The organism is Ruegeria sp. N8, assembly GCF_056531325.1.
The window spans coordinates 1-55,281 of sequence record NZ_JBQFLQ010000003.1 but is presented as its reverse complement, the minus strand read 5'-3'; the positions used below and the strand labels follow the sequence as shown (position 1 = coordinate 55,281).

Here is a 55,281-nt window from a genome sequence, read left to right as displayed (position 1 = left end):
GGACAGCTCGACCGTATCACCCAGCGTGATGGTGCCGCTGTCGGGCTGTTCCTGACCGGTGAGCATTTTGAACAGGGTCGATTTACCGGCACCGTTGGGGCCGATGACGCCCACAATGCCGCCGGGGGGCAGGGCGAAGTCCAGCCCTTCGATCAGTTGCTTGTCGCCCATGTGCTTCGACAGGCCCTCGACCTCAATCACCTTGCCGCCAAGGCGCTGACCGTTGGGGATGACGATCTGGGCGCGGGTCAGTTTTTCGCGCTCGGACTGCTCAGCCAGCTCGTTATAAGCGTTGATCCGGGCCTTGGATTTGGCCTGACGGGCCTTTTGGCCCTGACGCATCCATTCCAATTCGCGCTGTAGGGTCTTCTGCTTGGACTTGTCCTCGCGCGCTTCCTGCTCCAGCCGTTTGGCCTTTTGTTCCAGCCACGAGGAATAGTTGCCCTCGTAGGGGATACCGCGACCGCGGTCGAGTTCGAGGATCCAGCCGGTGATGTCATCCAGGAAATAGCGGTCGTGGGTGACGATCAGGATGGTGCCCTTGTAGTCGATCAGGTGCTGTTGCAGCCAAGCGATGGTCTCGGCGTCCAGGTGGTTGGTCGGTTCGTCAAGCAGCAGCATGTCGGGCGCTTCCAGCAGCAGCTTGCAGAGCGCCACGCGGCGTTTCTCACCACCCGAAAGGTTGGCGATGTTGGCATCGTCCGGCGGGCAGCGCAGCGCCTCCATCGAGACGTCGATCTGGCTGTCCAGATCCCAGAGGTTCTGGCTGTCGATTTCGTCCTGAAGCTTGGCCATTTCCTCGGCAGTTTCGTCCGAGTAGTTCATGGCCAGTTCATTATAGCGGTCGAGGATCGCCTTCTTTTCCGCCACGCCCAGCATGACGTTTTCGCGCACGGTCAGGGTTTCGTCCAGCTTTGGTTCCTGCGGAAGGTAACCGACTTTGGCACCTTCGGCCGCCCAGGCCTCGCCGGTGAAATCCTTGTCGAGACCGGCCATGATTTTCATCAGGGTCGACTTACCCGCGCCGTTGACGCCCACAACACCGATTTTCACACCGGGCAGAAAGCTCAGGTGGATGTTTTCAAAGCACTTCTTGCCACCGGGATAGGTCTTTGAGACACCCTGCATGTGGTAGACATATTGATAGGCGGCCATGTCGCGTCCTCTGGGTCGGGGAAATTGGGTTGGCCCGCTTGATATCCAAGCCGGGCGGGCGGGGCAAGCTGGTGGTTTTGTGATTTTGCATTTGGATGGGCGGCGGTAGATGTCCAAACGTAGCAAAGGGGGAGGCATGGCGGATTTGGCGGAATTGATTGCAGGATGGGCCAAGCCGGGTCGGCTGGAATGGATTGGTCTGCGCCCTGATCGCAGGGTCGAGGTTCAACCGGTCGATGCGGTTACGATCTCCGCCGACGGCTTGAAAGGCGACCGCGCAGGTGCCGGCAAGCGTGCCGTGACGCTGATGCAGCAGGAGCATCTGGCGGCGATAGGATCCTATCTTGGGCAGGGGCCGGTTGCGCCCGAAATCCTGCGGCGCAATCTGGTTGTTTCAGGGATCAATCTGGCCGCTCTCAAGGGGCGTGAGGTACAGGTTGGTGAGGCCATTCTTCGTTTTACCGTCATCTGCGCGCCGTGCAGCCGGATGGAGGAGGCATTTGGCAAAGGTGGCTATTCCGCCGTGCGCGGCCATGGGGGGTGGTGTGCCGAGGTCGTCAAACCCGGACGGGTCAAGTTGGGCGATGTCGTGCAGCCGGTTGATTGACAAGCCGTCCCAGTTCTGAACATCAGCAGGGTATGGAGCGTTACGCGATACCATATGCGCGGCCCGGTCAGGTGATCGGGCTGTTCGGGGGATCATTTGATCCGCCGCATCAGGGCCATGTGCATGTCACGCGTGAGGCGATGAAGGCCTTTGGGTTGGATCGCGTGTGGTGGCTAGTATCTCCGGGAAATCCGTTGAAGGAGCGCGGGCCTGCACCCATGTCCCAGCGGGTGCAGGCGGCGCGGGATGTGATGCAGCATCCCAGGGTCGAGGTGACGGATATCGAAGCTCTGACGGGGACGCGCGCGACCGCGGATACGTTGGCGGCGCTGCGCAGGTTATACCCGAGGGTCAGGTTCGTGTGGCTCATGGGGGCTGACAATCTGGCGCAGTTTCATCGCTGGAAAGACTGGCGGTTGATCATGGACAGCATCCCGGTGGGCGTGGTCGCGCGGCCGGGAGATCGCATCTCGGCCCGAATGTCACCGGCGGCACGGGTCTATTCCAGCTACAGGATCGACGGGCAGGCGCGGCATTTGCTGGGGCGGGCCGAGGCCCCGGCATGGTGTTTTGTCAACACACCGATGGTTGACGTCAGTTCAACTGATCTTCGCAATCGCGGCATCTGGGCGAATGGGGTGTTGCCGGAATAACCTTCGTGCGCACATAATCCTTTTTGACTGGTTGTTTGCCTGAACCCTCTGGGATTTTATCGACCCATGGCTGATCGCTTTTCACGACGTGGTTTTCTTGCAGGCCTTGGGGCGGTTGTGGTCCCCGGCATTGCGCTGGCGGATGCGCCCTTGGTTTCGTTGCGGCCTCAGATCCGAGGGCCACAGAAAAACGGGGCCGAACGGCTGATCCAATCGGCGGGGCTGCGGGGCGAAGTGGCTTTTGCCGTGGCCGACGTCAAGACCGGTGTCGAGTTAGAGGCGGTGGGCGGAGATCTCGGGTTGCCTCCGGCCAGTGTGGCGAAAGCTCTGACCGCGCTTTATGCGCTGGACGTACTGGGGTCAGACTATCGCTTTGAAACCAAACTGATCGCGAATGGGCCGGTCGAGAATGGCATTCTGAACGGAGATCTTATTCTGGTCGGCGGCGGTGACCCGCTGCTGGATACGGATGCGCTGGCCACAATGGCGGCCAATTTGCGAGAGGCCGGGATCACCGAGGTGCGCGGTGCGTTCAAGGTCTATGACGGGGCGTTGCCCTATGTGTTCAGCATTGACGCCGGTCAGCCGGATCATCTGGGATACAGCCCGGCGCTGAGCGGGATTGCATTGAACTTCAACAGGGTTCACTTTGAATGGAAGCGCGAGGGCACGGATTATACCGTGACGATGGATGCCCGAAGCGCGCGCTACAAGCCAGCTGTAGATGTGGCAACTATGCGGGTCGAAAGCAGGAAAGCCCCGATCTACACCTATGAACCAAGCGCGCGGCAAGATCGCTGGACCGTTGCCCGCGGGGCGCTGGGCAAAGGTGGCGCCCGGTGGTTGCCGGTACGCAAACCGGCGCTCTACGCCGGGGATGTGTTTCGGACATTGGCGCGGTCGAACGGGATTGTGCTAGACCGCGTGCAGGTTGCGAACCAAGCGCCACAGGGCAGTTTGCTGGTCACGCATTATAGTGACACGCTGGACAATATTTTGCGGGGAATGCTGAAATATTCGACCAATGTGACGGCGGAATTGGTGGGCATGACGGCGTCCAAGGCGCGTGGTGCCGATCTGCACACCCTGCAAGACTCGGCCGACGAAATGAATCGCTGGGCCGCCGAGGCATATGGGGTCAACGGCATTGAGATGGTTGATCATTCGGGGCTGGGGGATGCGTCTCGGGTCGCGCCGGGTGATCTGGTCAAGGCGTTGATCGCAGCGCAGAAAGCCGGAGCGCTGCGGCCTTTATTGAAGAATTTCAGGTTGTTGGACAGTCAGGGAAGACCCGTCAAAGACCACCCGATCAAGGTGGACGCCAAGACAGGGACGTTGAATTTCGTCTCGGGTTTGGGAGGTTTCATCACCACGCCAGACGGGTCCGAACTGGCCTTTGCTATCTTCACAGCTGATGTCGACCACCGGGCCACAATCCCGCGCGCGAACCGGGAGCGCCCGGCGGGCGCACGCAGTTGGAATGCGCGGTCGCGCAGGTTGCAGCGCGCTTTGATCGCACGTTGGGGAACGCTGAGCGGCAGCTAGGATCAGGTGGTGTGACGTGCCCGTGCGCCGCGTTCAATTGCAGCGGCGTGCAGGCGGTCGACGTTTAGTTCGTAACGGATTTCTTCTAGCAGGCGCAGTTCCGTCTCGGCCAGGGATCCGTCCGCAGCGGCCACGTCGCAAGCCAGGGCATATGCGGTTTCGTTCAGCCGCTCGGGCAGGTTTTCCCGGATCAGACCAAACAGCGCATCCAGCCCGTCCTCTTGTTCGAACAGGTCGAACACGATCTGCGAGACTCGGCGGGTGCGGTCGATGTCATACTCGGCAAAGACCGGCAGCATGTTCACAGCGGCTTCGATTTTAACCAGTTCAGCCGTGCGAATGGTTTCGTCCGATGCTGAGATCGCCACCATGATCGCAACAAGGCAATCCTGCGGAGACATCGGGTGAGGCACTTGATCGGTCATGGCGTGGTCCTGATAGAGCTGTTCTGAACGCGCACGATAGGAGGGACCGGGATCGGGTTCAACGGATTTCGGCGGCCAAAGCGTCACAAGATGGGCAACGGCCCACGCGTTTTGGTCTGGCGCAGCACGAAATTGCTGCGTGTGTCGCGGACAAGGCCGGATTTCAACAGGCGTTGCATGATGAAATGTTCAAGGTCCTCGGGGGTGCGCGCGTAGACCTTCAAGATGAAATCGTGATCCCCGGTGATCGAGGCGCATTCGACGATCTGGGCTTCGGTCTCAACCAGACGCAGGAAGGACGCGATGCTGTCCTCTTGGTGGTCTTTCAACGCGATGTGAACGTAGGCGATCGCATTCAGCCCCACCGATTTTGCGGGCACCCGCGCGGCATAACCGGAGACGACACCCGTTGCCTCAAGATCCCTCACGCGCCGCCAGCATTGCGAGGCCGACAGCCCGGTCCGGTCGGCAAGCTCTTGCATGGACAGACGTCCGTCTGACTGAAGCTCTTGCAGGATAGCGATGTCAGCAGGTTGAATGGTTTGGGTCATAATCAGCACATTATTGAAATGTTTGGGCCAAAAATCCAGCAATTTCTCATGCTATTAAGTCAATTTTACCACGAGTAAGGGCTAAAATTCTATCAAGGAGGACGTTCCATGCCCAAATCCACCAAATACGTGGCCAAGCAGGCCGACGCGCGCGGCCATATTGCCTATACCGCCGAGGAGGATGCGGTTTGGGCGGACCTTTATGCAGCGCAGCAGGAAAATGTGCAGCGCTACATGGCGCGGGAATATCTGGACGGGTTGAATCGGTTGGAGATGCCCAAGACCCACGTGCCGTCCTGCGCGGATATATCCGAGCGTCTTCTGGACCTGACCGGGTGGCGGGTTCAACCGGTTCCGGCGCTGATCGGGTTCAAGACCTTCTTTGGTATGCTGGCGGATCGAGTTTTTCCTGCAGCTTCGTTCATCCGGTCGCGCGAGGATTTTGACTATATTGAAGAACCCGACATCTTTCACGAAATCTTCGGCCACACGCCCTTACTGAGCGACCCACGTTTTGCGGCTTTCAGCCATGCAATCGGCAAGGCTGGGGTGCAGGCGGGGGGCAAGGACTATGCGTGGCTGATACGCCTCTATTGGTTTTCGATTGAATTCGGATTGCGCCGACAGGGCGGACAGATCAAGGCGCTGGGCTCGGGGCTGGCGTCTTCACCTACAGAGCTGGTTTATGCCGTGGAAAGTGACATACCCGACCGGGACCCGTTCGACGTGATGACGATCTTGCGTACGCCGTATCGGATCGACATGCATCAGATGGGGTATTTCGTGCTGGACGATCCCGAAGAGCTGTTTGCCGCTGCCGATCGGGATCTGCTGGCCGATGTGCATCAGGCGCAGCGAATGGGTTTGCTGCCGAACAAGTTCCCGCCGAAAGTGACGGCAGCCGAATAAACCGCAACCGGGGTTTCCGCTCAGAAAAACAGCGCGCTTTATTGACTCATGCTGCACCGGCACAATAGGAGGGGTCGGTCGGGTCGCAAAGGGCGTCCGGCGCTGTATTTCCCGATGGAGCACCTGAGAACATGTCTGAACTGCGTGAAACCGCGATGTCGTCCAAGGCCTGGCCTTTCGAAGAGGCGCGCCGGGTCCTAAAACGCTACAGACAAGGTGCGCCGGAAAAGGGATATGTTCTGTTCCAGACCGGCTATGGCCCGTCGGGCCTGCCGCATATCGGCACCTTTGGCGAGGTCGCGCGGACCTCGATGGTACGGCATGCGTTTGAACAGATCAGCGATATTCCGACCAAGCTGATCTGCTTTTCGGATGATATGGACGGCTTTCGCAAGGTTCCGACCAATGTGCCGATGCAGGACGAACTGAAAGAAGACCTGCATCTGCCGCTGACCAAGGTGCGCGACCCGTTTGGCACGCATGAAGGCTTCGCGCAGCACAACAATGCGATGCTGTGCGATTTTTTGGATAGTTTTGGGTTCGAGTATGAATTTGCCTCGGCCACCGATTACTACACCAGCGGCAAGTTTGATGAGGCGCTGCTGATCGCGCTGGAGCGCTTCGACAAGATTCAGGAAATCATGCTGCCGACCCTCGGGCCCGAGCGGCGCGAGACTTATTCCTGCTTCCTGCCGATCAGCCCGAAAACCGGTCATGTGCTGCAGGTGCCGACGCTTGAACGCAACGTGGCTAAGGGCACGATTGTTTATCAGGAGCCTGATGGCGAAAGGGTCGAAATCCCGGTTACGGGCGGCAACGTCAAGATGCAGTGGAAGCCCGACTGGGCCATGCGTTGGGCCGCGCTGGGCGTGGATTATGAGATGTCCGGCAAAGACCTGATCGACTCCGTCACGCAATCGTCGAAAATCTGCCGGGCGCTGGGCAAGCAGCCGCCCGAAGCGCTCAGCTATGAGTTGTTCAATGATGAGCAGGGGCAGAAGATCTCGAAGTCCAAGGGCAATGGTTTGTCGATGGAAGAGTGGCTGACCTATGCCGCGCCGGAAAGCCTGTCGTATTTCATGTACCAAAAGCCCAAAACAGCCAAGCGTCTGTACTTTGACGTCATTCCCAAGGCGGTGGATGAGTATCACCAGCAATTGCGCGCCTATCCGGGGCAGGAATTGAAGGCGCAGTTGAACAACCCGGTCTGGCATATCCATGGCGGTGACGTGCCTGCATCCACGCTTATGGTGCCGTTTGCGATGCTACTGAACCTTGCATCAGTGTCTGGTGCCGAGGACAAAGAAGCGCTGTGGGGTTTCATCCGCCGCTATGCGCCCGAGGCGACCGCAGAAACGCATCCCGATCTGGATCAGGCGGCGGGCTTTGCGGTGCGCTACTTCAACGATTTCGTCAAACCCACCCGACAGCACCGCGCGCCGACTGATCAGGAACGTGAGGCACTGGAAGCGTTGAAGGCCGCGTTGCAAGCCTATGATGGTCCGCTTGAGGACGAGGCGCTGCAATCAGTGGTTTACTCCATCGGGCGCGAGCGATTCGACCCGATGCGCGGATGGTTCACAGCGCTCTACGAGGTTCTGCTGGGGGCCTCGCAAGGGCCGCGCTTTGGTGGGTTTATTGCCCTTTACGGTGTGCCCGAAACGATTGCGCTGATCGACAAGGCTTTGACCGGAGAGCTGGCCTGATTTGACCTGACATGATGTGGGGCTACCCTTGCCAAAGGAGGTAGCCCCATGCGTCGTATCTTGCTTGCCCTTTCGTTGAGTGCCGGTTTGGCCACGGGTGCATTTGCCCAAAGCACCGAGATCGAAGCCAATATCGCGGCGCAGATACAGGCGTTCAAAGCGGATGATTTCGCCACCGCCTTTACCTTTGCAAGCCCCAACATCCAGAGCATTTTCCGCACGCCCGAGAATTTCGGGAACATGGTGCGCAACGGCTATCCTATGGTCTGGCGACCCGCTGATATTCGGTTTCTGGAACTGCGCGAGATCGCGGGCGCGCTGTGGCAAAAGGTACTGATCGTTGATGGTGCCGGACAAACTCATATTCTGGATTATCAGATGATTCAGTTAGAAAATGGCTGGAAGATCAATGGCGTGCAGTTGCTGGGCAACTCGGACCCCGCGGCGTGACGCAACACCACCGTCACGGTGACATGAGTAGCGATTAACACCCTTTCTGTACTCAGGCTTTTGCGCTCGGGGTGGCCCCGAGCCCTGGGTTAATGCGCGCTGATGGGTGCGATTGGGAAAGGGATTTCTATGAATAAGGCAATCACCGACGGCATCGTGTTCATGCCGCCTGCTTTTGCAAACGGCCTGAACGTCTGGTCCAGCGGCGACGGAACGCCCGGCTCGCCGACCTATGAAGGCTCGGGCACCGGCGCTTTTGTTCCGGCGGATGCGGATTTCGGCGGCTGCCTTGAAATCCTCAAAGTCAGCGCCACGCAAAAGCTGCGTTATATGGGGCAGACCCCGTTGCAGCCGGGGTGCTATCTTCAGATCAAGGCGCGGGTGAAGGCAATCAGCGGGCCTTTGCCCGAGGTTCGGATCGCGGCCTGGGCTGGTGGCGCGGGTGAGACACATTTGGATGGGGTGATCGAGCAAGGCCCCGCAACCCAACTGTCGGGCTATGGCGCCGTCCATGAAATCACCGCGATTGTCGGGGCGGGGCAGCGCACCGGCGTGGATATGCCCTGGGGCGTGACCGCGATTTATGGCCATTTCGGACTTGATCTGATCGGAGCGAATGGCTCGATCGTGCGGGTGGATGATATCGAGATCACGGATGTGACCGGTGTTTTTCTGCGCGACATGATTAGCCTTGTGGATGTACGCGATTTTGGCGCGGTCGGTGATGGGGTTGCAGATGACACGTCCGCCTTTGTCGCGGCGGACCAGGCTGCGGGTGGACGCCGGGTTTTTGTGTCTGAAGGCACTTACCTGCTGACTGAAAATACCACCATCGCGTCCGAGATCGAGTTTGAGGGCACCGTCACGATGCCTGACGATAAGATGCTGCTGTTGACCAAGAATTTCGACCTGCCAGCTTATATCACCGCGTTCGGGGATGAGGAGTTGGCATTTAAAAAGGCATTTCAGGCGCTGTTGAACAATGCGGACCATGAATCCCTGGACATGGGTGGACGCAAGATATCGGTAAACGGCCCGATTGAAATGGCCGCAGCCGTTCCGAACCGGCAGAGTGGTTTCTCCACCCGTCGCGTCATTCGCAATGGCCAGTTCGATGTCAAAGACAATGCAGCCTGGGATACCGAGACCTTCACTTCGGTCGCAACCTACAACCCATCCGATCCGACTCGGCTGACCAATGTCGCCAATGTTGCGAATATTCCAGTTGGGTCCTTGGTAGGTGGCAATGGTGTCGGGCGCGAGATTTACGTGCGGTCCAAGAATGTTGGTGCGGGCGAAATCACTCTGAACGCCCCGATTTATGATGCGGCGGGCACGCAGTCGTTCTCGTTTTTTTCGTTCAAGTACTTGCTGGATTTCATGGGTTTCAGCACCCTGCGCAAATTTGGCATGGAAGAGATCGAGTTCCAGTGCAACGGTCGATGCAGCGGCATTCGTCTGGCACCGTCTGGCAGTACATTTGCGATTACCAACTGCTTTGTCAGCCGTCCGAAGGATCGCGGGATTACTTCAATCGGTACCGGCTGTCAGGGGATGTTGATCGACAATTGCCAGTTCCTGTCGGCTGAGGAGTCTTTCAACGTCTCGGATCGCAGATCCATCGCCCTGAACGCGACAGCGAATGATATCAAACTGCGCCACAATCGTGCTGTCAGGTTCCTGCATTTTGCCGTTCTGGGTGGGACGAACAACCTGGTGCTGGGCAACCACTTCTTCCAGGGCGACAGCATTGCTCAGGGCGTGCGCAGCGCCGGGTTGGTTATGATCGGGACCTATAACAGCTCGACCATTTCCGAGAACTATGTCGATAATTGCTTTTTGCAGTGGACTAATGAGCGGGACGCCAATCCGGCGTACACGGCGGGATTTTCGTTCAGCGCGATGACCATAACCGACAATATATTCTATTGTAACGAGGTCGCACCCTGGTTCAGCAATATTGTCATTCGGCCGCACGGGCCTGGCCATTTCCTGAATGGTGTCGTTGTTGCTGGGAACAAATTTCGCTCCATCAACGGCGCGATCGACCGAGCCGAGCGGGTGGATACGACTTTCGCGGATTTCAACCATTTCGCGCATCTGAACGTGAGTTTCAGGGACAACACGTTTCATGGCATCTCGGCCAAGGTTGAAAACCCGCTGCGTCTGGTTCACGCGCAAAGCTCGAATTCGTCGGTCTGGAGTATTGGGTCGCAAGCGCGTCTTCCATTTGGCGGAAAAGCCCGCGGGTGTGACGCGGTTACGGTGTTGGGTCCATTGAAGAACGCTTTTGGCGGGACTATCCACGACACACCTTATGTGGAGCTGGAACAGGGCAGCGGGAAGGACGTTATTAACCTGCGCTGGGCGCAATCCTTGCGCGGATCAGTCTCGACCATCATCCGAATGGAGCGCTGAGCGGCGGCGTCAGAACTCGGACCAGATTGCCAGTTTGATGCCCGTGTCATTGCGGGCATCTTTCCGCTCCAGCCCCAGTACCCAGGTTGTCGGGCTGTCCTGCCACCGGATCATGGCCGACGGCCGGACCCGCCAGAACAGAGAGCTTCCGCTGCGATAAGCGGTCTCGACCTGAAGCAAAGGGTTGATCAGCCGCGCTGAATTCAGGCCTGTTGTCAGGTCCAGTTTGCGATAGAGCGCGTCGTGGGTGCGGTATTCCAATGATGCGTCCAGGGCCACCCAGCCATTGCCCCATCCGGTCGAGTACCCCTTTCCATAGGACAGGGTTGCCTTGTACAGCGCCCATGCTCCACGATAGCGGTGATGCACACCAACCCCGAACTCTGCGGCAAACCGCCCCTTTTGCTGTAAATCGGCAACCGGGATGCGGGCAAAGACGGTCGCATGACCGTAGAGGTCTCGGTTCTCTTCAAAATCGAACCCAATTGTCAGATTGTCCCGAGCACCCCATTCGGCATAAAGCGCGGATGCATAGTCATACCCCTGGTCGGGTTCCTTGAACACCGTCACCGACGCCGCCGTAAAAGCGGAATCCTTGCCGCGCAACCATGCGCCCGACCACGCAGGCGAGGCCAACAGGATAATGAACAAAAGGTAAAGAGCCCGGTACATGGGCGCAGCATCGGTCAGCATGGTTAACGGATCGTTAGTGAAATGACGAATTCCCGCAGCCGTGGCAAAGTGCTGAATTCGCCAACAAAGGCGGGACCTTTGGAAATCCTATGCTAGGCTGGGCTCAATAACAGGAGATTCCAGATGCCGAACATTGCCAAGAACACCAGCGTCCAAACCGTGATCACGACCTTCGAGATGACGCCCGGTACCTGTCAAGACCTGCTTGAGGCGCTGACTGACGCCTATGCCGATTTCATCTCGAAGCAGCCCGGCTTTGTGGCGGCGGGGCTGCATGTCAATGACGCTCAGACGCGGATCGCCAATTACTCGCAATGGGAACGGCGCGAGGATTTTCTGGCGATGCTGCGCACCCCGGAAATGCGCGACCGGAATCGCAAGATCAACGAGCTGTGCAAAAGCTTTGAACCGGTGATGTACGATGTTGCCGAAACTTTTAGCGGATCGTGACCTAAATCAAAGCCGTGCCTTGCGAATTGGCGCATCCTGACCGCGAAATGAACGGAGGTGCGCGTCATGTATCACAATATTCTGGTCCCGATTTCCTTTGATGCAGAGCGGGATATTTCCGGCCCGCTGAAACTGGCCAAGGTGTTGGCAACCCCGGATGCACAGGTCACGCTGCTGCATGTGGTCGAGCATATCCCGAACTACGCGATTTCCTATATGCCGCCCGAATATCTGCGCGAAGCCCGCAAGGCTCTGCAAACCGAATTGGACAGCTTGGCCGCCAAACTTCCCAATGCCAAAGGTGTGGTTGTCGAAGGGCATTCCGGGCGCACCATTCTGGATTGGTCCGAAGAACATAAGCCCGACCTGATCATCATGGCGTCGCATCGTCCGGGGATGCAGGACCTTCTGTTGGGATCGACGGCCAACCATGTGGTCCGGCACGCGTCCTGCGCGGTCCATGTCGTCCGTTAGCGGCGCGGATTTCTGTTCCCATCACTCTGGCCACCATCTTTTGGGCCTCGGTTTTGACATAAACCGGCGTTAGTCTTTGGCCATGTCGACGAACGAATCCGAGTCGCGCTCGCTTTTTACCGATCCCAAGGCTCCGGCACGTGTTCGACGCGCCGAGGCACTGCGTAAACGGGCTTTGTCGCCCGTTCGCATCTTGTTGATGGTCCTCATGCTGCCAGTAACGACTACGGGGATTGCGCTGGGCGTCTACCTGCGCACCTCGGAGTTCGAGCAGGAAGAGGCTATGCTACACCTAATCGCGATGGTTGGATGCGCGACGGCAGTCAAAGTGATCCCCGGCCCGTACTACGCTGGTGAGCCGGGTTATCACCTGCGAAACGACCCTGACGGGGATGGCGTAGCGTGCGGTTCGGCCCCGCGTCTTACCACCCCGGCCGTGACCGAAACCCCGCAAGTGGCTCAACCGGCCGAGCGCTCCGTCGGCAGTGCCAAATTTCTGCGACCCTAGTTTTCCAGGCAATGGCGATGACCCGAGACGAATTCAACGCGTTCTGCGCCAATCTCAAAGCCACAACCCATGTGGTGCAATGGGGCAATGCGGATGTGTGGAAAGTGGGCGGCAAGGTGTTTGCGATCTGCGGCTGGCACGAGGGGCGCGACGCCGTTACCTTCAAAGCCACCGATCTGGCGTTTGAGGTCCTGAGCGACGTCCCCGGCATCCGCCCGGCGCCCTATCTGGCCTCACGCGGGATGAAGTGGTTGCAGGTCTATGAGGAACGCGGGATGAGCGACGCCTCGCTGCGCGAGCATATCGTGACGTCTTATGATCTGGTGGTGGCGAAGCTGACCAAGAAGGTACGGGCGGAGTTGGGCGTTTAACCTACGCGCTAGCCCCGCAACATCTCAGTTCTATGCGCTGGGTTGCAACTTTGGAGTGTCAGTCAGCATGCTCGGGTAAGGCGCGTGGTTGAAAATGTGCTGAAATCGTAAGTATCAATACGAGATTTGTGCCTGCCATGCTACCTTCTGCGCGGCGGGATTTCTTTGATCGCGCCCTACGGCAATTTCGCCAGACGAGGGAGGAAAGTCATGTTTGCACGTATTACTCAATTCAAAATGAAGTCAGGCACGCGCGAGGCCGCGACGGCGAAAATGAACGCATTGAAGTCAGAAATCATGGGCATGCCCGGCATGCATAGCTTTACCAATGTGATGAACGAAGACGGCTCGGGCTATGTGATCTCGGTGGTCGAGAGCGAGGCGACCTCGAACGCGAATGCCCCGAAAGTGGCCGAACTGTGGGGCCATTTCGCCGAGTTCATGGAAGGGCCGCCGACACCGGTTGGGTATGATGTGATTGCCCATTGGGATAAGGGGTGAACGCTGACGTGAGCGAGAAAAACTCGCTCGGGTTCAAACCGATTGAGATTTGCTCACTTTGTCCACATTGCCGTGAAAACGCGATGAAATCTATGTCAGGGATGGTTGCGTTCCGGATGACTTAGGATAGTTGAGCTCCCGCACATTCGCGAAAAACCCGCACTGGGTCAGCAGCGCCGACCAGCGAGAATGTGGCCACATGATCCTGCGTGAATGCGTAGGCTATTTGGTTGTACTCCAACCCATCAAGCACGTTTCCGAAGCCCGTATTCGTGACGGTCAAAGACGTTGCGCCGTTGGAAAGAACATGGTGCGATGTAGAAATCTCGATCGGTGACGAGCCTTCAAAACGCATTGCAAACCACGGGGCTTGTTTCCAAACAGAGTTCGTTTGGGTCACGGTGATTGAATAAAGCGGTTTAGACGGGTCGTAGGTGAGAAATATTTTCGCTGCGTCAGTCTCGTGCGAAAGCGTACAAATTTGACCAACGGTTGCATCCCACGCAAAGGCAGGCGTGCTAAGGATCAGTGATATCAGAACGGCTCGCATACTTTGAACCTAGCCACGGAATGCGGTTAGGCAAGGCGGCTGACGCAAACAACGCCATGTGCTGCAACTTTGTATTGCGTCGCCAACAGTCTAACGCTTCCGTCGCTTCACATTCCCACCGCGTTGCCCCGGACGTCCAGCCGTTGACCGACCACGCGATTTCACCGCATCCTCGGATGCTTTCTCGACCGCCCATTGGCGCGCCATGGGGTCGTCGGCGACGGCCAGATCGACCGCCTCCAGACGTTTGATCTCATCCCGAATATTGGCGGCCTCTTCGAATTCAAGGTTCTCGGCGGCTTTGCGCATCTGTTCGCGCAACCCGTCCAGATGGGCCTCAAGGTTGGCGCCGTGCATCGGTTTGTCGATGGTGGCGGTGACGCGGTTCATGTCGACGTCGCCCTCATACAACCCGGCCAGAACGTCCTCGACATTCTTTTTCACCGTCTCGGGGGTGATCCCGTGTTCCTCGTTATAGGCGATCTGCTTGGCGCGGCGGCGGTTGGTCTCGTTCAACGCGCGTTCCATGGAACCAGTGATCTTGTCGGCATACATGATAACCCGGCCCTCGGCATTCCGCGCGGCGCGGCCGATGGTCTGGACCAGAGAGGTCTCGGACCGCAGGAACCCTTCTTTGTCGGCGTCCAGAATGGCGACCAGCCCGCATTCGGGAATGTCGAGCCCCTCGCGTAGAAGGTTGATGCCGACCAGCACGTCGAAGGCCCCCAGCCGCAGGTCACGCAGGATTTCGATCCGTTCGATCGTGTCGATATCCGAGTGCATGTAGCGCACCTTGATGCCCTGTTCGTGCAGGTATTCGGTCAGGTCTTCGGCCATGCGTTTGGTCAGGGTCGTGACCAACGTGCGGAAGCCATCGGCGGCCACCTTGCGCACCTCATCCAGCAGGTCGTCCACTTGCATCGAAACGGGGCGGATTTCGACCTCGGGGTCCAGCAGGCCGGTAGGGCGGATGACCTGTTCGGTGAAAACGCCACCCGATTGGTCCAACTCCCACGCCGCAGGGGTGGCTGAAACAAAGACGGATTGTGGGCGCATGGCGTCCCATTCTTCGAACTTCAGGGGGCGGTTGTCCATGCAGGACGGCAGGCGGAACCCGTGTTCGGCCAGTGTGAATTTACGACGATAGTCGCCCCGGTACATGCCGCCGATTTGCGGGACCGAGACGTGGGATTCGTCGGCAAAGACGATGGCGTTGTCGGGGATGAATTCGAACAGGGTCGGGGGTGGTTCGCCCGGCGCACGGCCGGTTAGATAGCGCGAGTAGTTCTCGATCCCGTTGCAAACGCCGGTCGCCTCAAGCATTTCCAGATCGAAATTGGTACGCTGTTCCAGTCGCTGGGCTTCCAGCAATTTGCCTTCGCCGACCAGTTGGTCCAGCCGGATGCGCAACTCTTTTTTGATGCCGATGATCGCCTGCTGCATCGTGGGCTTCGGCGTCACGTAGTGCGAGTTTGCGTAGACCCGGATCTGCTCCATCGTATCAGTTTTCTCACCGGTCAGAGGATCAAACTCGGTGATTTGTTCCAATTCTTCACCGAAGAATGACAGCTTCCACGCACGGTCCTCAAGGTGGGCAGGCCAGATCTCCAAGCTGTCCCCACGAACCCGAAAGGACCCACGCTGAAACGCCTGGTCGTTGCGGCGGTATTGCTGAGCCACCAGATCAGCCATTACCTGCCGCTGGTCATATTCGCTGCCGACTTTCAGGTCTTGCGTCATCGCCCCGTAGGTTTCGACTGAGCCGATGCCGTAGATACAAGACACCGACGCCACGATGATCACATCATCACGCTCCAACAACGCGCGGGTGGCCGAGTGGCGCATCCGGTCGATCTGTTCGTTGATCTGGGATTCTTTTTCTATGTAGGTGTCGCTGCGCGGCACATAGGCCTCGGGCTGGTAGTAGTCATAGTAGCTGACGAAATACTCGACCGAGTTTTCGGGGAAGAAGCCTTTGAACTCACCATAGAGCTGCGCGGCCAGCGTCTTGTTGGGCGCAAGGATGATGGCGGGACGCTGGGTTTCTTCGATCACCTTGGCCATGGTGAAGGTCTTGCCCGTGCCGGTCGCGCCTAGTAGAACCTGATCCCGCTCGCCATCCTGAACGCCGCCTGCCAGTTCCTTGATGGCCGTTGGCTGATCCCCTGCGGGGGAAAAATCGGTATGCATGACAAATGCCTTGCCGCCTTCCAGTTTCAGGCGGGCGCGGACGTCTTCGGCAGTCAGCTGGGTCTTGTCGGAATGTGCATAGGCCATAAGGGGAGATTCCTTTCGAGCCTGATTTTGATCTGTTTTTGTTCTTGTTCAAGAGGCCATTTCAATCACACCAAGTTGCGACATTTACGGACTTGTCCACGCAGCAGCTCTGACGCATAAACATGCCCAGCCAAGTGAGTACGGAGAGGCGACATGCGCGCACGGATTTACCAGCCTTCGCGAAATGCGATGACCTCGGGGATGGCCAAAACCCGCAAGTGGGTTCTGGAGTATGCCCCTGCTTCGTCGCGTGAGGTTGATCCGTTGATGGGCTGGACCTCCTCCAGCGACACGCAAACTCAGGTGCGCCTGAAATTCGACACCAAGGAAGAGGCGTTGGATTACGCCAAGGACCACGGAATTGATGCTCAGGTGACCGAGCCGCACAAGCGCAAACCCAACGTTCGAGCAGGTGGATATGGAGAGAATTTCGCCACCAACCGGCGCGCACCCTGGACGCACTGAATTGATCGACATCCGCGAAGCTGACCCAACATCGGACGCGCTGCGCCCGGTGATTGAGGCGCATTTTGCCCATAGTGAAACTGCGGGACCGGCGGAAAGCAATCATACGATGGATGCCAGCGGTCTTGCGGGGCCTGGTATCCGGTTCTGGGCGATGTTTGACGCCGAACAGGCCATCGGCTGCGGTGCGCTCAAGGCGTTGCCGGATGGCACGGCCGAAGTTAAATCCGTGCATATCGTCGCGGCGGCGCGTGGCCGGGGTCTGGCGCGCGCCATGATGGCCCATCTGGCGGATGTCGCGCGGTCTGACGGGATGCAGGCACTGGTTCTGGAAACCGGGGCAGCCCATTTGCCCGACTATGACGCGGCGCGTAAGCTTTACGAGGCGCTGGGCTATTCCTATTGCGGCCCGATCTTTGGTTACTCCGAAGACCCAAACAGTGCCTTCATGCGCTTGGCCCTTGAACCCCGCGCATAAAAACCGCAAGAAGGGCGCAGCGGTCCCTTAGCTCAACTGGATAGAGCAGCTGACTTCTAATCAGCAGGTTGAGGGTTCGAGTCCTTCAGGGATCGCCATTTCTCACCGGTTTGGCCCGACAGGCCCGAGCATCGCGCGATCACCGCGCCAGAACATACCGCGCGACCAGAAAGATGCCGACAAGTGCGGCGATCATGATCTCGGGGTTCTGTTCGAAATATCCGACCCAGTACGAGATATTCGACCCTCCGCCACCACCTCCGCCGCGGTAGCCACCGCCACCGCCGACAGAACCGCCAACCGTACCCGTGGCAATTCCATATTCAACCATTGCAACACCCCCCGGAACTCACAAACAGGGCTGCATCTTATCATGAAACCCAAGAAAAATCCTCTGTCGGTCGAACCGGGTGCTGACACTGGAATACGCAACAGCAAAAAAATTCTTGCAACCGGTTGCAAAAACCAACACTGTGGCTTGGAGTAAGGATTCGAGGAACCCTCATGCTGAACGTCGGATTGATTGGCGCGGGACGGATTGGCCGTGTTCATGCTGAGGCTATAGCCGGGCATGCGCAATCCAAGTTGAGCGCCGTGTCTGACGCTGTGGCCGAGGCCGCCGAAGCTCTGGCAAGCGCATATGGGGCGCAGGCATGCACCTCCGAGGCGGTGATCAATGACCCGGCGATTGATGCGGTGCTGATCGCGTCACCGACGGACACCCATTCGGACCTGATCGAAGCGGCGACCCGTGCCGGAAAGGCGGTTTTGTGCGAGAAACCGGTTGATCTGGACCTGAAACGGGCAATTTCCTGCCAACAGGTCGCGGCCGCAACGGGTCAGCCCGTGATGGTCGGGTTCAATCGCCGCTTCGATCCCAGTTTCGCGTCTTTGAAGCAGGCTTACACCAGCGGAGATATCGGCAAGGCCGAGTTATTATCGATCACCTCTTTCGATCCAGCTCCGCCGCCCGTCAGCTATGTCAAAACCTCTGGCGGGTTGTTTCGGGACATGATGATCCATGATTTCGATATGGCGAATTACCTGATGGGGCAGGCGCCGATCACGATTTCTGCGGTTGGATCCTCGGTTGTGGATCCCGAAATCGGGGCTGTTGGAGACGTGGATACCGCTGTAACCACAATGACTTACGCCAATGGTGCCATCGCGGTGATCAAGAATTCGCGGCGTGCAGCCTATGGTTATGATCAGCGGGTTGAATTGCTTGGGGCCGCTGGGTTGCTTCAGGCCCATAACGTTCTGGAAAACACGGTCGTCAAATCCACGGTCGATGGCGTGGTTGGAGCAAAGCCAACGTATTTTTTCCTGGAGCGCTACATGCCAGCCTACCGGGCCGAATGGGATGCGTTTGTCGGCGCGGTGCAAACCGGCATGGCGATGCCCGTCACGTTGGAGGATGGCGTGACCGCCTTGGCAATGGCCGAGGCTGCGACGCGCTCGGCAAAAACCGGGCAACCGGTCGCTTTGGAGGATGTGTTTTGAAACCGGTTGCAAAATTGCCGGATATCCTCAAACTGAGGAAAGCCCGGTGCCGAACCGGGGCAGAGGAGATTCGGTTTAACCGAATGGCCGGGCAAGCCCGGCACACAGATTGACTGTTCTATTGGGAGGAATGGAAATGAAGAAGTTTGTAAAGGGCGTGCTGATGGCCAGCGCCGTTGCGTTCGCGGGCGTCACTGGCGCTGCGGCCGAGGGCGAGAAGTACATTCTGGTCAGCCACGCTCCGGACAGTGACAGCTGGTGGAACACCATCAAGAACGGGATCGCTCTGGCGGGCGAGCAGATGGGTGTCGAGGTTGAATATCGCAATCCGCCTACCGGTGACTTGGCCGACATGGCGCGGATCATTGATCAGGCCGCTGCTTCGGGTCCGAACGGGATTATCACGACGCTGGCGGACCCTGACATTCTGGAAGGCCCGATCAAAGCTGCCGTGGATTCGGGCATCGACGTTATCATCATGAACACCGGCACGCCGGAAAAGGCGCGGGAAGTGGGTGCGTTGATGTATGTCGGCCAGCCGGAATATGACGCAGGCTACGCCGCTGGTCTGCGCGCCAAGGGCGACGGTATCGGCTCGTTCCTATGTGTGAACCATTATATCGTACAGCCCTCCAGCCAGGAGCGGTGTCAGGGTTTTGCCGACGGTCTGGGGATCGAACTGGGTGAGCAGATGATCGACGCTGGTCAGGACCCGGCCGAGATCAAGAACCGCGTTCTGGCTTATCTTTCGGCCAACCCCGATACGGATGCCGTGCTGACGCTGGGGCCGACCTCGGCTGATCCGACCATTCTGGCGCTGGAAGAGAACGGCATGGCCGGTGACATCTATTTCGGCACCTTCGATCTGGGTGGTGAGATCGTGAAAGGTATCAAAAGCGGTGTGATCCAGTGGGGCATCGACCAGCAGCCTTTCCTTCAGGCCTATCTGCCGGTTGTTGTGATGGCCAACTACCACCGCTATGGCGTTCTGCCGGGTAACAACATCAACTCGGGCCCCGGTTTCGTGACCGCAGACGGGCTTGAAAAAATCGAAGAGTTTGCGGGCGAATACCGCTGATCTTCTGATCGGTGCGGACGCTCACGCTGCGTCCGCACCCCACCTATTCTAAACATTCTAAAGCGCGCGAGGGGAGGCACCTATGGCTGAATCAGCGCAATCCGCAGCGGGCGGCGACGAACGGGTCAAAGAGATCTCGCCGTTGCGTCAGGCCCTGATCCGTCCGGAGTTGGGCGGAATGGTCGGCACCGTTGCCGTCTTCACATTCTTCCTGCTATTTGCCTTTGACAGCGGCATGTTCAACGCGCAGGGCGTAATGAACTGGTCGATTGTCTCGGCCCAATTCATGATCATCGCCGTGGGCGCCTGCCTACTCATGATCGCAGGTGAGTTTGACCTGTCCGTAGGCTCGATGATCGGGTTCGCGGGGATGATGATCGCAATCTTCTCGGTCACGCTCAGTTGGCCGGTCTGGATGGCGATCATTGTGACCTTCGCGCTGTGTATCTTTATCGGTGCGGTTAACGGCTACATCGTTGTGCGCACGGGATTGCCCAGCTTTATCGTAACGCTAGCCTTTCTGTTCATTCTGCGTGGCTTCACCATCTACTTGCCCCAAACCATTGAGCGTAAAACCATCATAGGTGGCATTCGCGACGTGGCCGAGGGCGATTGGCTGGCTGCAGTCTTTGGTGGCAAGGTCGGGCAGGGTCTGTTCGTCTGGTTGGGTGATGCGGGCATTATCGAGACCTTCGAGCGCGGCACACGCGCCGGTCAACCTGTGGTCGACGGCATTCCGATGCTGATCATTTGGGCGCTTGCCATCATCCTCTTTGGTCACATCCTTCTGACCAAGACAAAGTTCGGAAATTGGATTTTTGCTGCGGGCGGCGATGCCGAGGCGGCGCGGAATTCTGGTGTACCGGTGAACCGGGTCAAGATTCTGATGTTCATGTTCACCGCCTTCTGCGCCACGGTTTTCGCCACCTGTCAGGTGATGGAGTTCGGATCAGCCGGGGCGGATCGCGGCTTGCTGAAAGAGTTTGAGGCGATCATTGCCGTGGTCATTGGCGGCGCGCTGCTGACCGGAGGTTACGGTTCGGTGCTGGGTGCGGCCTTGGGCGCGCTGATCTTTGGCGTTGTTCAGCAGGGGCTGTTCTTTGCGGGGGTCGAAAGCTCACTCTTTCGGGTGTTTTTGGGTGTGATCCTGCTGGGTGCGGTGATCCTGAACACCTATATCCGCCGCATCATCACAGGAGAGCGCTGAGATGACCGAAGATACCAAATTCCATCACGGCGATGCGCAGGAACGGGCCCCAATCATTCGGATGGTCGATATCCAGAAACACTTTGGCTCGGTGATCGCTCTGGCTGGGGTCAGCTTCGATCTGAGGCCAGGTGAGTGTCATTGCCTGCTGGGCGACAACGGTGCAGGCAAATCAACCTTCATCAAGACAATGTCCGGCGTGCATAAGCCGACGGCGGGTGAGATATTTTTCGAAGACCAGCCTATGCATTTCGAAGATCCGCGCGATGCGATTGCGGCGGGGATTGCGACGGTGCATCAGCATCTGGCCATGATCCCGCTGATGAGCGTCAGCCGAAACTTCTTCATGGGCAATGAACCGACGAAGAAAGTCGCGGGCATCAATTTCTTCGACAAGAAACTGGCCGATGAGATCACCATGGAGGAGATGCGTAAGATGGGCATCAACCTGCGTGGGCCTGATCAGGCGGTCGGCACCTTGTCAGGGGGGGAACGCCAGACGGTTGCCATCGCCCGTGCGGTGCATTTCGGCGCGAAGATTCTGATTTTGGACGAACCGACCTCGGCCCTTGGGGTGCGCCAGACCTCGAATGTTTTGGCCACGATCGACAAGGTGCGCAGTCAGGGCGTCGGCGTTGTTTTCATCAGCCATAACGTGCGCCATGCCTTGGCGGTTGGCGACAGGTTCACTGTGCTGAACAGGGGACAGACGCTTGGTACTGCTAAACGCGGTGAAATCTCGCCCGAAGAGTTGCAGGATCTCATGGCCGGTGGACAGGAACTGGCCGAACTGGAAGGGTCGCTGGGCGGGACCGTCTGACACGGACCCGTCACGCATATTGGTAAAACTGAAATTCAACGGATCGCCCATAAAGGCCTTGTGTTGAAAGGAAACACGAATGAGCAAGACAATCCGACTGACTGCGGCGCAGGCTCTGGTCCGCTATCTTGGCGCGCAGATGAACGAGGCTGGAGAACCGTTTATCGCAGGCGTCTGGGCCATCTTTGGCCATGGGAATGTGGCTGGGCTGGGCGAGGCGCTGCATGCCGTCAAAGACAGCTTGCCCACCTATCGCGGCCACAACGAGCAGACCATGGCCCATTGCGCGATTGCCTATGCCAAGCAAAAGCGGCGGACGCAGACGATGGCGGTGACGTCCTCGATCGGGCCGGGAGCCACGAATATGGTGACGGCGGCGGCGCTGGCCTATGTGAACCGGCTGCCGGTCTTGCTGTTGCCGGGTGATGTGTTTGCGACGCGCGGGCCCGATCCGGTTCTGCAACAGCCCGAGAATTTCAGCGACGGTACAGTCAGCGCCAACGACTGCTTCCGCCCGGTCAGCCGCTATTTCGACCGCATCACTCGGCCTGAACACCTGCTGACCGCCCTGCCGCGCGCCTTCCGCACCATGACGGACCCCGCCGATTGCGGGCCGGTCACACTCTCCTTCTGTCAGGATGTGCAGGCCGAAGCCTATGACTATCCCGAAAGCTTCTTTGAGCCCCGAGTCTGGTATCAGCGCCGCATCCGCCCGGATGAAGGTGAGCTGGCCCGCGCGGCGGCGGCGCTCAAGGCGGCCAAACGGCCGGTGATCATCGCCGGGGGCGGCGTGCACTATTCGGATGCGACAGAAGCGTTGCAAAGCTTTGCTGAAATGCACAACATTCCCGTCACCGAAACGCAGGCGGGCAAGTCGGCGTTGGCCTGGGACCATCCGTTGAACCTGGGCCCCGTTGGCGTGACCGGGGGCGAACCGGCCAATGAGGTCTGCGCCGAAGCTGATCTGGTTTTGGCAGTAGGGACGCGGTTGCAGGATTTCACCACCGGATCATGGGGCCTGTTCTCGAACCCGGATCGCGAGATGGTGTGTCTGAACACCAACGCCTATGACGCTGAGAAACACAGCGCGATGCCGTTGCAATCGGACGCGCGCGTCGGATTGACCGAACTGGGCGCTGCCCTTCAAGGCTATCGCGCCGATCCGGTCTCGGACAGGCTCAAGGCCGATTGGTACGGCAAGGTCGATAAGCTCACGGACGCGCCCGGCGACGGGAACGCGCTGCCGACGGATATGCAGGTTGTGGGCGCGGTCCAGCGCGCCTCGCATAACGATACGGTGGTGATGTGCGCGGCCGGGACCATGCCGGGTGAACTGCACAAACTGTGGAAAGCCCCGCGCCCTGGCGCATATCACATGGAATACGGCTTCAGCTGCATGGGGTACGAGATCGCGGGTGCCATGGGCATCAAGATGGCCGAGCCCGAGCGCGACGTGATCTGCTTTACCGGCGACGGCACCTATATGATGGCCAATTCCGAGATGGCCTCGGCCGCGATGATGGGCGTGTCCTTCACCGTGGTGATCACCGACAACCGGGGCTTTGGCTGCATCAACCGCCTGCAGATGGGCACCGGTGGGGCCGAATTTAACAACCTGTTGGACCACGCGGTGCATGAGAACCCGTCCAGTATCGACTTTGCGGCTCATGCGGCAGCGATGGGGGCGACTTCGGTCAAGGCCGGCTCGATTGCCGAGCTCGAGGACGCGCTTGCCAAACGCGCCGATATCAAGGGGCCGTATGTGGTAGTCATCGACACCGATCCCTACCCCTCGACCGAATATGGTGGCACGTGGTGGGAAGTGGCGGTGCCCGAAGTCAGCATCCGCCCTGAAGTGAACGAAAAACGCGCGGCTTACGAGTTGGCGATCAAGGAAAGAAATACCAAATGAGCGTGAAAATCGGAATCTCTCCGATCGCGTGGCAGAATGATGATCTGCCGGATCTGACGGCCGCGTACACCATGGAGCAGGCGCTGAAGGAGTCGCGTGAGATTGGCTATACCGGCGTCGAACGCGGCCAGCGGATGCCCGGCGATACCGAAGGTCTGCGCGCTTATCTTGAGGCGAATGACATTGCGCTTTGCGGTGGTTGGTGCTCGGGCGCGTCGCTGGTGAACGATTTTGCCACCGAACGCGAGGCCGTGCGCGAACAGGTCGAACAATTCGTGGCGCTGAACAGCCCCTGTATCGTATACGCCGAATGCTCGAACACCGTTCAGGGTCAGATCGGAACGCCGGTGAACGACCGCCCGAAATTGTCGAAGGATGAGGTTCTGGCCTACGCCGCCAAGATCACCGAATTGGCCAAGTGGATGGCGGATCAGGGTATGCCAATGGCCTATCACCATCACATGGGCACGATCATCGAAAGCGAAGATGACGTGAACTGGCTGATGGAAGGGTCGGGCCCCGAGGTGAAGCTGTGCTTTGACACCGGTCACCTGCTGTTCGGGGGTGGCGATGTACTGGCCACTCTGAACCGTTGGGGCGACCGGGTGCATCACGTGCATTTCAAGGATATCCGCCCGCAGGTCGTGCAGGAAACGCGCGAGAACAATGGCAGCTTTCTGGATGCCGTCATTGCCGGCGCCTTCACCGTGCCCGGTGATGGCTGCATCGACTTCCAAGCCGTCGCAAACGCGCTGAAGACGATGGATTACCGCGGCTGGATCGTGGTTGAGGCCGAACAGGACCCCGCCAAAGCGCCACCCTACGAGTATTCGAAGAAGGGTTACGAACACATTGTCGAAGTCTGTGAGGAGGCTGGGCTGACGATCACTGCATGACTCACCGCCCGATGGGCAACACCAAAGCCATGAGAAAGGAGAAAATCATGGTAAGCCAAGAGCTTGGATATGTCGGATATTTTGACCGGGAATCCTGTGATCTGGATGAATTCAAGGTGTTGACCTCTCAGGCCCTACAGGCGTCAGCGGTGCCGCATGCGGCGGGCATTGAAAAGAACGTACCCGTTTATGACATGAGTGCCCTGCGGCCTGCGCTAGAGGATGGCGCGCGACGTCAAGCTCTGCTTGCGGAATGGGGGCAGGTGTTGAACAGCTCGGCCGGGGTGATCGCGCTGAAAGGTGCTTATGCGGATACCACCGTGATCGACCGGGCGACGGAGGTGTTTCAACAGATCATCGACGAAGAGCGCGAAGGCGGGGCAGGCGAAGGCGATCACTTTGCGGCCTCGGGTGCCAATGACCGGGTGTGGAATGCGCTGCAAAAGCAATGCATGAAGGATCCCGAGGGCTTTGCGCTTTACTTCGGCAACACCTCAATTGCGGCTGCGTGTGAGGCGTGGCTGGGTCCGAACTATCAGATGACTGCACAGGTCAATCAGGTCCGCCCCGGTGGCAAGGCGCAGCAAGCGCATCGGGACTATCATCTGGGGTTTCAAAGCGCCGAAAGCGCCGCGCGGTATCCGGCGCATGCGCATTTGGTGACAGCGTCTCTGACCTTGCAGGGCGCTGTGGCTCATTGCGATATGCCGGTCGAAAGTGGTCCGACCAAGCTGTTGCCGTTTTCGCAGCTTTATGCTCGGGGCTATCTGGCGTTTCACGATGAGGCGCATCGCGACCATTTCGAAGCCAACTATATCCAGTTGCCATTGGACAAAGGTGACGCTGTTTTCTTCAACCCGGCGCTGTTTCATGCGGCGGGCGAGAACTGCAGCGCGGATATCAACAGGATGGCGAACCTGCTCCAGGTCTCTTCAGCCTTTGGGCGCGCGATGGAGGCCATCGACCGGCGCGCCATGTCGCTGAGGGCGTTCCCGGCGCTGGTGGCGCTGAAGCAGCGTGGCGATCTGTCGGGGCCGGAACTGGATGCGGCCATTTCTGCCACTGCCGAGGGGTATCCGTTTCCAACCAATCTGGATACGGACCCACCGGTTGGCGGGAACGCCCCCGCCAGCCAAGCCGATATCCTGCGCAGCGCGGTATCCGAAGGGTGGACAGAAGAACAACTGGCACAGGCGCTTGCAGCGCTGGAAACCCGACAGGCAGCATAACGCAATATCGGGCGGGCGAACGCGCCCGCCCAATACGGAGAACACGAGATGGCAGACCTTTTGAAAAAACCCTTTGGCACGCGCGGAAAGGTGCATGACATCACCCCGGCAAATGCCGGATGGCGCTATGTCGGGTTTGGCCTCTACCATCTGCGCGCGGGCGACACAGCTTCCGAGGTGACCGGTGATCGCGAGGTCATCCTGGTCATGGTCGAAGGTAAGGCGCAGATCACCGGGGCGGGGCAGGATTGGGGCGTGCTGGGCGACCGGATGGATGTGTTCGAAAAGACCCCTCCGCATTGCCTTTATTTGCCCAACGGGACCGATTGGCAGGCGGTTGCGGAAACTGATTGCGTTCTGGCCGTGTGTTCCGCCCCCGGTCAAGGCGGACATCAAGCGCGTCGTATCGGGCCGGACGGCATTACTTTGACTGAACGGGGCAAGGGCACCAACACGCGCCATATCAACAACATCGCGATGGAGGCGGAAGACTACGCCGACAGCCTGCTTGTGACCGAGGTTTTTACGCCAAACGGCAACTGGTCATCCTATCCAAGCCATCGCCATGACGAGGATGACTATCCCCGCATCACCTATCTGGAAGAAACCTATTATCACCGCCTGAACCCCGCCAACGGGTTTGGCATTCAGCGAGTCTACACGGATGACGGCCAATTGGATGAAACCATGGCCGTTTCAGATGGCGACGTGGTCTGTGTCCCGCGAGGCCACCATCCCTGCGGCGCGCCCTATGGGTTCGAGATGTATTATCTGAACGTCATGGCCGGGCCCTTACGCAAATGGCGCTTTGTCCCGGCCCCTGAGGTCGAATGGATCATGGAACGCGACGCCTGAGCTTAGCGCTGAGGTGGTGCGCCAAAGGCCCGAATGACAGTACGAGCGGCGGCCTCGACCGGGTCATGGGTCTCTTTTAGGATGGTCACGCGGTCGAACCGCTCGGGGTCGCGGTTCACTGCTTCTCGCATGGCGGTGCCAAAGGCCATGCGCAGCTCGGTTCCGATGTTGAACTTGCAGATCGACGTCTCGCGGGCTAGGCGCGCGCGTTGCTCGACCGGCACGCCCGAACCACCATGGATCACCAGCGGCACCTCGGTCATCGCGTCAATCTCGGCGATACGGGCCTCATCCAGCCCGCCCTCTTTGTCTTGTTGCAGATGCACATTGCCGACCGAGATTGCCATCGCGTCGACACCGCTTTGCCGGGCGAATTGGGCGGCCTCGGCAGGATCGGTTCCGTTTGACCCCTCACCCCCGGAATAACCGACAAAGCCAATCTCACCCTCGCAGGAAATCCCTGCGGAATGGGCCATTTCGGCGATGGCAGCGGTCTCATCGATATTCTGCTGCAAGGGCTTGCGCGAGCCGTCAAACATCAGCGAGGTAAAGCCGCTGTCCAGTGCGATCTTGCAGTCCTCATACGTATAGCCGTGATCCAGATGCGCCACGACCGGGACTGAGGCATTTTCCGCCAGATGCCGGAACATCTTGCCCAGAACGGGCAAAGGGGTGTGCTCACGACAGCTTGGGCCCGCCTGCAGAATAACCGGGGCGTTTTCCGCCTCGGCCGCGGCCACATAGGCGCGCATGTCCTCCCATCCCAGCGTCACAAGCCCGGCGACGGCATAACCCTGCGTGTAGGCCGGTTGCAGGACGTCTTTCAGCGTAACGAGGGTCATTTGAACTTGGCGATCATGTCTTTGATGCCCGGAATCGTCTCAATCTGATAGGCATGGGTGGGTTGGAAATACTGCACCAGAGACCGCTGGGTCAGACCGCCAAGGATGGTGAAATAATACATCTCATAGCCCGGCAGGACGCAGCAGGGGTGATACCCTGTATCAATGCAAACGGTCGAGCCATCGACGATGTGATAAGCATCCCCCGGTTCGTTATCCTCGCGCTGCAACATCTGCAGGCCCGAGCCCCAGTTGGGTTTGAATCGGAAATTATAGGTCTCATCATGCCGCGTCTCATCGGGCAGGCGGTTGGTGTCGTGCTTGTGGCTGGGGAACCCGGACCAGCCGCCCTGACCGACGGTGAACAGCTCGCTCACCAACAGACGGCCCACTTTGTCGTGCTGCTTTTGACCCAGAATGTGCTTGATCTTGCGATGAGTTTTGGTGTCGTCACTGCCATATTGCACAAGGTCATGCTCGCGCACATCGAACGGGTCCAGCACCTTGTCATATTTGGCTCCGGCCACGAAGACCTCAGCACTATTGGACAGGCAGACCATCTGCGCCTTGGCGCCTACCGGCACATAGGCCCCTTCGGGCTCGCCGTCCCAAACATCCTCGCCCCGGTTTCCCAGCGCCGGGAATTGTACGCCCTCGACCTCGATATCGACACTACCGGTGGCGGGCACGATGCAGGTCTCATAGCCGGGCACCTGGTATTCGAACGCCTCGCCCTTTTTCAGTTTGACGATGTTGAAATAGTTCAGCGGCACCGTCGGATCGTCGACATCCACGATGGGTTTGTTCTGGTTATCAAAAGGGGCGATATGCATTGAACCTCCTAGGTCGTCGGACCGGGGTGGGACGCAAGAAAGGCGTCCAGTTGAGCCGTGGTGGGCATGGCGGGCGCACAGCCGGGTTGCGAGACCACGATGGATGCACAGGCTGATCCCCGCATCACCGCGTCGCGCAGCGAATGGCCCGCCGCGATCGATGCCAGTAAACCGGCCATGAAACTGTCGCCTGCGCCCACGGGTTTGATGGCGTCAACAGCATAGATGCCGGTTTTGTATTCCTGCCCATCCGCCAGCGTGATCGCACCCTTTTCACCCATTTTATAGATGACGACGCGCCCCGGCTTGCGGGCCAATTCCTGAGCTTTAGCAAAGCCTTTCTCGATACCGCCGGCCATGAATCCGAACTCTTCGTCGTTGCCCACGATCAGATCGCTGGCTTCGCCCGCGCGGGACAGCACGTCAGCGGCCACTTCGGGCGAGGGCCAACTATAAGGTCGGTAGTCAATGTCAAAGATGATCGGCAGCCCGGCGGCGCGCGCATTGTCGAACGCGCGGAACGTCGCGCTGCGCGAGGGTTCGGCGGCAAAGACTGTTCCGGCCGAAATCGCGGCGGAAAATCGGCCATAGTCCACCCGGTCCATGTCCTCTTCGGTAACTTGAAAATCGACCGCGCCGTTGCGGTAGATGACGTTCTGGAAATTCTCAACACAGCTTTCATAGACCGCCAGCGAAATCCGATATTCACCGCCAATCACGCGAATGAACGAGGTATCCACCCCATAGTGCGCCAGCCGGTTCAGGCAGAACCGCCCCACCGCGTCATCCGAGACCGAAGTGATCAGCGACGCCTGGCTGCCCAGCTTGACCAGCCCGGCGCAGATATTGGCGGACGAGCCGCCCAGATCAGCGCGAAAGGTTTCGGCATGTTCGCTTTTGGTGCCGATGGGGTCGGCAAACATATCCATGCCTGCGCGTCCGAAAACGGCAAATCGGTTTCCTTTGATCCCATCCATCAAAGCGCTCACGTCTTGTCCTCCGGCGAAAAGGGGCGTGCAGGGATCGTTGGTCCTTGCGTTAAGTCGATTCTCACGATACTGATTTTGCAACCGGTTGCAAATATATTGTTCGGAGCCGCTGCAAATGCCTGAAATCGGAATTGGAATCGTCGGTGGCGGCTATATGGGCAAGGCCCATTCGGTTGCGATGGCCGCTGTTGGCGCCGTGTTCAACACAGCCTTACGCCCGCGTCTTGAGATGATCTGCGCCTCGACCCCTGCCAGTGCGGAACGCTATCGCGCAGCCTATGGGTTCGCGCGTGCGACGGATGACTGGCAGGTGCTGGTCAACGACCCAAAGGTCGAGGCGGTCGTGATCGCCTCGCCCCAGTCCACGCATCGCCAGATCGCCGAGGCGGCCTTTGCGCTGGGCAAGCCGGTGTTGTGCGAAAAACCCCTGGGGGCGTCTTTGGAGGACAGCCAAGCGATGGTGGCGGCTGCCGAGGCGGCGGGCGCGATCAACATGGTTGGCTTCAACTATATCCGAACACCTGCCAGCCAATATGCACGGCAGTTGATCGCGGATGGTGAGATCGGGGACATCACCTGGTTTCGGGGCGAGCATACCGAGGATTTCTATGCCGATCCCCAAGCCCCAGCGACCTGGCGCACAACGGGCATGGCGAATGGCACTATCGGTGATCTGGCCCCACACATGGTCAACGGTGCGATGGCCCTGATCGGGCCGATTACGCAGGTGATGGCTGATGTGGAAACCGTCCACCGCCACCGACCGGGCGGAGAGGTCACGAATGACGACCATGCCCAGATGATGTGCCGGTTCGAAAACGGCGTCATGGGGAACCTCTATTTCAGCCGCGTCGCGACGGGGCGAAAGATGGGTTACGCCTATGAGATCTCTGGCACCAAGGGTGCGATCCGCTTTGATCAAGAGGATCAGAATGCCCTGTGGCTGTATTGCCGGGAAGGCCCCGAGGCATCTCGGGGTTTCACCAAGATCCTGACCGGCCCGGCGCACCCGGATTATGAACCCTTCTGTCAGGGACCGGGCCATGGAACTGGCTATCAGGACCAGATCATCATCGAAGCGAAGGATTTCCTGCAGGCCATCCATACAGGCCAAAACATCTGGCCGACCTTCCGCGACGGGCATGAGGTGAACCGTGTTCTGGCGGCGGTGCTGGCGTCTTCGGACCAGCGGCAATGGCAGGACGTCAGTGATTTCTGATCGAACACACGACAAGACAACAGAGAGACTAAGATCATGGCAAAGCTGAAATGGGGCATGATTGGTGGCGGCGAGGGCAGTCAGATCGGGCCCGCCCACCGGTTGGGTGCGCTGGCCGACGGGATGTTTGAATTCGCCGCAGGCGCGTTGGACCATCGCCCAGAAGTCGGGCGAGAATATGCGCAGCGTCTGGGCGTGGCGCAGGACCGGGCATATGGCGATTGGCAAGAGATGCTGGCTGGTGAAAAAGACCGCCCCGACCGAATTGATCTAGTGACGATTGCCACCCCGAACGCGACCCATTTCGAGATCGCCAAAGCCTTTCTCGAGGCCGGTTTCCACGTGTTATGCGAGAAGCCGATGACTATGACCGTGGAAGAGGGCGAGGAGATCGTGCGTGTGGCCAAAGCATCGGGCAAAATCTGCGCGGTGAACTATTGCTATTCCGCCTATCCGATGGTGCGGCAGGCGCGTGCGATGGTGCGGGCGGGTGATATTGGCAAGGTGCGTTTGGTAGTGACAAATTTCAGCCATGGCCACCACGGTGACGCGACCGACGCGGATAACCCTCGTGTGCGCTGGCGCTATGATCCAGCGATGGCGGGCGTATCCGGGCAGTTCGCCGATTGCGGCATCCACGCACTGCACATGGCAAGCTTCATCAGCGACGATGAGGTGAAAACCCTGTCTGCCGACATGGCCTCGACCATCGTCAGCCGTGAGCTGGAGGATGACGCGATGATCAACTTCCGCACCGAGGGCGGCGCGGTTGGTCGGCTGTGGACGTCATCTGTGGCTATCGGGCGGCAGCATGGGTTTGATATTCAGGTCTTTGGCGAAACCGGAGGTCTGCGCTGGGCGTCCGAGCAGCCCAATCAGTTGGTCTATACCCCGGTCGGAGGGCGCACGCAGATCATCGAAAAAGGCGAAGGCGGGTTGCATGACGACGCGCAGCGCCTGTCGCGCGTAGCGATTGCTCACCCCGAAGGATTCCCGCTGGCGGTGGCCAATATCTACTGCGATCTGGCCGATGCCATTCAAGGAGAGGTCCGAGACGGGCTGCCAACCCCCGCCGACGGCGTGCGGTCGATTGCCGCCGTTCACGCGGCGGTCGCGTCGTCCAAAAATCATGGTGCCTGGACCGACGCGCGCCCGCCAATGTTTCGCTGATCAGGGGCGGGGCCGTAACGTGCCCCGCTCGATCACCCGGCAGGGAAAGATACGGGCCTCGGGGTAACGCTCGGGGTCTTTCAGCATCTCTTCGACCAGATCGACGGATGCGGTTATGATCTGCTTGATCGGCTGGTGAATCGTCGTCAGATCGACGCTTTCCCAGCGCGACATCTCCATATCATTCAGACCAATGATACCAATATCTTTGCCGGGTTGCAGGCCGTGGTCGGACAGGGCCGACAGCGCACCGATCGACAGGATGTCGTCGCCGCAGAAATACCCTTCGGCCGGGGTGCCGGCCAGCAGGCGCAGCATTTCGGCGCGGCCAGCCTCGAACGAATATCCTGTCGCGAAAGAATGTGAGACTTTCAGGTTTGGGTGTTTTTCAACCTCTTCCATGAAACCGTGATAGCGATCCATCGCCGATGTCGCATCCTTGGGGCCGCCCAGATAGCCGATGTGCCGATATCCCCGCGCCAGAAATTCCCGCGCCGCCATTCGCCCACATTCGACATTGTCGATCCCGACCACATGAACCTCGGGCGAGGTGGCCGACCGCCCGAACGTGTGCACCACCGGAACGCCCGCATCATGAAACGCCTTTGCAAAGCTGGGCGGCAAGGTAGATGAGGCCACAATGACGGCATCCACCGAATATTGCCGCAGCATTCTGACCGAGTTTGCGGGCTCGGTCTCATCCGTCAGGTTCACGATCAACGGGCGCAAGCCGCGTTCTTGCAGGGCGCGGGTAAATTGATCAAACACCTCCAGGAAGATCGGGTTGTGGAAGTTGTTCGAGATCAGCCCGATCAGTTTGGTCCTCCCGGTGGTCAGGCTGGAGGCCAGCGCGTTCGGGCTATAGCCCAGCTCGGCTGCAGCCTTTTCGACTTTGCTGCGGGTTTTGGCAGAAACCGACGCGCCTTCGGTAAAGGTGCGCGACACGGCGGACCGCGAAACCCCAGCAAGTGCGGCAACGTCTTTTAGCGTGACACTCATGAACGGGGCCAGTGAGCAAGTAAGGTGGTATTCGACATTTTCATGGGCAAATACTATGCCCCGTTGCACCCATTTTGCAATCGGTTGCAACAAGGTCGCATCGCCGCAGGCCTGGATTGAGGGGATGGTGGGTGATGAAAGACACGGCCTTCCGGCAAATTCGGAGCCAACGAAGCGTTTTAACTCAAACCGCACGTGCAATAAGGTGTTGTTTTCCTCTGCCGCGACCAGTGCTATCTTGGAGAGATGCCTTGCGTTGTCAGTGGCTTGGGGGTCGCACCGGTTTCCCAACGGTCCAAAAGCGCATGACAACTTGCTTCAATCAGAATTGCTGCCGATCGAACTTAATCAGAGGTTTGCTTAAGCGGAGGCGTAGCACTGTAAGAGCTGCCGTAGGGGCTATGGGGAAATTGTCCCCCTGCGATCCTAAGATAGGGGCTTCAAAAAATGTGTTGCGAATACTTGTTGGTCCCCATTTGTAAAGAAGTGGAAAAGCAGTCCAGCAATTATGCACCAAGGCGGAACTTGGTCGGTGTCATTCCGGTTTGACCTCGAAAAAAGCGAGTGAAATGGGACTTGTCAGAATAGCCGAGCATCAGACCGATCTCTGCAATTGTCATCTGGTCTTCTTTTAGGTGCTCCTTTGCCACATCGACACGCAGCCGCTTGATTTCGCGGGGTAGCGTTGTGCCTTGTTGCTGAAGGGCCTTCAGAAACCGTTCCGGCTGTATCCCCAGCAACCCAGCCACTACATTTGGTCCCAAATCGGTTTCATCTAGCTTGTCACGTAAAACAGATCGCAAAGCTGCCACCACGGTTACTTCTTCATCTTGTCGCGGTGAGGCTACGGGTTTGCCAGAACACTCAGAGACATGGTGCAAAAACAACCATTCCACAGGAAAGCTAATTTGCATTCCGGGATAGGTTCCCAAGCCAACCTCGATCCCTTTATAGTCGATAGGTAGACCATTGATGTATCTGCTTTCCCATCGCACGCGCGAAGAATCCCAGGAATCGCCGACGACGGTCTGCAATAGGCGTACATAGATTGCGGCTCCAAAGCCGGTCACCTGAACGGGTGGAACAGTCGGTTCTTGCTGCCTTTCGATACGATAGGTCGCTTTGTCCGCTTCAATGACAAGGCTGTGCCGCACGGAATTGGATTCCTGCGGCACAAGCCGGACAAATCGGGTAAAAAACTCGAATAATGTCTTTGTCGATTGCAAGGCCTGGGCGAAAGGTGGCCATGCTTGCAGGTCAAACGTCTCCCCAACATTCAGTCCAAGATACCGATCCCTTGAAACTTCTGAGAAGGTATTAACCAACCCGTAGACCAACTCTGAATGAACGAACACGGATGGGTCAGACAACAGTTCGGCCTTCAACCCGACCTGATCCAAAGCTGGTTGCGGATCGATCTCGCGGTCGATGAGATACTGCAAAAACGGGGCAGCCAAAGAGAGGCGAATAAAGCCCTCGCTATGCTCTTGAGAGGTGGTGTTGAAAGGCAATCTCTTCACCATTTTTAGGATTGAATGCGCTGTTCAGTGGCCATTTTTGCCATCACATTCGAACATTATAATTCGAAACTGGCAACCGCGGTAAAGTTTTCCGGACTACAGTTGGTAAAACAAGAATATGAAGGGAGTACCTATGTCCGGTCTACGAATGTCGCTTTTCTCGGCGGTAATCGCCGCTGCCGGTCTTTCTTTTTCTGCGTCCGCGCACGCTCAGGATCAGGAAGAACCCCAAACGCTTTTCACCAACGTGCATGTCTTCGACGGCGTCAATGAACAGCGTATCGAAAATGCGAGCGTTCTGGTTGAGGGCAACCTTATCAAGGTCGTCTCAACTGATGCGATCGATGCCCCCAATGCCACGGTCATTGACGGAGAGGGACGGACACTGACCCCCGGGTTTATCGAACTGCACGCGCATCTGATGCTGATGGGGCCGACCTTGCCCGCGATGGAGGCCAACACAACGTGGGAAGACTTTGCTATACACGGTGCGCGGATGGCCGAGATGTATTTGATGCAGGGCTTCACCACAGTCAGGGACGCGGGTGGGGCCAATGGCGGGTTACGCCGCGCAATTGACGCAGGCCAAATTGACGGACCGCGTTACTTTCCGTCCGGTGCATTTATCGGAACGCGCGGCGGTCATGCTGACTTTGCGAATTTCACCGCTCCTCCGGGTTCAGAGACAAACATGAGCCGTCTGAACTTGGCGCAGGAGGTGAGCGGAGTGGACGACGTTTACAGGTTCGCGCGCAACAACTTCCGCATGGGTGCGACTCAGTTGAAGTTCATGCAATCCGGGGGTGTCGTTTCGGCCTTCGACCCATGGCAATTGCTGGCTGGATCGCCCGAGGAGATCAGGGCCGCCGTGCAAGTGGCCAATGAATACGGCAGCTATGTCATGGCGCATTCCTATCGCAAGGAAGCGATCCTGAGTGCGCTGGACGCAGGTGTCATGTCCATCGAACATGGCTTTTCGTTTGACTGTGAAATTGCCCAAATCATGAACGAAAAAGGGGCGTATATCACCACCAACCTGACGGCCTTCGATCCCGGACTGCTCGATATTCCAGCGGTAGCAAACGTCCCGTCGAGCCTTGCCAAAGCCAAGTCCGCTTCGGCCACGTTTGCAGGCTACATCGACAATATGAAGGAATGTCCGGTGAAGCGAGGGTTCCAGACCGACTGTGTTGGTTCGGTCGAGGCCTGCAATATCCAGATTGCCTATGAAAAACACCTGAACAACGAGTTTTTCGGGCCCTACACATCTATGGTCACGCTGACATCGACAGGTGGCGAGGTGGTCGCTTTGTCAGGTGACTTCATGAACCCGTATACCGCCGGGAAACTGGGTGTGATCGAAGAAGGTGCCTATGCGGATATCCTGCTTATCGACGGTAACCCGCTCGAAGATTTCTCGGTCGTTGGTACGGGCGATCAGTGGTTCGGTGCCGACCCGAGGCCCGAAAGCCCCGAGACGATCCGCCTGATCATGAAGGACGGCGTCATCTACAAAAACACACTGGATTGACACCTCTAAAGAGCCGGAGAGCATCTATGCACTATGTGTTTCGCACCGTAGTATTGGCAGGGTTGGTTTGGTGTGGACAGTCTGCCATGGCGACGCCCGATACCGCGTTGGACTGGGCAGACCTGCCGGACCCATCCTCGCAGATCTTTGAAGACCCCTACCGTGATCTCAGTCCCGAACAATTCGACGATGTCCTCTACGTCGTGCGATTGCGTGGCAGGCTGCAGCAGAATGATGGCAGTGAAGACGAGCGGCAAAAGTGGCAAATGCTTTTGACCGAGACTGAGGATGCCTTGGCGTCTGATGGAATTGATGTCGACTGGCTACTCGATCAGCGAGAGGTGGTAACGGAACGTCGAAGAAAGGCTGGCACGAACGGAAATCCGGAATTAGACGGCCAAACAATCACACTGGCGGGCTTTGCCATTCCTGCTCCGAATGATCCGGACGGGCGGCCTGTCGCGTATTTAGTGCCGGAACGAGGGATGTGCAGTCATATGCCTCCACCTCCGCCGAACCAGATGATCCGCGTGCGGTTGAACGGGGACTGGACGCCCAGCTATGTCCACGAACCCGTTCGGCTGACCGGTAAGCTGACTATCGATCCTTCCGTTCAAAATATGATGGTTGTGGATGGTCTCATGCCGATGAATGCGACCTTCCAGCTAGAGACGGAACGTGTCGAAACTCTGGAAACTGAAGCAGATAGGCTGGAATGGAAGCAGCGAGCCGCTGATCGCATCCGGGCGGCGGGAAATCGCAAGACCGGCGGAGCAAGGGCGCCTGAATGATAAGACTTTTGTTTGCCGCATTGAGCATTGCCTTTGCTGACGCAGCGTCGGCTCAGGGACTATCCGGCCCATCTTCGGTCGAAGCTGATCTAGAGCCCGGAGACGGCCTGACCGACCCACGATACCGTTCCGATTTTCCGCGCAACATCGCGCCGGGTTGGTTTGAGTGGAAAGACCGACTGGCTGAGGGCGGGTTTCGGTTCAACATTGATTACTTGGCGCTGGGTCAAACCACGAACGCTGATCTGGGAGCCAGTGAAGCGGCAAGTGGAATTGCACGCCTCTACGGCAGTTGGCAGGCAACTGAACGGGGCTCTCTAACATTCAAGATCGAAGACCGGCACAGTTACACTGACGTTGCTCCGCAGTTTCTTGGGCTGGATGGCGGAGCGCTTTCGATCACGGGAACAGCCTTCAACGACAATGGTCTGCTATTGACTAACCTTTTCTGGACCCAAAGGGCCGAGAATGGGTCGTGGACGCTGCAAGTCGGGCAGATTGATGTAACGGACTTTGTGGATATCTACGGGTTGGTAAGCCCCTATAGCGGTTTTCAAAACCTGTCTTTCAATACCAACCCGACAATTAACACGCCCAACCAAGGCCTTGGTATTGCCGGTGGGGTAAAGCTGAGCGAGAACCTCTACGCCGTTGCCAGCGTATCAGACGCAAACGCCGACCCGTCCGATCCAAACTTTGATGTGTTTAGCGACGGCAATCTCTTCAAGTCACTCGAGCTTGGTTACACTTCCGGCTTTGATCGCATCTACTTCGACAATATCCATCTGGCCCTCTGGCATGCGGATGCGGCTGACGATGGCAGTCGAGCGGAAGATTACGGCGCAGCATTTTCAGCGGCATGGTTTGTTGACAACAAGTGGATGCCGTTCTTTCGGGCTGGGGCCTCAAAGGGGACCGCAGCGCTTTATGAGCGGTCCGTCTCTGCAGGTCTGGGCTACTATGGTCGAAATACCGATTTGGCCGGGCTGGGCCTGAACTGGGCCGAGGCAAGAGGCATAGACGGTGACCAGTTCACGCTCGAAGCTTTCTACCGTTTCTCGATTTCACCCGGACTGCAGATCACACCGTCCCTGCAATACGTTTCCAACCCTCTGCTGAATCCCATGCAGGACAGCATTGCACTGTTCAGCCTCAGAACCCGGATCGTTTTCTGATGTGTCGCGAAAGCAGACGCCAAGAAATTACGAAACATTCTGAATTGCTGACCAAAGAAAGGACTTAACCATGCGTACCCTGTTTCTGGTTGGCACATTGTCTGTGTGTTCGACCTTTTGTGTCGCGCAGACTTACGACGTGGTCATTCTCAATGGTCGGGTAATGGATCCGGAAACCGGTTTCGACCAGATCGCTAATGTTGGAGTAAGCAACGGCTGGATCACTGCGATTACCGACGAAGATATCGGCGGCAGCGAAGCCATCGATGCGACAGGGCACGTTGTGGCACCCGGGTTTATCGACCTTGAACAACACGGGCTGGATCCTTGGGGTATCAAGGTCAACCTTCGTGACGGCGTTACGACGCAAATGGATTTTGAGGTCGGGGCCGCGAATATCGACGACTGGTACGCAGCGCGCCAAGGCGTGACGCAGGCAAACTTTGGCACAGTCGTTGGACAAGAATTCGCGCGGATGCGGGTGCATGACGGCCTTGTGCTGGAAGGTGGGGACATAGACTTCCGGAACTTTTTCGCACTGCGGGCACAATCCGTGGAAGACGGCGTCGAAGGGTGGTCATCGGTTCCAAGCAACCGCGAGCAGATGAACGAAATCACTGCCCAATTGGATGAAGGACTACGTCTTGGAGCACTCGGCGTGGGATCGACTATCGGCTACGCCCGCGAAGGCATCACAACCTACGAGATGTTCGAAGCACAGCGGGCTGCGGCGCGTTACGGGCGTTTAACTTCGGTGCATCACCGGTTTCATCCCAGTGCCTCGACACCCACTGAGACACAGACCGGCGTCAACGAAATCCTAGTCAATGCGATGGTGCTCGACGCGCCGCTGCACATTCATCACGACAACGATTATGGGTGGTGGGAAAATCAGGAAAAACTCCAGATGGCCCGCGACCAAGGCTATAACGTCTGGTCCAGTTACTATCCCTGGACCGCCGGATCGGGAAACTACGGAGCCTCCATCATCGCCCCCGAAAATTGGGAAGGCTCGATGGGGTACAAATACGAAGACACTATCTATGATCCCCAACTCGATCGCTTTGTGACCAAAGACGAGTTCTTGAGCTTTGCCGAGAATGAACCGGGACGGACAGCCATTGTTTTTAGCCCTCCAAGAGAGCAATGGCTCAATGATTGGATCACTATCGCAGGCTTTGGCATCTCGGGCGACGGTATGGCCGGGTTGGATATCGAGGGCAATCTGATGAGTTGGGATGCACCCTACGAAGACTATGCCGGGCATCCTCGGTCAGCAGGCAGCCACGCGCCTGTCCTCAGATTGGCCCGCGAAGCGAATGTGCCGCTGATGCTTACGCTCACACAGCTAAGCTACATACACGCGAAGCGATTGGGCGACACAGGTTTGCGTGCAATGCAGGTGCGTGGGCGTATGCAGGAAGGCATGGTCGCAGACATCACGATCTTTGATCCGGAGACTGTGACCGAAAAAGCGAACTATACTCTGGGTCAGCAAGGCCTTCCGTCAGAAGGCATTCCGTATGTGCTTGTTCACGGCACGATTGTTGTCAGGAATAGCGAAGTCCAACGAGATGTTTATGCTGGGCAGCCAATCCGGTTTCCAGTTGAAGAAAGCGGGCGCTTTGTTCCGGCTGGTCGCGAGCAGATCATGGGTATTCTTACGCCGGATACTGGCACTGCCCGACCAACACTGCTTGATGACATTTCAAACAGTGAAGCCAGTGTCGCACCTGCGACTTCGCCAACCAATCAGACTGCATCGGTAAAGCCGAGCGATCCCTTTGATTGGTTCACACCTCGCAATGGACGAGATGACAGTACCCTTTTCTTTTGCGTCGTACATGCTCGCTTCGAGGACCCTGCGCAGGCAAAACGCGACTACGCGAAGGCCATGATGTCCAAAACAGGCGGATCCAAACCCAGTCAGTCAGAACAACGAAGAGCAAACTAATTCGCGGAGCCTCGGAGTAGCGAAAAAACCAAAGTCTGCTTTAGAATGGAGAACGATCATCAGCAAACAGTCGGCTTTGGGTAGCTTTGTCCGCATGGCAGCTGTCCGTCAGATCAGAATGACCACTCTGAGCCCAATGTGCCGAATGCCGCGACGCGGCTGAATAACCGCTTTGTTTGTCTCCGTGAACGACCCTCCTTGGCGCGCACCTCAATCTCTCACGTCCACTTCGCTGGATCAGCACGCTTTTGAAAGGTCTTGGATCGGGATTGCCGTCGTTCCGGACCGTCGCCTGCCACTTTTCGGTAGGCCGTTTTATGATTGTTGCCATGGCCTATCTCTCCTGTGTTGGAGACAACTTTTCTATCTAAGCGCAGCGGACACAGTTTTTCGCGCTGCACAACAATAGGCACTAGTCGCGAAAGACCATGATACATTGTGGGGAAAGGATGGTGGGTGATGAGAGACTCGAACTCCCGACATCTTCGGTGTAAACGAAGCGCTCTACCAACTGAGCTAATCACCCGTGACGGTGCATGTAGCCAAGCCTGCGCGCGGGCGCAAGAGGGTTGGGCAGAAATTCTTTGATCAGTCCGTCATCTCGTTCAATGCGGCCAGCAGTTGGGCTACTTCCTGCTCGGTATTGTAGTGGCAAAGTGAAATACGGATGCAGTCGTTCAAGCCCAGCGGGGTCAGAACGTTGCCGCTGTAGTGATCGGCTTTGCGGATATGGGTGCGGATTCCCTGATCGTTCAGCCGGGTCACGACCTCGGCCGAGGGTTTCCCGTGCACCACGATAGACACCAACCCTTCGCGCGCGGGATTATCTGCGCCGCCCAGGACCATGATATGCTCCATATCTCGCAGGCCGGGCAGGTTGCCAGTGCCGTTGATCATGGTGTTTGTCAAATGAGTTTCATAGGCGTGGATGGCGCGGCCCGCGGCCTCGATCCTTGCTCGGCGGTCCGTGGCGTTCGAGACCTGCACGCCCAGCCAGTCGAAATAGGCCACGACATCGGACATGGTGGCGTAAGAGCCGGTGTCGCGGGTTCCGAACTCCCACCCGTCTGAGGGGGCGTCGATCAACTGGTCATGGGGTAGGGCGGTCAACCGGTCCGAGATCCAGGCAATGCCATAGCCGTGACGCGAGAACACTTTGTAGGGTGAAATCGCATAGCCGTCGACGTTGTAGCTGTCGATATCCAACTGCCCATGGGCTGCGTGCTGGATACCGTCGACAATGATGAAACAGTCAGGCGAGACGTCGCGGATGGCCTGCGCGATGGCGGCAACGTCCATACCCATACCGGTCACGGGCGACGCGTGAACGATCGTGGCCACACGGACGTCTGGGGTCATTGCGGCGCGGTAGGCATCGGCGGTGACCAGCCCCGTTTCGTCATCGTGCTGGACGTTGACATAATCCAGCCCCGCAATATCGGCCCAGCGTCGGGCGGCGCTGCGGCTAGCGGGATGCTCGATCGAGCTGCCGATCACTTTGCTGCCTTTGGGCGCGTTCACGCAGGCGGTGCGGATCATCCGAAACAGCAGTTCGGTCCCGCTTTCGCCTACAAAGAACTGACCCGAAGACGCATTCATGAACACCGACAAATCGGCCTTGGCTGTGTTGATGATATCGACCAGCGCATGGCTAGCCACGTTGTCGCGGCCCTGATTGTCGGGGATCGCGGCGAATTTGGCCGAGGTCTGTACCACCGAATTGAGCGTCAGCGCGCCGCCGGCGTTTTCAAAGAAGATGCGGGGCCCTTGAAACGGGCAGGTTTCAACATGGGCAAAGCGCGCGCGGATCGCATCAATCAGACCGGGAGTAGTGTGCAGCATGACGGTGGTCCTGTTCTGTGGCTCAGCGCAGCATCCTTCCAGCGGTCGGGCAGATCAATCCTCTTTGCGACACGGCACCGCCTTTTTTGTGCGTAATTTCGGGCGTCTGGACGGGGTCGAAGTGCATCGGTACTTGCGTGCGCCCTGTTGCCTCAGATATCCCCGAGGGGATGTTGATCTAACGGGCGGGCTGGGAATGATCCTGTCACATCTGCGCCGGGCGCTGGTCACGGTTTTCACTTTCTGCGTCCTGATGCTGACCCCGATGCGTGCGGGGGCCGACGGCGTTCTGGTCTTTGCTGCCGCCAGCCTGAAAAACGCGTTGGACGAAATCGCCATCCAGTACGAGGACGCGACCGGGCAAGAGGTCACGGTGTCCTACGCGGCCTCTTCGGTTCTAGCGCGCCAGATTCAGCAGGACGCTCCGGCAGACCTGTTCATCTCGGCGAATGCCGAGTGGATGGATGTGTTGCAGGAGGGCAGCCTGATTGCGCCCGGATCACGGGTTGATCTGCTGGGCAATAGGTTGGTTCTGATTGGTGGCCCAACGGTCCCAGGGCTGAACGGGTTCGCGGTCGAGACTGATCTGCTGGCGGCATTAGAAGACGGGCATCTGGCCATGGCGCTGGTCGATGCGGTGCCCGCCGGGATTTACGGCAAAGCGGCTCTGACCAATTTGGGCCTGTGGGACGATGTGCAGGGCAAGGTGGCGCAGACTGACAATGTGCGCGCGGCTCTGGCCCTTGTCGCGGCAGGTGCGGTGCCTTTGGGTGTCGTCTATCGGTCGGATGCTACGGTCGAGGACCGGGCCCGCGTCATGGCGACTTTTCCGGACGACTTGCATCCTCCTATCATCTATCCAGCCGCGTTGACCGCAAAAGCGGGATCAAAGGCCAAAGCTTTTCTGGATCACTTGCAATCCCCGACCGCGCAGGCGGTTTTCGAGAGGCAGGGATTTTCCCTGCCGGGCCAGTAACGCATGGGTTGGCTGGGACCAGATGAGCTTGAGGCGTTGCGACTGTCGCTGCGCGTTTCATTCTGGGCGACGCTGGTGACGCTGCCGTTTGGGATATTCGTGGCCTATGCGCTGGCACGTTGGCGGTTTCCGGGGCGGCAGGTATTGAACGGGCTGGTGCATCTACCCTTGATCTTGCCTCCGGTTGTCACCGGGTATTTGCTGTTGCTGACCTTTGGGCTGCATGGGCCGCTAGGACGCGTGCTGGCGGAGGTCGGCATCGTTTTCGCATTCCGTTGGACCGGCGCTGCGCTGGCCGCCGGCATCATGGCCTTTCCGCTGATGGTGCGCGCGATCCGTCTGTCGATCGAGGCGGTTGACCCAAAGCTGGAGCAGGCGGGGGCGACGCTTGGGGCCTCGCGCCTGATGGTCTTCGCAACCGTCACTCTGCCGATGATCCTGCCGGGCGTGATAGCGGGCGCTATTCTGGCTTTTGCCAAGGCGATGGGCGAATTTGGTGCCACGATCACTTTCGTCTCGAACATCCCTGGACAAACCCAGACGTTGCCGTCGGCAGTCTATGCCTTTCTCCAGGTGCCGGGCGGTGAGGCGGCGGCGACCCGACTGGTCGTGATCTCGATTATCATCGCCATGGGCGCGCTTTTGTTGTCGGAATTCATTGGCCGCCGAGTTGCGGCAAGGGTGGCCGGGTCATGAGCTTATCCGTCCGGTTGCAGCACGATCTGCCTCATATCAAGCTGGATCTCAGCTTTGATGCGCCTTCGGGTGTGACGGTTCTGTTCGGGAGGTCTGGTTCGGGTAAGACCACGGTTGTCAATGCCGTGGCGGGGTTGCTGAAGCCCGCCTCGGGCCGCGTGTCCGTGGACGGGTGGGAGTTGTTTGACACCGAACAGGGCTTGTGGCTGCCGCCGCATAAACGCCGCCTGGGCTATGTGTTTCAGGAAGGGCGCTTGTTCCCCCACCTGACCGTGCGCCAGAACCTGTCCTACGGGCGTTGGTTCGCACCCAAGGGCGCGCGGCGTGAAAACCCGGACAAAGTGATCGAGATGCTGGGTATCGGCCATCTGCTGGACCGCCGCCCTGCGGGTCTGTCGGGGGGTGAGAAACAGCGCGTGGCGATTGGCCGGGCCTTGCTGGCCAGCCCGCGCCTTATTCTGGCCGACGAGCCTCTGGCCGCTCTGGATGATGCGCGCAAGGGTGAGATTCTGCCCTATTTCGAACGGCTCAGGGATGAGGTCTCGGTCCCAATCCTCTACGTCACCCACTCTGCGGCTGAGGTCGCGCGGCTGGCAACGTCGGTCGTTGCTTTGCAGGACGGCAAGGCGGTGCGCCACGGACCAGCCTCCGAGGTTCTGGCCGACCCGTCGGTTGCGCCTGCGGGTATCCGGGCGGTTGGCGCGGTGTTGCAGGTTCGGGTGTCGAAGCACCATGTGGATGGCCTCACGGAATTGGATGCGGGCGGGGCCAGCCTGTTTCTGCCGCGTATTCCGCATCAAATTGGCGAGACCCTGCGTATCCGCATCCCAGCACAAGAGGTCATCCTGTCGAACAAACCGCCCGAGGGGCTTTCGGCCCTGAACGTGCTGTCTGGCACGGTCGACACGATCCGCGCAGGCGACGGGCCGGGCGCTATCGTGTCGCTGCAAACCACTGCCGGTCCGGTTCTGGCCCGCATCACGCGCCGTTCGGTCGATGCGCTGGGTCTGCAAACCGGGATGCAATGTTATGCGGTCATCAAGACAGTTGCGCTTGCCCCGCATGACGTGGGCGGACGGGTGAATCAAAGCTAACCTCTGGCTTTTGTTATCAATCGGGTAACGCAATCGTGGTCAAGCGTGCGCTTGTAACTAAATATTTCAATTCGTCTTATGGACCTAAGCCCAGTGGCATCAGGCCTTTAGGACGGAGGTATTTTCGTGAAAGCTATTCTGGCCGCGATTTTTCTGGTCGTCGTCGCAGGGTCCGCGACCGCGCAGTCAAACAGACCGGGGGTGGGGATTTTCCCCACGTTCCAAGTGATTGTCACGCCTGAGGAGGGTGGCGTCTACAGGGTGGAACCGGTCGGCATTTCGTCGGCCCCGGTCTATTGGTGTGGTATTGGGGACTACGCGGTTCAGACCTTGGGCAAGGCAAGAACTCAGCGTATCTACATCGCCGAAGCCTATGTGCCGGGTGCGCGCACCGTCAAATTCTCGTTCGATCCTCCGGCGGACATCGACACGACCCCTGGCTATTCGCTCACTGTTAACCGCGTGGGGGAAAACTTATCTGCGTCGCGGGCCGAAAACCTGTGCTATGATAGCGTTATTGATTTCCGAAGGAAGAAATAGCGCGGCCAATTCGGCCCGATTAAGGACGCAGATGACATCATGGAAAGCGGCGATTGTGGCAATCGCTATTGTAGTGCCGGGCCTGGCACAGGCTGTTGGGGTGGGGTTCAGGTTGAACCCGGCCATTCGGATCAATGTGGCAGACAAGGGCAATGGCGTTTACGAAGTCTCGACGCGGGGAACGTCGGCGCCGGTGGCCTATTGGTGTGGTATTGGCGATTATGCTATTCGGACGCTCAGAACCAAGGCGACCCAGCGCATCTATATCTACCGCGCCTACGAAAAACAGACCCGCACCGTGCAGTTCTCCCTAACGCCGCCGGAGGGCGCGGATACCAGCACGAGTTATTCCGTCACCGTCAAACGTGTGGGCGAAAATCTGTCGGCAGCCTCGGCGCAGGGGTATTGCTTTGACAATTTCCTGGAGTTTGGGTTCTGACCTCAAACCCACTTTGCCAAAGGTGGCAGGCTCATCAGCACAGCATCGGGATCGTGGCCGGTTTCCAGCCCGAACTTGGTGCCCCGATCATAGACTAGGTTGTATTCCGCATAGAGTCCGCGATGCACCAACTGGGTGTTTTTGTCTGCGTCATCAAACCCCTGCACCCGGCGCTTTTCAACAAGCGGTAGGAAGGCAGGCAAAAACGCGCGGCCGATATCCTGAGTCAACGCAAAGTCCGCCGTCCAGTCGCCGGTGCAATAGTCATCCATGAATATCCCGCCCACACCGCGTGCGCGTTTGCGGTGGGGGATATAGAAATACTCATCCGCCCACTCTTTGAGGCGCGGGTAATGTCCCGGCCCATGCGGGTCCAGATGCGCCTTTTGGACGGAGTGGAAATGGGCGGTGTCGTCTTCATATTCGATACACGGGTTCAGGTCCGACCCGCCGCCGAACCACCAGGCATGCGGGGTCCAGAACATTCGGGTATTCATGTGAACCGCCGGGACATGTGGGTTTTGCATATGCGCCACCAGCGAAATGCCCGAAGCCCAGAACCGCGGGTCCTCGGTCATGCCCGGAATGCCCTTGCGCGCTGCCATAGCGTGCTGCGCTCGCTCGCCCAGCGTGCCGTAAACGGTCGAGACGTTGACGCCCACTTTCTCGAACACACGACCGCCGCGCATGACCGACATCAATCCTCCGCCCGCGTCTGACCCATCATCCGAATGGCGCTTGGTTCCCTTGACCTCGAACCGGCCGGGTTGAGCTGCGGCAAAGGGGCCGGTGTCGTGGCTGTCTTCCAGCGCTTCAAACGCGACTACAATGTCGTCGCGCAGTTGGCGGAACCAGGCAGAGGCGGTGGATTTTTCGATCTCGAACATAAGCTTAGTGGGCCGGGGCTGCGACGGGGTCTAGCAGGGTGCGACCGCCGTCAATGGTAAGGATTTGTCCGGTGATGAACCCTGCCGCGTCCGAGGCCAGGAACTGCGCCGTCTCGGTCAATTCGGTCGGGGCGGCAATGCGTGCCAGCGGCGTGTGTTTCTCGATATCATCGCGGAAATCGCGGTTTTCCTTGAGCGTGGACTGCAACGAGGCGCTCATCACCGACCCCAACGCGATCGAGTTTACGCGGATGCGATGCGGGGCGAAGGCCACGGCCAACGATCGCGTCATCTGATCCAACGCGGCGGTCGAGACCGAATAGGCCATCAGGTCCGGGTGCGTACGGCGTGCGGCAATCGAGGAAAGGTTGATGATCGATCCGGCGGGCGCGTCGCCGTCACCGGCCTGTTTGATCATGCGCTTGGCCACAACCTGGCTGAGACGCAGAGCAGGCATCAGGTTCTGATTCAGCAAGGTTTTGACCGAGTCATCATCGGTATCCAGCGGGTCCGACGGGATCACCTGCCGTGAGCCATTGATCAGGATATCCACTTGGTCGAAGGCGTCTATCGTGGCCGAAAGTAGGTTTGCAATGGTCAGTTTTTCACGCAGATCGCCCGCGAAGAAGCGGATGTTGCTGTCATCGGCCTGTTCGCCCAGTTCCTCGGTCAGGCGCTTCTCGTCCATGTCAGCGAACATCACATTGGCGCCTGCATCCGCAAAATGCCGACCGATTGCCAGGCCAACGCCATTGGCGCCGCCGGTCACTATGGCGGTCTTGCCTGTTATGGAAAAGGACATGCGGAACCTCCCTGAGTTGCGCGCAGGTTAACCGGGATCATCGCCGAGGGCGAGAGGCGTGGAACACCTTGAACCGATTGTCTCCGGTCACTTCTTCGACACGCGCGAATGTGTCGTTCAGAGTTGTTTCGTAAGGCAGGTGGCGATTGGCCACCATCCACAGCTCTCCGTACTTCGCCAGATTGCGCGCAGCGGATTGAATAAAGCCCTGACCCAGCGCGGGGTCTGCGCTGCGCGAAGTGTGAAAGGGCGGGTTCATAACAACCGCGTCCAGCCCCTCGGGCGCACGCCACGTCACGGCGTCCGCCCAATGGAACGATACCTTTTCGTCGGTGACGTTTGTCTTGGCGCAGGTCAGGGCGATGTGGTCTGCCTCAACCAGATACAGACTGCGCAGCCCTTGTTTTTGCAGCAGGTTGGCGGACAGGAAGCCCCAGCCCGCGCCCAGATCAGCCACCCGCGCGCCTAGTTTAGCGGGCAATGCGTCCAGCAACAGCGCCGAGGCCGGGTCAACACCGTCCGCTGAGAAGACGCCGGGGGCAGTTTTAAACCCGTCCACCACTTGCGACTTGGGCGCAGCCCAATCGGCGAACGCCGCTGGAGCGGAGGTAAACCAGAATATCTTGCCATGCGCCTTGGAAATCGGCCCTTCGACTGGAACGCGTTTGCGAATGTCCTTCAGCAGGCTGTCCACCCCGTCGGTTTTGGCTCCGTCCACAACGACTACGCCCTTGGCGCGTAAACAGGCTTGTTGCACAAGACTGCGAGCCAGTGACTTGGCGCGGGGCAGAAAGATCACTGCGTCCTGACACGCCTCTCTGGCCTCGGGTGTGACGTCAAACCCCTGCGCTTCAAAATGGTCGTGGAATGGTTTGAACGGCTGCACCACCTGCGCGTCGCGCGGCATCGCGGACAGGTCGTGGGTTGGTGTCGGACCGATCACTGTCAGCGGCTGTGACAGCGCAAGGCCGCTGTTCAAGGCAAGATCAAGACGAGGGGACATCAGCGATTTACGGGAAGAGTAGGGTTACTCTTCGCGTTCCATGGTGCATTGCAGGGGGTGCTGGTGCCTGCGGGCGAAATCCATCACCTGACCCACTTTGGTCTCGGCAATCTCATGGCTGAAGACGCCAACGACGGCGACGCCTTTCTTGTGCACAGTCAGCATGATCTCGAACGCCTGCGCGTGGGTCATGCCGAAGAAACGTTCAAGCACATGGACCACGAACTCCATCGGGGTGTAGTCATCGTTCAGCAAAAGGACTTTGTACAGCGGCGGGCGTTTGGTCTTTGGGCGCGTCTCGACCAGGACAGACGAGTCACCCTCGTCATCCGATTTGTCAGACATTGTCCATTGGTTTTCAAACATTGCGCGCACCTATACCGATTCAGGCTTCGGTTTATCTGAGCGGTTATATAACGTCCAAGGGGCCAGAGAAAAGAGCCAGCAGGACGCAAATGCAATGGAAAACAAGCTGACCATCGTCGGGTTCGATGCAGATGACACGCTGTGGCACAATGAGCGTTTCTTTCAACTGACACAGGCGCATTTTGCCGATCTGCTTGCAGATCACGCCGAGCGGGATCACCTGATGGACCGTCTTCTGGCCGCAGAAAAGCGCAATATCCGCCATTATGGTTATGGAATCAAAGGCTTCACCCTGTCGATGATCGAGACAGCGATTGAGGTGACGGAAGACCGTGTGCCTGCCTTGGTCATTCGCCAATTGATCGAAGCCGGGCAAGAGATGTTGGCCCACCCCATCGAATTGCTGCCCCATGCTCGCGAAGCGATTGAGGCCGTCGCGACGACTCACAAGGTTGTTTTGATCACCAAAGGTGACCTGATCGACCAAGAGCGCAAGCTGGCCCAATCAGGTTTGGGCGAGTTGTTCGATGAGGTCGAGATCGTGTCGGAAAAGACCGCAGCGACATACACTGAGATTTTCGCGCGTCACGGGGATGGGCCGGAACATGCGATGATGGTTGGCAATTCGATGCGGTCCGATGTGGTCGCCCCGATTCAGGCTGGGTGTTGGGGCGTCTATGTACCCCACGGGCTGATATGGGAGATCGAAGAAGCCGAGGTCCCATCCACCTCACAGCGCTACAAAGAGCTGCGGGATCTTGGGGAGTTGTCGGGGTTCATCAACACGTTTTCCTGATGTTGCCGAATGGCCCCAGTTACAAAAAAATGATGCCAAGGGGCGTGGAGGCGCTGCGTCAGGCGCTGATCTAGTGGGTGCGCGGTGGTTCTATTCTACATATTGTGGTGCGACACGCCTTGAAACAAACGACGATTTAGCCAGCTTTCGGTTTCTTTCGCGCGACCTCTGTGTTACGCTGGTGGGCAATAAAATAAATGATTTGCTGACCGGGAAAACCCGGCGGCCCGAGGTAGACAGAGGCAAAGATCGTGCAGGTTCGGCGGACAGTTCCGGCCCGAATGGGCTTATTTCTTATAGCATTCGTATGGCTGCTTTCCTTGGTGCCGGTGCAATCGGTTGCCGCGCCTTACGCAGCGATGGTGATTGACGCACGTACGGGCGAGGTGCTGCATTCGCGCAATGCTGACACTCGGCTGCACCCTGCGTCACTGACCAAGATGATGACGCTCTATATAGCTTTCGAGGCCGTTCGGAATGGCGAGATCGAGCTGGACACGCAAGTTCGCATCACCAAGGCCGCGGCGGCGGAACCTCCGTCCAAGTTGGGTTTGCGCTCGGGGCAGCGGATTGCGTTCCGGTATCTGATCCGCGCAGCGGCGGTGAAGTCTGCCAATGACGCGGCGACGGCCATCGGGATCGCCATCAGCGGGTCCGAAGCAGCATTTGCCCGCCGCATGACCCGCACCGCCAAAGCAATGGGTATGAGCCGCACGACCTTCAAGAACGCCCATGGCCTGACCGAGTCGGGCCACCTGTCCACGGCGCGAGACATGACCACTCTGGGGCGGCATCTGCTGTATGATTACCCGCAATATTACAACCTGTTCTCGCGTCGTTCGACCGATGCCGGGATCAAGACGGTGCCCAATACGAACCGCCGCCTTTTGGCCGCCTATAAAGGCGCGGACGGGATCAAGACCGGCTACACGCGGGCTGCGGGTTTCAACCTTGTGGCCTCGGCCAAGCGCAAGGATGAACGGATCATCGCTACCGTCTTTGGCGGCAAATCGGGTGCATCGCGCAATGCCAAAGTGGCAGAATTGCTGGATATGGGCTTCCGCCGCGCTCCGTCGCGCGCGCCCATTCGCAAGCCTTCGCGTCCGGCTTATGCGGGCAATGCAGGGCTGAATGTGCAGGTTGCGCGACTGGTCGGTGCCCCGACCACCAGCCTGCGTCCGGTTTTGCGCCCAAGCGCGGCGACCGTGCAGTTGGCCGGGGCCGTCGCGGCCACTGCTGCGCAGCATGATACACGCATCCAGAATGGGATCGCCGCAGCCATCGCGCAGGCGGATGTGCAGGCTCCAACGGGGGACACACCGCGCCCCGCAGCGCGCCCGGATAGCTTGGTTCTGGCCTCGACCGACCCGAATGTGCAGCCAGAACCCGAGCCCGAAATCGTCACCCGTCTGTCGACGTCGGGTGGACATTTGTGGGGTGTGAATGTGGGTCGCTACACAACGCGATACGAGGCCGAGAAGGTGCTGTTGAAAACCGCTCTGGCGGAAATGACCACTCTGGAAGGCACGTTGCGCAAAGTGAACCAAAGCGCGCGCGGCTTCGATGCGACGTTTCAGGGCATGACCCGCGAACAGGCCGATCTGGCGTGCCGCAGGCTGCAGGCCCGCAACGTCACCTGTTTCATGATCGGGCCGTCATAAGACCCGACATTCTCTCTCCTGGTTGGATTTGGCTGCGAGGAAACTCGCAGCCTTTTTTTGGCGCTTTATACAGGACATCAGCGCTTCAGTCGAACACATGGCCGTGCTGATATTGCTCATCCTGCCCGGCCGCGGCGGTCAGCGCGGCGACATTATCCTTGGTGAAAAAGCCATCATATTTGTGGCAACGTTCGATATATTCGGTGATCAGCAGCGTGTTTTTCGAGTGTTTCGAGAAGATCTGCTTAAGGTTCGGATCATCCTTACATTCACCCACCACATGGGCCAGAAATGGCACGCCCTTATCCTTGAGCGTATTCACCACGAAATCCACGTTCTTTTCACCCGCGCCGTGATCGCCATCCTGAACTTCGACCGCCATGTGATGCAGGCGACGGCCGAAATTGCGGACAAAATCCTCGGTCGGCATCGGCAGCTTGGCGAAGGAATTCACGAAGGACGGCGTGTTGTTGGCGGTGAACACTTTGGCAGGCGATTTCTTGTCGTCATCTACGTTTGGGTTTCGGTTCACATTGGTGGACGAATTCATCTCAGAGATGTTGTACGCCCCCCAGAAATAGTAGGGCACCATGGTCAGAAATTCGAGGATCGCGTCCTCACGCTCGCCGGCCAGAACCCGCGTGGCGAGGTGGTCAATGCCCAGCATCAGCGGTGCAATCTTGCTGTCCGCACCAAATGCGGCGGCCTGATCCAGACGGGCTGTTTCGTCGTCGCTCAGCAAAACCCGGTCGCCTAGGCCCAGGCTGTCGGTGTCGTTGAAATCCAGCGTCGAATAGCCCACCCGGTTGCAGGTGAAATCCGACGGGGTTGTGAAGCGCAGGCCATCCAGCGTGTAGAACGGGTTTTCGGTGTCCCCAGAATATTCGAATCGAATATTCTGATCCTGCAGCGTTTGGGTCAGCGCAGTCAGGTCGGAAGCGGCAAAAACCTCTCCGACATAGCGGGTCTGCGGGGTCTTCCGCGCCAGCGGATACATACGGTTGATGCGGGGGATAAAGTCTTCGAACGATGGATTGAGTGGCGCCATCAAAACCAGCGCCGGATAGTCGGGATGCGAGTGCAGGACCGAGAATTTATGTGTGTGCCCCAGATAGCTGGCCGTGTGGCGATAGGGCGTCATCACGTAGAGCTCGACCAGAGTGTCAAACAGCGCATCAGTTTCCACCTGTATCACGATTGCCTTCATCGCCCCGACCAGATCGGCAACGCCCGAGCTGGTGCGGCGTTCGTAGATTTTGGGCAGATATTCGGTGAAAAAATCCGAGTTTTTCTTGTCGCCGCGCGGTTGGTAAGACATCAGGTTGAAAGACATTAAGCTATCTCCTTGCTCCTGCGCCTTACAGGCGGCGCAGGGTGTTGCCGGGATTGTGGTATTCAGAACATGGACTTGTGGTCATGCTAGGGGCTGAAACTGACCCCGGCAACACCAAGGGTGTAGCCGCTTCGTCTTAAGCCAATCTGATCAGCGGATGAACTTCGTCACCTCGACCCCGCCTGCAATCAGGTTTTCGCGCACCGAGGCTGCGATTTGCACTGCCGTTGGGCCATCTCCGTGCAGGCAGATGGTGTCGATCGAAGTTTCTAGCCGTTTGCCGGATTCAGTGATGATGGCTCCTTCGCGCACCATGTTCAGGATGCGTGGCCCGGCAAGTTCTGGGTCGTGAATAACCGCTCCGGGCAGGCTGCGATCCACCAGCGTTCCGTCGTCATTATAGGCGCGGTCGGCAAAAATCTCTCCGACCCATTTGCAGCCAAGGTCGCGTACAGCTTCTTCCTGTTTGGTGACGGCCAGCACCATGATGATGATATCGGGGTCCACGTCCAACGCACCCTGATAGCAGGCGCGCGCCATATCCACATCAACCGAGCACATATTGGCCAACGCGCCGTGCAATTTCAGATGCCGGACTTTGGTACCAACCGCCTGCGCCATACCCAACGCGGCCCCCAGTTGATAGCGCACCAGATTGCGCAAGGACGCATGTGGTATTTTCATGTTGCGGCGACCAAAGCCCTGTAGATCGGGAAAGCCGGGATGCGCACCAATCCCAACGCCGTTTTCAGCCGCCAGAGTCATCGTCTGCGCCATCACGTCCCAGTCGCCGGCATGAAAGCCGCAGGCGATATTGGCCGAAGTGATGATCTTCAGCAGGCTGTCATCATCGCCCATCTTCCAGGGGCCAAAGCTTTCCCCCATATCCGCATTCAGATCGACGCTGGGCATCGGCAATTCTCCTTTATTCGGCGGCTGAGATCACTCCGCCGATTAACTGGTAAGACAGAAGGTCCGGGATGTCGCGTGGATCGCGAATCATCGGCTCAACACGGCCGGGTAGCCGCTCCAGATCGGCCAAATAGGCGGCGTGCAGGGTGATAGCCTCTTCCAGAGACACAAACTCGAACCGTATCTCTCCCCCAGCCGGGGTTTGCGCCGCGCGGGCGATGTCGCAGGGCAGCACGGTTGCGATGCGGGGATAGCCGCCCGTTGTCTGACATTCGGGGAGCAGGATGAAAGGATTGCCCGTGCCGGTCATCTGAATGTCTCCGGGAGTGATAACCTCGGACAGGATATTGAGCTGCCCATTGGCGGCAAAGCCCTCGCCCGCGCTTTCAAGCTGCATCCCCATCCGGTTCGCTCGCGCGCCCCGCTGGAAACTGGTCAGCGCGAACCGATCCAGCGTGTCCTGATCGAACAGAGAAGTCTGGAAGCTGGCCAAAACGCGAAGACGCCCCCCGGAAAACCTATCATCGGGCCGCAGCTTCATACCCGCTCGTCCAGCCCCGCCTTTGGCAGGCAACTGATCACCGGCCTGAACGGCCCGCCCGACTTTGGCGGTCAGATGGGCCGCGCGAGACCCCAGAAACAGAGGCGTATCAATCCCGCCGCTCAGGTGGAGGTAGCCATACATGCCTTGCGTGGCCGCCCCAATGGACAGACGTTGACCTGGCTCCAACCTGTGCGAGGCGTTCCACATGGCTGGACTGCCATCAATGCTGGCCTGCATCGGTGCACCGGTCAGGGCGATATCAGTGCCCAGAGTAGCTTCGAATTCGCCACCCATTCCAGCCATTTCCAACGCAGCCAAGTCCCGGCTTTGCGCCAACAGCGCTGCGCCTTCGTGAAGGGCGGTGATATCCGCAGCCCCCGAACGCGACAGGCCCTGATCCAGATATCCGGTGCGGCCTTGATCCTGAATGGTGCAGGCGGGACCGATGCGCAGAACTGACAGGCTCATCCTTCGATCTCCTGACACGTCGCGCCGCCCATCCCGTCTCCATTGTCTGCGCGGATGGCGTTCAACTCATCGGCAGATATGGGAACGAATTGCATCTCGTCACCGGGTCTTAGGGCAAAGCTGTCGGGCGCATCTGGACGGAAGCATCGGAACGCCGTTTGCCCCACATGCCGCCAGCCCGTGGGTGTAGGCCCCGAAAACAGAACGAATTGCGATATGGCCAGAACCAGGGCACCTTCAGGCACCATAGGGGTCAGATCCTTGAGGCGCGGAATGTTGAATTCCGGCCCAAGCGGCCCGAGGTAAGGTTGCCCAGGGGCAAAACCAATGGTCAGTACCCGCACCCGCGTGGCACTGAGGCGCTGCACAGCCTCGGCCGGTTCCAGACCAGCGGCCTGGGCGGCGTCATCCAATTGCGGCGCAAGCTCACCACCATAAACAGTAGGGACGGTCCAAAGCCTGCGACCCGCAGGCATCGCCGCTTTGTACCAGTCCTGTTGTGCTAACAGGTGTGTCAACCGGTCCTTGATGTCAGAATGCGGCAGCACGGCCGGATCAAAACGAACATAGGCCGACGCCAATGAGGCTGATGTCTCAAGAACGCCGGCCCAGTTTAACGCATCGATTGCCCCCCGAAATGCCAATGCCGCCCTGTTGGAAGGTTCAGCCATGGTATCTGCAAATGAGATCAGCAGCCCGTCGAGGCCAACGGTGCGAATACAGGGAAAAGTGTCAGCGTATTTAGAGGTCATTTCATGATGCGCGCTTATCCTGACTGCGACCTGACCCCATTAGGTCAGATTGCGCAAGGTTAAGCTGGGGCTGTTCTGTTGAAATTGGTTTTTTTGGCGCGGTCCACTTGGTTTTGGGTGGGCGGATTCCGAGTCGAATCCACCCTTCGACTCGGGGGTTATTGTGGCCAAACAGGTATCATCCACTATATATAGATTGGATTGGAGGTTCGCCGTTTGCGTACTTAGGTGATTGCGATGGGTGGACGCAGGTTTCCGTCATCGAAGTGCAGCCTAAGTTCTTGTGATATATAAAAGAAAAAGAGTTTTGCAAAAAAATTTCGCTTTTTGTCATTTTGCTGTTGCAGAGGCCATCGGTAAACCTTAGAACCCCCTTCACCGGCGCTGCTGAGGCGGTGCTGGGGCGCTGGAGACGGTGCTGACGGACTGGAAAGACGGTTGAGACGCTCAGGATAGACTGG

56 protein-coding genes, 2 tRNA genes and 1 pseudogene (1 of these 59 only partly in view) are annotated in these 55,281 nt (G+C 58.4%); 36 read left to right on the top strand and 23 right to left on the bottom strand.

The features are described from left to right. A protein-coding gene (gene ettA, locus ACR0C5_RS07905; protein WP_480875797.1) for an energy-dependent translational throttle protein EttA crosses the window boundary here: on the bottom strand, positions 1-1,155 show its 5' portion. It extends 501 nt beyond the left edge of the window; only the first 1,155 of its 1,656 coding nucleotides appear in the window; its start codon is at positions 1,153-1,155; its stop codon lies off the left edge, out of view. A gap of 136 nt (positions 1,156-1,291) precedes the next feature. On the opposite strand from ettA, the gene ACR0C5_RS07900 reads away from it, so the two are divergent. The 3 genes from ACR0C5_RS07900 to dacB all read left to right on the top strand — a co-directional run bounded on the left by ACR0C5_RS07900 (position 1,292) and on the right by dacB (position 3,960). After that, complete coding sequence (locus ACR0C5_RS07900; RefSeq protein WP_480875795.1) at positions 1,292-1,762, top strand: MOSC domain-containing protein; 471 nt, start codon at positions 1,292-1,294, stop codon at positions 1,760-1,762. A 32-nt stretch (positions 1,763-1,794) separates the two neighbouring features. Next, positions 1,795-2,415, top strand: a complete 621-nt coding sequence (locus tag ACR0C5_RS07895) for a nicotinate-nucleotide adenylyltransferase (RefSeq protein ID WP_480876216.1) — start codon at positions 1,795-1,797, stop codon at positions 2,413-2,415. A 66-nt stretch (positions 2,416-2,481) separates the two neighbouring features. Next, positions 2,482-3,960: a D-alanyl-D-alanine carboxypeptidase/D-alanyl-D-alanine endopeptidase gene (dacB, locus tag ACR0C5_RS07890; protein ID WP_480875793.1), complete on the top strand. Its 1,479-nt coding sequence runs from the start codon at positions 2,482-2,484 to the stop codon at positions 3,958-3,960. Between the two features lie 2 nt (positions 3,961-3,962). On the opposite strand, the gene ACR0C5_RS07885 is transcribed toward dacB, so the two are convergent. Then, positions 3,963-4,385 (bottom strand): tellurite resistance TerB family protein, encoded by a 423-nt coding sequence (locus ACR0C5_RS07885; protein ID WP_170772402.1) that lies wholly within the window; start codon positions 4,383-4,385, stop codon positions 3,963-3,965. 83 nt (positions 4,386-4,468) lie between these two features. Beyond that, complete coding sequence (locus tag ACR0C5_RS07880) at positions 4,469-4,936, bottom strand: Lrp/AsnC family transcriptional regulator (protein ID WP_480875789.1); 468 nt, start codon at positions 4,934-4,936, stop codon at positions 4,469-4,471. Positions 4,937-5,038: 102 nt separating this feature from the next. Between ACR0C5_RS07880 and phhA the strand changes: the two are divergent. The 4 genes and pseudogenes from phhA to ACR0C5_RS07860 form a co-directional block, all read left to right on the top strand. Further along, positions 5,039-5,845, top strand: a pseudogene (gene phhA / locus ACR0C5_RS07875) (phenylalanine 4-monooxygenase); the annotation flags it as partial. A 131-nt stretch (positions 5,846-5,976) separates the two neighbouring features. Next, positions 5,977-7,551 carry a lysine--tRNA ligase gene (locus ACR0C5_RS07870; protein WP_480875786.1) on the top strand — a complete coding sequence of 525 codons (1,575 nt, stop codon included), beginning with the start codon at positions 5,977-5,979 and terminating at the stop codon, positions 7,549-7,551. Positions 7,552-7,599: 48 nt separating this feature from the next. Beyond that, positions 7,600-8,001, top strand: a complete 402-nt coding sequence (locus ACR0C5_RS07865; RefSeq protein ID WP_170772393.1) for a DUF4864 domain-containing protein — start codon at positions 7,600-7,602, stop codon at positions 7,999-8,001. Between the two features lie 129 nt (positions 8,002-8,130). Next, positions 8,131-10,419, top strand: coding sequence for a glycosyl hydrolase family 28-related protein (locus tag ACR0C5_RS07860; protein WP_480875782.1), 2,289 nt, complete (start codon positions 8,131-8,133; stop codon positions 10,417-10,419). A gap of 9 nt (positions 10,420-10,428) precedes the next feature. Here ACR0C5_RS07860 and ACR0C5_RS07855 read toward each other — a convergent pair whose 3' ends face one another. Continuing rightward, positions 10,429-11,112 carry a hypothetical protein gene (locus ACR0C5_RS07855; protein ID WP_237217996.1) on the bottom strand — a complete coding sequence of 228 codons (684 nt, stop codon included), beginning with the start codon at positions 11,110-11,112 and terminating at the stop codon, positions 10,429-10,431. A 123-nt stretch (positions 11,113-11,235) separates the two neighbouring features. Here ACR0C5_RS07855 and ACR0C5_RS07850 point away from each other — a divergent pair, with 123 nt between their 5' ends. From ACR0C5_RS07850 to ACR0C5_RS07830, 5 genes are all read left to right on the top strand, one after another. Continuing rightward, positions 11,236-11,562 (top strand): antibiotic biosynthesis monooxygenase family protein, encoded by a 327-nt coding sequence (locus tag ACR0C5_RS07850; RefSeq protein WP_170772389.1) that lies wholly within the window; start codon positions 11,236-11,238, stop codon positions 11,560-11,562. Positions 11,563-11,628: 66 nt separating this feature from the next. Then, entirely contained in the window at positions 11,629-12,036 is a 408-nt protein-coding gene (locus ACR0C5_RS07845; RefSeq protein ID WP_170772387.1) for a universal stress protein, read from the top strand. 82 nt (positions 12,037-12,118) lie between these two features. Next, on the top strand, positions 12,119-12,544 hold the full coding sequence (locus ACR0C5_RS07840) for an excalibur calcium-binding domain-containing protein (protein ID WP_170789783.1): 426 nt from the start codon (positions 12,119-12,121) through the stop codon (positions 12,542-12,544). 17 nt (positions 12,545-12,561) lie between these two features. Continuing rightward, on the top strand, positions 12,562-12,915 hold the full coding sequence (locus ACR0C5_RS07835) for an MmcQ/YjbR family DNA-binding protein (RefSeq protein WP_170772383.1): 354 nt from the start codon (positions 12,562-12,564) through the stop codon (positions 12,913-12,915). 210 nt (positions 12,916-13,125) lie between these two features. After that, a complete protein-coding gene (locus ACR0C5_RS07830; RefSeq protein ID WP_480875776.1) occupies positions 13,126-13,416 on the top strand; it encodes a hypothetical protein in 291 nt (96 codons plus the stop codon). A gap of 121 nt (positions 13,417-13,537) precedes the next feature. Here ACR0C5_RS07830 and ACR0C5_RS07825 read toward each other — a convergent pair whose 3' ends face one another. Then, positions 13,538-13,966 (bottom strand): hypothetical protein, encoded by a 429-nt coding sequence (locus ACR0C5_RS07825; protein ID WP_480505800.1) that lies wholly within the window; start codon positions 13,964-13,966, stop codon positions 13,538-13,540. 90 nt (positions 13,967-14,056) lie between these two features. After that, positions 14,057-16,243, bottom strand: a complete 2,187-nt coding sequence (gene uvrB / locus ACR0C5_RS07820; protein WP_480505802.1) for an excinuclease ABC subunit UvrB — start codon at positions 16,241-16,243, stop codon at positions 14,057-14,059. A 153-nt stretch (positions 16,244-16,396) separates the two neighbouring features. On the opposite strand from uvrB, the gene ACR0C5_RS07815 reads away from it, so the two are divergent. From ACR0C5_RS07815 to ACR0C5_RS07805, 3 genes are all read left to right on the top strand, one after another. Then, on the top strand, positions 16,397-16,708 hold the full coding sequence (locus tag ACR0C5_RS07815; protein ID WP_170772375.1) for an ETC complex I subunit: 312 nt from the start codon (positions 16,397-16,399) through the stop codon (positions 16,706-16,708). Beyond that, positions 16,662-17,186, top strand: a complete 525-nt coding sequence (locus ACR0C5_RS07810) for a GNAT family N-acetyltransferase (protein WP_480875772.1) — start codon at positions 16,662-16,664, stop codon at positions 17,184-17,186. The genes ACR0C5_RS07815 and ACR0C5_RS07810 overlap by 47 nt, the downstream gene beginning before the upstream one ends. 21 nt (positions 17,187-17,207) lie before the next feature. Continuing rightward, positions 17,208-17,284: transfer RNA gene (locus tag ACR0C5_RS07805), tRNA-Arg, on the top strand. Between the two features lie 41 nt (positions 17,285-17,325). Here ACR0C5_RS07805 and ACR0C5_RS07800 read toward each other — a convergent pair. Beyond that, a complete protein-coding gene (locus ACR0C5_RS07800) occupies positions 17,326-17,517 on the bottom strand; it encodes a hypothetical protein (RefSeq protein ID WP_170772373.1) in 192 nt (63 codons plus the stop codon). Positions 17,518-17,690: 173 nt separating this feature from the next. Between ACR0C5_RS07800 and iolG the strand changes: the two genes are divergently transcribed. The 8 genes from iolG (at position 17,691) to iolB (ending at position 26,686) form a co-directional block, all read left to right on the top strand. After that, positions 17,691-18,689 carry an inositol 2-dehydrogenase gene (gene iolG, locus ACR0C5_RS07795; protein WP_480875769.1) on the top strand — a complete coding sequence of 333 codons (999 nt, stop codon included), beginning with the start codon at positions 17,691-17,693 and terminating at the stop codon, positions 18,687-18,689. Positions 18,690-18,852: 163 nt separating this feature from the next. Beyond that, positions 18,853-19,767, top strand: coding sequence for a sugar ABC transporter substrate-binding protein (locus ACR0C5_RS07790; protein ID WP_237217418.1), 915 nt, complete (start codon positions 18,853-18,855; stop codon positions 19,765-19,767). A gap of 82 nt (positions 19,768-19,849) precedes the next feature. Then, positions 19,850-20,974, top strand: coding sequence for an ABC transporter permease (locus ACR0C5_RS07785; protein WP_170772368.1), 1,125 nt, complete (start codon positions 19,850-19,852; stop codon positions 20,972-20,974). A 1-nt stretch (position 20,975) separates the two neighbouring features. Beyond that, entirely contained in the window at positions 20,976-21,794 is an 819-nt protein-coding gene (locus tag ACR0C5_RS07780; protein ID WP_480875766.1) for an ATP-binding cassette domain-containing protein, read from the top strand. 79 nt (positions 21,795-21,873) lie between these two features. Continuing rightward, a complete protein-coding gene (gene iolD, locus ACR0C5_RS07775) occupies positions 21,874-23,706 on the top strand; it encodes a 3D-(3,5/4)-trihydroxycyclohexane-1,2-dione acylhydrolase (decyclizing) (RefSeq protein WP_480875764.1) in 1,833 nt (610 codons plus the stop codon). Beyond that, positions 23,703-24,602, top strand: coding sequence for a myo-inosose-2 dehydratase (iolE, locus tag ACR0C5_RS07770; RefSeq protein ID WP_480505814.1), 900 nt, complete (start codon positions 23,703-23,705; stop codon positions 24,600-24,602). Before iolD ends, iolE begins: the two co-directional genes overlap by 4 nt. Before the next feature lie 47 nt (positions 24,603-24,649). After that, the gene (locus ACR0C5_RS07765; protein WP_480875761.1) at positions 24,650-25,831 is read left to right on the top strand and encodes a phytanoyl-CoA dioxygenase family protein; all 1,182 of its coding nucleotides are present in this window, start codon (positions 24,650-24,652) and stop codon (positions 25,829-25,831) included. Positions 25,832-25,879: 48 nt separating this feature from the next. Beyond that, positions 25,880-26,686, top strand: a complete 807-nt coding sequence (gene iolB / locus ACR0C5_RS07760) for a 5-deoxy-glucuronate isomerase (RefSeq protein ID WP_170772357.1) — start codon at positions 25,880-25,882, stop codon at positions 26,684-26,686. Between the two features lie 2 nt (positions 26,687-26,688). Here iolB and ACR0C5_RS07755 read toward each other — a convergent pair whose 3' ends face one another. Genes ACR0C5_RS07755 through ACR0C5_RS07745 form a run of 3 tightly spaced genes read right to left on the bottom strand, consistent with a single transcriptional unit; the run spans position 26,689 to position 29,338 of the window. Continuing rightward, positions 26,689-27,528 carry a class II fructose-bisphosphate aldolase gene (locus tag ACR0C5_RS07755; RefSeq protein ID WP_480875758.1) on the bottom strand — a complete coding sequence of 280 codons (840 nt, stop codon included), beginning with the start codon at positions 27,526-27,528 and terminating at the stop codon, positions 26,689-26,691. Further along, positions 27,525-28,361: a 5-deoxy-glucuronate isomerase gene (locus ACR0C5_RS07750; protein WP_170789793.1), complete on the bottom strand. Its 837-nt coding sequence runs from the start codon at positions 28,359-28,361 to the stop codon at positions 27,525-27,527. Before ACR0C5_RS07750 ends, ACR0C5_RS07755 begins: the two co-directional genes overlap by 4 nt. Positions 28,362-28,369: 8 nt before the next feature. Then, positions 28,370-29,338 (bottom strand): PfkB family carbohydrate kinase, encoded by a 969-nt coding sequence (locus ACR0C5_RS07745; protein ID WP_170789823.1) that lies wholly within the window; start codon positions 29,336-29,338, stop codon positions 28,370-28,372. A 127-nt stretch (positions 29,339-29,465) separates the two neighbouring features. Here ACR0C5_RS07745 and ACR0C5_RS07740 point away from each other — a divergent pair, with 127 nt between their 5' ends. Then, a complete protein-coding gene (locus ACR0C5_RS07740) occupies positions 29,466-30,569 on the top strand; it encodes a Gfo/Idh/MocA family protein (protein ID WP_480875755.1) in 1,104 nt (367 codons plus the stop codon). Between the two features lie 36 nt (positions 30,570-30,605). Beyond that, a complete protein-coding gene (locus tag ACR0C5_RS07735; protein WP_170772348.1) occupies positions 30,606-31,739 on the top strand; it encodes a Gfo/Idh/MocA family protein in 1,134 nt (377 codons plus the stop codon). Here the strand turns inward: ACR0C5_RS07735 and ACR0C5_RS07730 are convergent, their stop codons facing one another. Both ACR0C5_RS07730 and ACR0C5_RS07725 read right to left on the bottom strand, forming a co-directional pair. Next, a complete protein-coding gene (locus tag ACR0C5_RS07730) occupies positions 31,740-32,738 on the bottom strand; it encodes a LacI family DNA-binding transcriptional regulator (protein ID WP_480875752.1) in 999 nt (332 codons plus the stop codon). Between the two features lie 506 nt (positions 32,739-33,244). Continuing rightward, positions 33,245-34,249, bottom strand: coding sequence for an AraC family transcriptional regulator (locus tag ACR0C5_RS07725; RefSeq protein WP_480875749.1), 1,005 nt, complete (start codon positions 34,247-34,249; stop codon positions 33,245-33,247). Positions 34,250-34,391: 142 nt separating this feature from the next. Between ACR0C5_RS07725 and ACR0C5_RS07720 the strand changes: the two genes are divergently transcribed. The 4 genes from ACR0C5_RS07720 (at position 34,392) to ACR0C5_RS07705 (ending at position 39,709) form a co-directional block, all read left to right on the top strand. Continuing rightward, positions 34,392-35,789: an amidohydrolase family protein gene (locus ACR0C5_RS07720; RefSeq protein ID WP_480875748.1), complete on the top strand. Its 1,398-nt coding sequence runs from the start codon at positions 34,392-34,394 to the stop codon at positions 35,787-35,789. A 26-nt stretch (positions 35,790-35,815) separates the two neighbouring features. Next, positions 35,816-36,580 (top strand): DUF3299 domain-containing protein, encoded by a 765-nt coding sequence (locus ACR0C5_RS07715; protein ID WP_480875746.1) that lies wholly within the window; start codon positions 35,816-35,818, stop codon positions 36,578-36,580. Further along, positions 36,577-37,755 carry a carbohydrate porin gene (locus ACR0C5_RS07710; RefSeq protein ID WP_480875743.1) on the top strand — a complete coding sequence of 393 codons (1,179 nt, stop codon included), beginning with the start codon at positions 36,577-36,579 and terminating at the stop codon, positions 37,753-37,755. Before ACR0C5_RS07715 ends, ACR0C5_RS07710 begins: the two co-directional genes overlap by 4 nt. 70 nt (positions 37,756-37,825) lie before the next feature. After that, entirely contained in the window at positions 37,826-39,709 is a 1,884-nt protein-coding gene (locus ACR0C5_RS07705) for an amidohydrolase family protein (protein WP_480875740.1), read from the top strand. Positions 39,710-40,159: 450 nt separating this feature from the next. Here ACR0C5_RS07705 and ACR0C5_RS07700 read toward each other — a convergent pair. Further along, positions 40,160-40,235: transfer RNA gene (locus tag ACR0C5_RS07700), tRNA-Val, on the bottom strand. Positions 40,236-40,297: 62 nt separating this feature from the next. Further along, positions 40,298-41,551, bottom strand: coding sequence for an aminotransferase class V-fold PLP-dependent enzyme (locus ACR0C5_RS07695; protein WP_480875738.1), 1,254 nt, complete (start codon positions 41,549-41,551; stop codon positions 40,298-40,300). On the opposite strand from ACR0C5_RS07695, the gene modA reads away from it, so the two are divergent. From modA to ACR0C5_RS07670, 5 genes are all read left to right on the top strand, one after another. Continuing rightward, entirely contained in the window at positions 41,550-42,527 is a 978-nt protein-coding gene (modA, locus tag ACR0C5_RS07690) for a molybdate ABC transporter substrate-binding protein (protein WP_480875735.1), read from the top strand. The genes ACR0C5_RS07695 and modA overlap by 2 nt on opposite strands. A 3-nt stretch (positions 42,528-42,530) precedes the next feature. Continuing rightward, positions 42,531-43,223 carry a molybdate ABC transporter permease subunit gene (gene modB / locus ACR0C5_RS07685; RefSeq protein ID WP_170789801.1) on the top strand — a complete coding sequence of 231 codons (693 nt, stop codon included), beginning with the start codon at positions 42,531-42,533 and terminating at the stop codon, positions 43,221-43,223. After that, positions 43,220-44,317 (top strand): molybdenum ABC transporter ATP-binding protein, encoded by a 1,098-nt coding sequence (gene modC, locus ACR0C5_RS07680; RefSeq protein WP_170775787.1) that lies wholly within the window; start codon positions 43,220-43,222, stop codon positions 44,315-44,317. The genes modB and modC overlap by 4 nt, the downstream gene beginning before the upstream one ends. A gap of 126 nt (positions 44,318-44,443) precedes the next feature. Then, positions 44,444-44,857, top strand: coding sequence for a hypothetical protein (locus ACR0C5_RS07675; RefSeq protein WP_170775789.1), 414 nt, complete (start codon positions 44,444-44,446; stop codon positions 44,855-44,857). Between the two features lie 31 nt (positions 44,858-44,888). After that, positions 44,889-45,296, top strand: a complete 408-nt coding sequence (locus tag ACR0C5_RS07670; RefSeq protein ID WP_170775791.1) for a hypothetical protein — start codon at positions 44,889-44,891, stop codon at positions 45,294-45,296. A gap of 2 nt (positions 45,297-45,298) precedes the next feature. On the opposite strand, the gene hemF is transcribed toward ACR0C5_RS07670, so the two are convergent. From hemF to clpS, 4 genes are read right to left on the bottom strand one after another with little or no spacing between them, the layout of a single operon-like run. Beyond that, on the bottom strand, positions 45,299-46,183 hold the full coding sequence (gene hemF / locus ACR0C5_RS07665) for an oxygen-dependent coproporphyrinogen oxidase (RefSeq protein WP_480875731.1): 885 nt from the start codon (positions 46,181-46,183) through the stop codon (positions 45,299-45,301). Between the two features lie 4 nt (positions 46,184-46,187). Beyond that, positions 46,188-46,985, bottom strand: a complete 798-nt coding sequence (locus tag ACR0C5_RS07660) for an SDR family NAD(P)-dependent oxidoreductase (RefSeq protein WP_480875728.1) — start codon at positions 46,983-46,985, stop codon at positions 46,188-46,190. Positions 46,986-47,022: 37 nt separating this feature from the next. After that, on the bottom strand, positions 47,023-47,988 hold the full coding sequence (locus tag ACR0C5_RS07655) for a class I SAM-dependent methyltransferase (protein ID WP_480875726.1): 966 nt from the start codon (positions 47,986-47,988) through the stop codon (positions 47,023-47,025). Positions 47,989-48,012: 24 nt separating this feature from the next. Continuing rightward, the gene (gene clpS / locus ACR0C5_RS07650; protein WP_170789805.1) at positions 48,013-48,354 is read right to left on the bottom strand and encodes an ATP-dependent Clp protease adapter ClpS; all 342 of its coding nucleotides are present in this window, start codon (positions 48,352-48,354) and stop codon (positions 48,013-48,015) included. 94 nt (positions 48,355-48,448) lie between these two features. Between clpS and ACR0C5_RS07645 the strand changes: the two genes are divergently transcribed. Then, positions 48,449-49,150: an HAD family hydrolase gene (locus tag ACR0C5_RS07645; protein ID WP_170789806.1), complete on the top strand. Its 702-nt coding sequence runs from the start codon at positions 48,449-48,451 to the stop codon at positions 49,148-49,150. A gap of 281 nt (positions 49,151-49,431) precedes the next feature. Next, entirely contained in the window at positions 49,432-50,811 is a 1,380-nt protein-coding gene (locus ACR0C5_RS07640) for a D-alanyl-D-alanine carboxypeptidase family protein (RefSeq protein ID WP_170789807.1), read from the top strand. Between the two features lie 85 nt (positions 50,812-50,896). Here the strand turns inward: ACR0C5_RS07640 and ACR0C5_RS07635 are convergent, their stop codons facing one another. The 5 genes from ACR0C5_RS07635 to ACR0C5_RS07615 all read right to left on the bottom strand — a co-directional run. Further along, positions 50,897-52,144, bottom strand: a complete 1,248-nt coding sequence (locus ACR0C5_RS07635) for a hypothetical protein (RefSeq protein WP_480875721.1) — start codon at positions 52,142-52,144, stop codon at positions 50,897-50,899. A 150-nt stretch (positions 52,145-52,294) separates the two neighbouring features. Continuing rightward, positions 52,295-53,056 carry a LamB/YcsF family protein gene (locus tag ACR0C5_RS07630; protein ID WP_480505840.1) on the bottom strand — a complete coding sequence of 254 codons (762 nt, stop codon included), beginning with the start codon at positions 53,054-53,056 and terminating at the stop codon, positions 52,295-52,297. A 13-nt stretch (positions 53,057-53,069) separates the two neighbouring features. Then, on the bottom strand, positions 53,070-54,068 hold the full coding sequence (locus ACR0C5_RS07625) for a 5-oxoprolinase subunit C family protein (protein ID WP_480875718.1): 999 nt from the start codon (positions 54,066-54,068) through the stop codon (positions 53,070-53,072). Then, entirely contained in the window at positions 54,065-54,820 is a 756-nt protein-coding gene (locus tag ACR0C5_RS07620; RefSeq protein WP_170775810.1) for a 5-oxoprolinase subunit B family protein, read from the bottom strand. Before ACR0C5_RS07620 ends, ACR0C5_RS07625 begins: the two co-directional genes overlap by 4 nt. Before the next feature lie 224 nt (positions 54,821-55,044). Beyond that, positions 55,045-55,281: hypothetical protein (locus tag ACR0C5_RS07615; protein ID WP_480875715.1), on the bottom strand; the 237-nt coding region annotated here is incomplete at its 5' end.

Excerpts from the sequence above, each read along its gene's own strand:
- ACR0C5_RS07810 (WP_480875772.1), top strand. The coding sequence starts at position 16,662 with ATGGAGAGAATTTCGCCACCAACCGGCGCGCACCCTGGACGCACTGAA.
- ACR0C5_RS07705 (WP_480875740.1), top strand. The coding sequence starts at position 37,826 with ATGCGTACCCTGTTTCTGGTTGGCACATTGTCTGTGTGTTCGACCTTT.
- ACR0C5_RS07625 (WP_480875718.1), bottom strand. The coding sequence starts at position 54,068 with ATGAGCCTGTCAGTTCTGCGCATCGGTCCCGCCTGCACCATTCAGGAT.
- dacB (WP_480875793.1), top strand. The coding sequence starts at position 2,482 with ATGGCTGATCGCTTTTCACGACGTGGTTTTCTTGCAGGCCTTGGGGCG.
- ACR0C5_RS07640 (WP_170789807.1), top strand. The coding sequence starts at position 49,432 with ATGGGCTTATTTCTTATAGCATTCGTATGGCTGCTTTCCTTGGTGCCG.
- ACR0C5_RS07715 (WP_480875746.1), top strand. The coding sequence starts at position 35,816 with ATGCACTATGTGTTTCGCACCGTAGTATTGGCAGGGTTGGTTTGGTGT.
- ACR0C5_RS07800 (WP_170772373.1), bottom strand. The coding sequence starts at position 17,517 with ATGGTTGAATATGGAATTGCCACGGGTACGGTTGGCGGTTCTGTCGGC.
- ACR0C5_RS07735 (WP_170772348.1), top strand. The coding sequence starts at position 30,606 with ATGGCAAAGCTGAAATGGGGCATGATTGGTGGCGGCGAGGGCAGTCAG.
- ACR0C5_RS07790 (WP_237217418.1), top strand. The coding sequence starts at position 18,853 with ATGGCCAGCGCCGTTGCGTTCGCGGGCGTCACTGGCGCTGCGGCCGAG.
- ACR0C5_RS07655 (WP_480875726.1), bottom strand. The coding sequence starts at position 47,988 with ATGTCCCCTCGTCTTGATCTTGCCTTGAACAGCGGCCTTGCGCTGTCA.
- clpS (WP_170789805.1), bottom strand. The coding sequence starts at position 48,354 with ATGTTTGAAAACCAATGGACAATGTCTGACAAATCGGATGACGAGGGT.
- ACR0C5_RS07900 (WP_480875795.1), top strand. The coding sequence starts at position 1,292 with ATGGCGGATTTGGCGGAATTGATTGCAGGATGGGCCAAGCCGGGTCGG.
- ACR0C5_RS07840 (WP_170789783.1), top strand. The coding sequence starts at position 12,119 with ATGTCGACGAACGAATCCGAGTCGCGCTCGCTTTTTACCGATCCCAAG.
- ACR0C5_RS07745 (WP_170789823.1), bottom strand. The coding sequence starts at position 29,338 with ATGGATGGGATCAAAGGAAACCGATTTGCCGTTTTCGGACGCGCAGGC.
- ACR0C5_RS07670 (WP_170775791.1), top strand. The coding sequence starts at position 44,889 with ATGACATCATGGAAAGCGGCGATTGTGGCAATCGCTATTGTAGTGCCG.
- ACR0C5_RS07660 (WP_480875728.1), bottom strand. The coding sequence starts at position 46,985 with ATGTCCTTTTCCATAACAGGCAAGACCGCCATAGTGACCGGCGGCGCC.
- ACR0C5_RS07765 (WP_480875761.1), top strand. The coding sequence starts at position 24,650 with ATGGTAAGCCAAGAGCTTGGATATGTCGGATATTTTGACCGGGAATCC.
- ACR0C5_RS07870 (WP_480875786.1), top strand. The coding sequence starts at position 5,977 with ATGTCTGAACTGCGTGAAACCGCGATGTCGTCCAAGGCCTGGCCTTTC.
- ACR0C5_RS07895 (WP_480876216.1), top strand. The coding sequence starts at position 1,795 with ATGGAGCGTTACGCGATACCATATGCGCGGCCCGGTCAGGTGATCGGG.
- uvrB (WP_480505802.1), bottom strand. The coding sequence starts at position 16,243 with ATGGCCTATGCACATTCCGACAAGACCCAGCTGACTGCCGAAGACGTC.
- ACR0C5_RS07620 (WP_170775810.1), bottom strand. The coding sequence starts at position 54,820 with ATGACCTCTAAATACGCTGACACTTTTCCCTGTATTCGCACCGTTGGC.
- ACR0C5_RS07730 (WP_480875752.1), bottom strand. The coding sequence starts at position 32,738 with ATGAGTGTCACGCTAAAAGACGTTGCCGCACTTGCTGGGGTTTCGCGG.
- ACR0C5_RS07645 (WP_170789806.1), top strand. The coding sequence starts at position 48,449 with ATGGAAAACAAGCTGACCATCGTCGGGTTCGATGCAGATGACACGCTG.
- ACR0C5_RS07865 (WP_170772393.1), top strand. The coding sequence starts at position 7,600 with ATGCGTCGTATCTTGCTTGCCCTTTCGTTGAGTGCCGGTTTGGCCACG.
- ACR0C5_RS07780 (WP_480875766.1), top strand. The coding sequence starts at position 20,976 with ATGACCGAAGATACCAAATTCCATCACGGCGATGCGCAGGAACGGGCC.
- ACR0C5_RS07855 (WP_237217996.1), bottom strand. The coding sequence starts at position 11,112 with ATGCTGACCGATGCTGCGCCCATGTACCGGGCTCTTTACCTTTTGTTC.
- ACR0C5_RS07850 (WP_170772389.1), top strand. The coding sequence starts at position 11,236 with ATGCCGAACATTGCCAAGAACACCAGCGTCCAAACCGTGATCACGACC.
- ACR0C5_RS07630 (WP_480505840.1), bottom strand. The coding sequence starts at position 53,056 with ATGCCCAGCGTCGATCTGAATGCGGATATGGGGGAAAGCTTTGGCCCC.
- modA (WP_480875735.1), top strand. The coding sequence starts at position 41,550 with ATGACGGTGGTCCTGTTCTGTGGCTCAGCGCAGCATCCTTCCAGCGGT.
- ACR0C5_RS07830 (WP_480875776.1), top strand. The coding sequence starts at position 13,126 with ATGTTTGCACGTATTACTCAATTCAAAATGAAGTCAGGCACGCGCGAG.
- ACR0C5_RS07740 (WP_480875755.1), top strand. The coding sequence starts at position 29,466 with ATGCCTGAAATCGGAATTGGAATCGTCGGTGGCGGCTATATGGGCAAG.
- ACR0C5_RS07785 (WP_170772368.1), top strand. The coding sequence starts at position 19,850 with ATGGCTGAATCAGCGCAATCCGCAGCGGGCGGCGACGAACGGGTCAAA.
- ACR0C5_RS07635 (WP_480875721.1), bottom strand. The coding sequence starts at position 52,144 with ATGTCTTTCAACCTGATGTCTTACCAACCGCGCGGCGACAAGAAAAAC.
- ACR0C5_RS07835 (WP_170772383.1), top strand. The coding sequence starts at position 12,562 with ATGACCCGAGACGAATTCAACGCGTTCTGCGCCAATCTCAAAGCCACA.
- iolB (WP_170772357.1), top strand. The coding sequence starts at position 25,880 with ATGGCAGACCTTTTGAAAAAACCCTTTGGCACGCGCGGAAAGGTGCAT.
- ACR0C5_RS07825 (WP_480505800.1), bottom strand. The coding sequence starts at position 13,966 with ATGCGAGCCGTTCTGATATCACTGATCCTTAGCACGCCTGCCTTTGCG.
- ACR0C5_RS07815 (WP_170772375.1), top strand. The coding sequence starts at position 16,397 with ATGCGCGCACGGATTTACCAGCCTTCGCGAAATGCGATGACCTCGGGG.
- ACR0C5_RS07860 (WP_480875782.1), top strand. The coding sequence starts at position 8,131 with ATGAATAAGGCAATCACCGACGGCATCGTGTTCATGCCGCCTGCTTTT.
- iolE (WP_480505814.1), top strand. The coding sequence starts at position 23,703 with ATGAGCGTGAAAATCGGAATCTCTCCGATCGCGTGGCAGAATGATGAT.
- modC (WP_170775787.1), top strand. The coding sequence starts at position 43,220 with ATGAGCTTATCCGTCCGGTTGCAGCACGATCTGCCTCATATCAAGCTG.
- ACR0C5_RS07880 (WP_480875789.1), bottom strand. The coding sequence starts at position 4,936 with ATGACCCAAACCATTCAACCTGCTGACATCGCTATCCTGCAAGAGCTT.
- modB (WP_170789801.1), top strand. The coding sequence starts at position 42,531 with ATGGGTTGGCTGGGACCAGATGAGCTTGAGGCGTTGCGACTGTCGCTG.
- ACR0C5_RS07755 (WP_480875758.1), bottom strand. The coding sequence starts at position 27,528 with ATGACCCTCGTTACGCTGAAAGACGTCCTGCAACCGGCCTACACGCAG.
- iolD (WP_480875764.1), top strand. The coding sequence starts at position 21,874 with ATGAGCAAGACAATCCGACTGACTGCGGCGCAGGCTCTGGTCCGCTAT.
- hemF (WP_480875731.1), bottom strand. The coding sequence starts at position 46,183 with ATGTTCGAGATCGAAAAATCCACCGCCTCTGCCTGGTTCCGCCAACTG.
- iolG (WP_480875769.1), top strand. The coding sequence starts at position 17,691 with ATGCTGAACGTCGGATTGATTGGCGCGGGACGGATTGGCCGTGTTCAT.
- ACR0C5_RS07885 (WP_170772402.1), bottom strand. The coding sequence starts at position 4,385 with ATGACCGATCAAGTGCCTCACCCGATGTCTCCGCAGGATTGCCTTGTT.
- ACR0C5_RS07710 (WP_480875743.1), top strand. The coding sequence starts at position 36,577 with ATGATAAGACTTTTGTTTGCCGCATTGAGCATTGCCTTTGCTGACGCA.
- ACR0C5_RS07695 (WP_480875738.1), bottom strand. The coding sequence starts at position 41,551 with ATGCTGCACACTACTCCCGGTCTGATTGATGCGATCCGCGCGCGCTTT.
- ACR0C5_RS07720 (WP_480875748.1), top strand. The coding sequence starts at position 34,392 with ATGTCCGGTCTACGAATGTCGCTTTTCTCGGCGGTAATCGCCGCTGCC.
- ACR0C5_RS07750 (WP_170789793.1), bottom strand. The coding sequence starts at position 28,361 with ATGCATATCGCCCCTTTTGATAACCAGAACAAACCCATCGTGGATGTC.
- ACR0C5_RS07845 (WP_170772387.1), top strand. The coding sequence starts at position 11,629 with ATGTATCACAATATTCTGGTCCCGATTTCCTTTGATGCAGAGCGGGAT.